The following is a 55,123-nucleotide window of genomic DNA, read 5'->3' as shown; positions in this document are numbered from 1 at the left end:
CCTCGACCGCGGCGAACAGGGGGCCGATGCCGGCGTCGGAGGTCAGGAGCAGGCCCGTGGTGTCGGGCACGAACGCGACCGGGGTGCCGCCGACCCGCCCCGCCTGCGCGGCCAGCCAGCCGTCCAGGAGCAGGTGGGAGGCGCAGTACGCGTCGCCGTCGTCGACCATCCGGATCACCGCCGTGCGTCCGTCCGCCGCCGCCTCTGCCGCTGACGACGGCGACGGTGACGGCGACCAGGGCAGGTTGCGGTGCGCCCGGTCGAAGACCAGCGACGCGGGCACCCCCCATTGTTCGAGCTGCCGGGTCGTCACGTACATCATCGACGTCGGCTGGTCGACCGCGACGACCTCGTCGAGCATCGGCAGCGCCGGGCGCCGCAGCAGCGCCGGTGCCCCCGCCGGCACCCCCAGCCCGAACGTCACCGCGCGCAGCAGGGGCCGCAGCAGCGGCGCGGCCTCGTCCCAGGTCTCCGGCGCACCGGGCTGGAAGACCACGGCGGACAGGTACCGGGCGATGCGCTCCCGCCGCTCCTCCCGGCCGGCGTCGCGGCACTCGCGGAAGATGTTGCCGAGGTACGCGATCGCGGGGGAGCGGTCGGTGGGGTCCCGCCAGACGTGGATGGCGAACTGTTCCGCGTCGTACCAGGCGTGGCCGACCCCGGCGTCGCGCACCGCGTTCAGCACCTGCCGGGCGAAACGGTCCTCCCTGCTGCGGAAGATCCCCATGCGCAGGCACGCTACCCGTCCGCCGGTTGTTTGTTTCGCCGTGTACCGGCAAAGCACAAGCGTATGAGCAAATCGACTGTCGGAGAGGCGTTGATCGCCCGGCTGGCCGACTGGGGCGTCGACACCGTGTTCGGCCTCCCCGGCGACGGGGTCAACGGGCTCATGGAGGGGCTGCGGCGCAACGCCGACCGGGTCAGGTTCGTGCTGGTGCACCACGAGGAGGCGGCCGCGTTCATGGCGGTCGCGCACGCCAAGGCCACCGGCCGGCTCGGCGTCTGCCTCGCCACGTCCGGCCCCGGCGGCATCCACCTCGCCAACGGGCTCTACGACGCGAAGCTCGACCACGCGCCCGTCCTGGCGATCACCGGCATGCAGGAGTCCAGCGTCATCGGCACCGGGTACCAGCAGGAGGTGCACCTGGACCGGCTGTTCGAGGACGTCGCGGAGTACAACGAGACGATCGCCAACCCGGCGCAGGTGCCGGCGTTGCTGGACATCGCCGTCCGCACCGCCCTGGCCCGCCGCGGCGTGGCACACCTGACGGTGCCGAACGACGTACAGGTGGCGCCCGCCGGTGACAACCCGTTCGACGAGGTCGGTCCGGTCCGCGAACCGGCGACGGCACCGGTGTGGGTCGCGCCGCCGGTCCGGCCCGCCGACGACGACCTGCAGGCCGCCGCGGACCTGCTCAACAACGCCACGAAACCGGCGATCCTGGCCGGGGTCGGCGCCCGCGGCGCCGGTCCGCTGGTCGAACTCGTCGCCGACGTGCTCGGCGCGCCGATCGTGAAGTCGCTGATGGGCAAGATGGTGGTGCCGGACGACTCGCCGTTCGCGCTCGGTGGGCTCGGGCTGCTCGGCACCGCGCCCAGCGAGGACCTGATGCAGGAGTGCGACGCGCTGCTGATGGTGGGCACGAACTTCCCGTACACGAAGTTCCTGCCGGCACCCGGCCAGGCGCACGTTGTGCAGATCGACGTCGAGCCGGCGCGGGTCGGCACCCGCATCCCGACCGACGTGCCGCTCGTCGGGGACGCCGCGGCGACCCTGGAGGCGCTGCTGCCGCGGCTGCGCCGGCGCACCGATCAGCGTTTCCTGCAGCGGTACCAGGAGAAGATGCGCGACTGGCGGGAACGCCTCGCGGCCACGGAACGACCCGACCGGGACCCCATCGCGCCGCAGTTCCTGGCCCGCACCCTCGACCGGGTCGCGGCGCCGGACGCGATCCTCACCTGCGACTCGGGCACCGTCACCACCTGGGCGGCCCGGCACTGGCAGGCGACGGGCGGGCGCGAGTTCTACCTCTCCGGCACGCTCGCCTCGATGGCGCCCGGCCTGCCGTACGCGATCGCGCTGCAGCACGAGTACCCGCGCCGGCAGGTCATCGCGTTCGTCGGCGACGGCGGCTTCGGCATGCTCATGGCCGAGTTCCACACCGCGGCCCGCTACGGCCTGCCGATCAAGGTCGTGATCAACGACAACAACGCCCTCGGCATGATCGTCTGGGAGCAGATGGTCAACGGCTTCCCCGAGTACGGCGTCCGCTACGGCGACCCGCAACCCGACTACGCGGCGTGGGCGCGTGGCTGCGGTGGGTACGGCGCCCGTGTCACCGACCCCATCGCCCTGGAGCGCATCCTCGGCGAGGCCCTGGCCTACGACGGGCCGGCGCTCGTCGACGTCGCGGTCGACGCCGACGAGCCCCCGATGCCGGCGAAGGTCACCTACCAGCAGGCGGTGAAGTTCGCGGAGGCGTTCGTGCGCGGCCAGCCGCACAAGGCCGCGATCGCCACCACCCTGTTGAAGGACCGCATCACCCGCCTGTGAGGCGCCGGTGCCGCCCCTGCGTCCGCAGGGACCGCACCCACAGCCGGCTCCGCCCGACGGTCATCGTGATGCCGCCGGGGATGTCCAGGCCGCCGAGCCCGGCCAGCCCCCCGACCAGCACGACCCCGCCGATCGCGACCAGACCGGTCCCGGTCAGCAGGTACAGCACGGCGTCCTGCTCCTGCTCGATGCTCTGCTGTCCGGTGGTCTGCGCGGTCCGGACCATCGGCGGGTCCGGTCTTCGTGCCTGCGCGGCGCTCAGCGACCCGACCGCGATGGCGGCGCCGGCGACGCACACCCATGCCCGAGTTCTCATAATCGCGCACGCTAGGTCGCAAACGGGTGACTCGTCGCTCCCCACTTCTCACCTGCGACAGGTGAAGGAACCTCTCACCCGTGGCATTGTGTGCTCGTGCTGATCTACAAGATCCTGCTGCCGGCCGAGTGGGCCGCGTTCCAGGCGAACGGCCGCTTCGACGGCTCGCCGCTGGACCTGCGCGACGGCTACATCCACTGCTCGTCCCGGGCCCAGGTCGCCGGCACCGCGCAGCGTTACTTCGGCACCGAACCCGAGCTCGTCGTCGTCGCCATCGACGTGCAGACCATGGGCATGTGGCTGCGCTGGGAGACGTCCAGCAACGGCGGCCCTTTCCCGCACGTCTACGCCCCGCTGCCGCGCGCCGCGGTCGTCGCCGTCCACCGCATCGCCGGCGCGTCCTCGGTCGACGAGGTCGTGCCCGCCTGACCTTGGGCGGCTATGGTTCTTGACCATGGACGAGGGGCAATCCCGGAAGCGGTATCCGGCCGACGCGGTGGCGGTGGCCGGCTACCTCGCGGGCGCCGTCGTCCTGTGCGGGCGGCTGCTGGCGCATCCGGGGCAGCGGCTGCCGTATACGCCGGGTGACCGGATCCTCGCCGAGTACTACCTGGCGTGGGCGGCCCGGTGCGTCCGGCACGCCTCGAACCCGTTCTTCCTGGACCGGCTCAACGCCCCGGCCGGCGTGAACGGGATGGCGAACACGACGATGCTGGGCCTGGCCCTGCCGATGTCGCCGGTGACGCTGCTGTCCGGGCCCGGGGTCGCGTTCGACGTGCTGGTGGTGCTGACGCTCGCCGGCACCGCCGCCACCTGGTACTGGCTGCTGTCCCGGCACGTGGTCGACTCCCGGGTCGCGGCCTGGGTCGGTGGCCTGGTCGCCGCGTTCGCGCCGAGCGTGGCCAACCACGCCACGTTCCATCCGAACCTGACGGCGCAGTTCCTGGTGCCGATCATCGTGTGGCGGGTGGTGAAGCTGCGCGACGCGCCGGTGCGCGGCGGGCTGATCCTCGCGGCGCTGGTCGTGTGGCAGGTCTTCATCAACGAGGAGACGCTGTTCATCACCGCCCTGGCGGTCGGGTTGTTCGGCCTGCTGTGGCTGGTGCAGCGGCCGGGCGAGGTGCGGCTGCCCAGCGTGCTGGCCGGGCTCGGGGTGACGCTGCTGGTCACGGCGGTGCTGCTGGCGTACCCGCTGTGGTGGCAGTTCTTCGGCGCCGGCGCCTACCAGGGCGGCGAGAAGCAGATGACCGCGTTCCACACCGACCTGCTGGGGCTGACGTCGTTCTCGCGCAACTCGGTGGCCGTGCGGTTCAGCGAGTTCCAGCCGGCCCCGGGGTTCTCCGCCGAGCAGCACGGGTACTTCGGCTGGCCGCTGGTCATCGCGGTCCTCGCCGTCGTGATCTGGCGGTGGCGGGAGGTGCTGGTGCGCTCGATCGCGGTCACCGGGGCCGTCTTCGCCGTGCTGTCGTTCGGCAACGACCTGACGCTGTACGGCCGCGACACCGGCGTCCCGGGCCCTTATGCGCTGCTCAGCGGCCTGCCGCTGTTCGACACGCTGCTCCCGACGCGGCTCGGCGAGGCGGCCACGTGGGCGGTGGCGCCGCTGGTCGCGATCGGCATCGACCGGTTGCCGGCGGTGGCGGGCCTGCGGGTGCTGAAGCTCGGTCTCGTCGCGGCGGTGCTGGTGCCGGCCGCGCCGGTGCCGATCAAGGTGATCGACCGGCCGGCGATCCCGTCGTTCCTCGCGTCCGGCGAGTGGCGCTCCTACGTCAAGGCGCAGGAGTCGGTCATGATCGTGCCCCTCGCCACCTTCGAACACTGGACGGCGATGAGCTGGGCGACCGCGACCGGGGCCGACCTGCGCATGTCGCACGGTTACTTCCTCGGCCCGGCCAACGGGGTCAAGGGCAGCCACGCCACGGTGGGTCCCGCGGTGCGCCCGACCGACCGGCTGATCAACACCGCCACCGGCACCCACCAGGTCACGACCGTCACCGACGCCGACCGGGAACAGGCCAGGCTCGACCTCGCGTACTGGCGGACGTCGATCATCCTGGCCCCGACCGGGGACGGTGCGGCCGCCGAGCGGGGCACCCTGGACGCGCTGTTCGGCCCGGGCCGCCAGGTCGGCGGCCTCTGGCTGTGGGACGTCAGGAACCTCTGACCCGTGCGGACGTCACGAGTCCCTGACCCGGCGGCGTGCGCGTGAAGGACCGGCCCAGCGCTGCGAGCTGTTCATGTGATGCCCCCTTGTCGAGTGCCGCGCCACCGCGGCGACTGGAGGAATCCTCCCGCCCGCGGGCCGGGCGCGGCAGGGCGCCCGCACCAACGTCCGGCGCGTCCTGCGCCGAACCCCGGCTGTGGTGGCAGCACCACATCAGATCGGGATCCGCGCGCGGACGGTGGTGCCCGCGCCGAGGGGGCTGTCGACGGTGAGGGTGCCGTCGAGCAGCGCGATACGGTCCGCGAGGCCGCGCAGGCCCGAGCCGAGCTCCGCGTCGGCGCCGCCGCGCCCGCCGTCGGTGACGGTCACGGTCAGCTCGTCACCGGACACGGCGACGTCGACCTGGGCGGTGCCGGTCCCGGCGTACCGTGCGACGTTCGTGACCGCCTCGCTGACCACGAAGTAGGCGGTGGCCTCGACCGCCGGCGCGAACCGGTCCGTGGGCAGGTCGCCGAGGCGCAGCTCGACCGGGCCGCGGCGGGCCATGTCGGCGAGGGCGGCGCTCAGCCCGTACCGGGTGAGGCTGGCCGGATGGACGCCCCGGGCGAAGTCGCGCAGCTCGATCGCGGACTCCTCCAGGGCGGCGATGGCGTCGTCGAGGATCGACGCGGCGCGGGCCGGCTGGTCGGGCAGGGCGGTGCGGGCCCGGGCGAGGGTCATCCCGAGGCCGACGAGGCGCTGCTGCGCGCCGTCGTGCAGGTCCCGTTCGAGGCGCTGGCGTTCACCGACGGTGGCGTCCAGCACCCGGCGCCGGGACGCCTTGAGCTCCTCGGCGACCCGATGCTGGTCGCTGAGGTCGCGCAGGTACCCGCTGAACACCGGCCTGCCCTCGACCGCGACCCGGGTGATGGTCAGCTCGACCGGGAACTCGGTCCCGTCGGCGCGCATGCCGGTGATCTCGACGCGCCGGTCCAGCACCCGCGGCTCGCCGGAGGCCAGGAAGCGGCGCAGGCCCTCGCGGTGCGCCGCCCGCAGCGACGGCGGCACGATGAGCTCGGCGAGCTCCCGGCCGACCGCGTCGTCGCGGCGGTAGCCGAAGGTCCGGCACGCGGCCGGGTTGAACTCCAGGATCACCCCGTCGGCGTCGGCGATGACGACACAGTCCAGCGCGGAGTCCAGCACCGCGCGGAGGCGGGCCTCGCTGCGGCGTACCGCATCCGACGCCCGGGCCCGGTGCAGCGCGTCGCCGATGCGCCGGCCCAGGCTCGTCGCCGTCGACACCAGCTCCGGCGGCGGGTCGGCGAGGGCGCTGGTGAAGAACTCGACGATGCCCTCGATCCCGTCAGCACCGTGCAGCGGGAAGCAGAACGCGGCGGACAGGCCCGCGCGCGCGGCGGCGACCGCCCGCGGGAACGACGTCTGCTGCCCGAACTCGCGCACCCACGCCGGCTCGCCGCGCTGCCACACCGCGCCCGGGAGCCCCTCGCCGCGGGCGAGGACCAGGTCGCGGGTCGCCGACTCGAACGACTCGAACCGCGGCGACGTCGACCACGTCGCCACGCAGCGCAGCCCGCCGGGCGTCACCTGCCACATCGCGCCCGCGGACCAGCCCAGCGCCCGGCCGATCGCGTCGAGGACCGGCCCGCCCGCGGGTTCCGGCGCGGCGAGGATGTCGGAGACGGCGTGCTCCAGGCGGAGCAGGAGGGCGAAGTCGACGCTCACGGATCCCCCGGGACAGGCGGTAGGTTACCGACCCATGGGTATCCGGGTCGTCGTTGCGGATGACAGTCTCCTGGTCCGGGAGGGTGTCAGAGCACTGCTCAGTGACCAAGCCGACCTGTCGGTGATCGGACTCGCCGCCGACCACGACGAGCTGCTGTCCACTGTGGAACGGCTGGCACCGGACGTCGTGGTCACCGACATCTGCATGCCGCCGACCAACACCGACGAGGGGGTCCGGGCCGCGATCGCGCTGCGGGGCACCCATCCGGGGATCGGCGTGGTGGTGCTCAGCCAGTACGACGACCCGGCGCACTCGACCGCGCTGCTGCAGGACGGCGTGGCCGGCCGGGCCTACCTGCTCAAGGAGCGCCTCGCCCAGCCGGGCCAGCTCGCCGACGCGGTCCGGGCGGTGGCCGGCGGTGGCTCCGTCATCGACCCGCGGATCGTGGAGACGATGCTCACCGCCCGCAGCCGGCCGGCGGGCAGCGCGCTGCGCCACCTCACCGCCCGTGAGCGGCAGGTGCTGTCGGAGATGGCGACCGGCGCCAACAACACCACGATCGCGGAGCGGCTGTTCGTCACCGTCCGGGCCGTCGAGCGCCACATCAACTCGATCTTCGCCAAGCTCGGCCTGGTCGAGGAGGGCGAGACGCACCGCCGGGTCGGCGCCGTCCTGCTGTACCTCGCCGACCGCGACTGACGCCTGTGGTGCCTGCACCACAGGCGGTGGTGGTGCGACCGTCGTCGCTGCCCAGCGGGGTTGCGGGCAAGCTGAGCGGGTGGACACGCACCTGAGCGACGGCGACGATGTCGTCCCCTGCGGACTGCACCGCGTCGAGGACGGTGCGCGGGTGCATCTGAGCGGGACGCGCGGCGGTTTCCACGTCGAGATCCGCTTCGACGGCGGCGCGATGGTCACGTCCGTGCGCGCGGCGGTGCCGCGGCTGCAGGCCCTCGGCAACACCGCGGGCGCGTTCGTCCCCGACACCGGGACCCCACCGGCGGCCGTCGCGGTGCTGCGGCGGGCCGGCGAGGCCGGCGCGATCTGGCGGGACGTGCGCGTCGAGGGCGGGCCGGACGGGCTCGTCGCGGTGCGCCGGTCCGGGTTGTCCCGGTATCCGCATGACCTGTGGCTGCTGGAGCGGCTCGCCGCGGCGCTCGGCTAGAGGCGTTGCTCCAGGACCTGGCCGGGCCAGTCGACGCCGGTCGACAGCCGGACCGTGAAGGTTTCCGTGGGGGTGAAGCCCTGCCGCCGGTACCAGTCGACGAGGGCCTGGTCGTCGCCGGCGTAGCAGTCGACCCGCAGCAGGCCGATCCCGCGCCGCACGGCGAGCACCCGGGCGTGGTCCAGCAGCAGCGCGCCCAGCCGCCGGCCCTGCCGCGCCCGGTCGGTGACGAGCAGGTTCACGTACAGTTCGGGCTCGTAGACGACCGGGATGTTCTCCGGCGCCTCGCCGACGACGAGCGCACCGACCACGGCGCCGTCGAGCTCGGCGACGTGCAGGTGGCCCTGCGGGACCCAGCGCATCATCGTGGTGAGCCGGCGCGGGTTGGTCGAGTGCGGCTCGGTGCCCCACTGCCCGGTCCGCCCCAGCCCGACCAGCCACCGGGTCGCGCCGTCCAGCAGCCCCAGGACGGGCTTCACGTCGGCGAGGCCGCCCGGCCGGACGTGCGCGTCCGCGGCCGTCAGGGGCAGCTCCAGCTCCAGCTCGTCGTGCGGCGCGATGCCGAACCCACCGACCTCGGGGATCTGCGGCTTGCGGCGCCGGGCCCGCTGGACCGCGCCGGGGTGCACGGCCCGGATCCGCAGCCCGCGGCGCTGGTAGAAGCGCAGCGCGTCGAGGTTGTCGTTGGTGGTGATCAGCCACAGCCGGGTGCAGCCGGCGTCGGCCGCGACCGCCTTCGCCGCGTCGAGCAGGGCCGTGCCGATCCCGCGATGCGGACGCACGGCGTCGATCGTGACGATTTCCAGGCCGGTCGCGGCAATCTCGTAGGTGAGAAGTCCCACCCGTTCGCCGGCGCCGTCCTCGGCGACCAATGCCGGCAGCCGATCCGCGTCACGACCGTTTTCTCCCGTGATGACGTGGACCGCACCGTACAAATTCGTGAGCAATTCTTGCAACCAGGGCAGGTCGTCATCGACACTGGCTCGCACAAGCACCTGTGCACACTATCCGGGAATCGATTTTCGCGGATGCTGCCAAATTCGCGACACTCCAATGTGCGCACCGTTGGTCCATGATGACGGTGAGGTATCACCGGGGAGAGGGCGGACTTGGACGGACGCACGTGGGCACGCAAGCCCCGCTGGGCCGTCGGCGTCCTCGCCCTCGTGCTGGCCTTGCTGTTCGGCGCGACCATCGGCGCACCGACGGCGCATGCCGGGGCCGGCCACCAGCTGCTCACGCCCGACCACCACGAGTGCGGCTCGCGGTCCGGCGGTGACGGAGGCGGGCAGCAACCCCTCATGCTGCACGCCGAGGGTGAGCAGGTGGAGACCCCGGAGGCCACCGGCCACGCGCTCGCGCAGCTCACCACCGGCAGCGCCGCGCAGCTGATGCTTGCCTCGCTCACCGAACCGTCGGCGGGTGCCCGCACGGACCACGCACCCGTCCGCTCCGCGCTGCAGGTCTGGCGCACGTAGATCGAACTCCCACCCCCCGTCGTTGTTGTTGGGCAGCTCGACACGGTTGGAGTGATGTCATGTCCGCGATCGCGGACGGTTCCCGTATGCGTTCGGTCTTCGTCACCGGCGCTTCCCGAGGGCTCGGCGCGGCCCTGTTCCACGCGCTGCAATCCGACGGTGCCAGGGTCTTCGGCCTGGCCCGTACCTTCCCCTCCGAACAGCAGGTGCTCGCGGCGCGGCACCCGGCGTCGGTGCGGCTGCGCACCACGGACCTCACGGAGGCCGTCAGCCTGCCGACGGAGGCCGAGATGACCGCGTTCGTCGGCGAGGCACATGCCGAGGACGAGGTGGTGCTGCTGCACAACGCCGCGACCGTCGAGCCGATCGGGCTCGTCGGCGAACTGGCACCCGAGGAGGTGTTCGCCGCGGTCCAGGTCAACCTGGTCGCGCCGATCCTCCTGACGAACGTCTTCCTGGCCGCCTTCGCCCGCGACCCGGCGCCGCGGCTGCGGATCGTCTACGTCGCCTCCTCGGCGGCGCACCGCAGCTACCCCGGCTGGGCCACGTACTGCGCGACGAAGGCGGGCGCGGAGGCGTTCATGCGCTGCGTCAGCGAGGCGGCGAGCCGCACCTGCACGGTGGAGATCGTCGACCCCGGCGCCATCGAGACGCGGATGCAGCAGACCCTCCGCGAGCGGGGCGCCGGCCTGCCCGGGCACGCCCGGCTGGTCGAGCGGCACCGCACCGGCGACATCGCCGACCCTGAGACGGTCGCGAAGCAGCTCGTCGCCCGGCACTTCCCGCCGCTGGTGGCCATGGCCCCGTCCTGACCGATTTGGGGCGGGGACGCGAACGCGTGGGCCGGTCGGTGCGAGCACCGACCGGCCCACGGCCACCGGGAGGAACGGCTCAGAGACGGGTCGCGACCAGCGCCGCGGTCTTGGTGATCGCGTCGACCCGGGCGGTCGGGTCGCCGTCGTCGACGGTGACGTCGATCGTGACCCGCCGGCCCTTGACCGCGTAGTTGACCCCGACGGTCGTCTTCCCGGACCGGGTCAGGAACGCGGTGCCGGGCGCCCCGGCGATCGTCACGTCGCCGATGATCTCGCCCGGCTTGTACGCGTCGCGCGGCAGGTACCGCTCCGAGCGGTACACCGAGAACTGGATCAGGGCCAGGCGGAAGTTGTCCTCGTCCGCCTTCTGCCAGTCGCAGCCGGCCTCATCGGCGCCGATCACGTCGAGCGCCGGCTGCGGCGGCTTGACGGCCTTGCCGAGCAGCGCCCCGGCCTCCTCGAGGCTGAGCAGCGCGCACGCGTCGGGCAGGTCGCCCTGCGCGACCGTGGTCCGCACCGCCGGTGGCGCGGCGGCGCCGGGTGTGTCCCGGGTACTGGACGGTGCCGGGTCGCCGCCGCAACCGGTCGCGGCGGCCAGGACGATCAGACCGGCGGCGACGCCGGCCGCGAGCTTGCGCATCGGGGCTCTCCTTCGAAGGACTTCAGTCCCTCAAGGCTCGCCGCCGGCGCCCCGGAACACAGTCGCGCCAGCACGTGGATCCGGCCGGTGCGGCGGCGAACGCCGTGGTCGTGCTGGCACCACCATCGACGGGGAATCGACAGCGATTACCGCCGTGTGTAGTGAACCGGTCGCCTGGGTACGGTGTCGCCATGCCGGACACCCCACCTCCAGTGATCATCGTGATGGGTGTTGCCGGCACCGGCAAGACCACCATCGGGGCACTGCTCGCCGGCCGGCTCGGCTGGCTGTATGCGGAGGCCGACGACTTCCACCCGGCCGCGAACGTGACGAAGATGGCGGCCGGTGAGCCGCTCACCGACGAGGACCGGGCGCCCTGGCTCGCCGCCATCGGCCAGTGGATCGACGACCGCGCCGCCGAGGGCATCCCCGGCGTCGTGTCGTGCTCAGGGCTGCGCCGGACGTACCGCGACCAGCTGCGCGACGGCCGCCCGCAGGTGCGGCTCGTCTTCCTCGAAGGCTCCCGCGAGCTGATCACGCGCCGGCTCGCGGCCCGCCACGGCCACTTCATGCGCGTGGAGATGCTCGACAGTCAGTTCGCCGCCCTGGAGCCACCCCAGCCGGACGAGGACGTCACGGAGGTGTCGATCGACGCCACCCCCGAGCAGATCGTCGCCGAGATCATGCTGAGGTCGCGCCTGCACTGAGTTTGGCGCATCGCGCCGGAAGGACGTCACCGCCATGGACTGGACGTCGCACGACACCTGGCTGGTCACCTGGACCCTCGTCGCGATCGCGGTCGTGGTCGTGCTGATCACGCGGTACAAGATCCATCCGTTTCTGGCCCTGATCCTCGGCAGTGCCGTGGTCGGCCTCGGCGCCGGGCTCGCCGCCGCGAACGTCATCTCCGAGTTCGAGAAGGGCTTCGGCAGCACGCTCGGTGGCGTCGGCATCCTCGTGGCCCTCGGCACCATCCTGGGCAAGCTCCTCGCCGACTCCGGCGGCGCCGACCGGGTGGTCGACACGATCGTCGGCCGCGCCGGCGAACGCCGCCTGCCGTGGGCCATGGCCCTCATCGCCATGATCATCGGCATTCCGCTGTTCTTCGAGGTCGGCGTCGTCCTGCTGATCCCGGTCATCTTCCTGGTGGCCCGCCGGGCCGGCACGTCGATCGTCCGGGTCGGCATCCCCGCCCTGGCCGGCCTGTCGGTCATGCACGGCCTGGTCCCGCCGCACCCCGGCCCGCTGATCGCGATCGACGCCCTGCACGCCGACCTCGGCCAGACGCTCGCGTTCGGCCTGCTCGTCGCCATTCCGACGGTGATCATCGCCGGTCCGCTGTACGGGATCTGGATCGGCAGGTTCGTCAATCCCACCCCGCCGGCCCGCCTGGTGGCCGCGTTCGGCATCCGCGCCTCGGCTCAGGACGGCCCCGGCCCCGGCGTCGCCGAGCGGGCCTCCGACAAGGCCGACGACGCCGTCGAGCCCAGCGCGCAGGGTGCCGTCGGCGACGACATCGACGTCGGCGACCCCGAGGACCGGCCGACGTCGCGGCCCGGGTTCGGGTTGACCCTGGCGACCGTGCTGCTGCCGGTGATGCTGATGCTCGGCCGCGCCGTCGCCGACATCACCCTGGACAAGGGCACCCGCGTCCGCACCGTCCTGGACTTCCTCGGGGACCCGTTCGTCGCGCTGCTGCTCGCCGTGCTGGTCGCCCTGTTCACGTTCGGCTACCTGCGCGGGTTCAGCCGGCAGAAGGTCAGCGACCTCGTCGCCGGCAGCCTCCTGCCGATCGCCGGGATCATCTTCATCATCGGCGCCGGCGGCGGCTTCAAGCAGACCCTCGTCGCGGTCGGCATCGGCGACGCCATCGGCAAGGCCGCCGCCGCCAGCGGCATCTCCGCCCTGCTGCTCGGCTGGCTCATCTCCGTCGGTATCCGCCTGGCCACCGGCTCCGCCACCGTCGCGACGGTCACCGCCGCCGGCCTCATGGCCCCGCTGCTCAGCCAGCTCCCCGACACCAACACGGCCCTGCTGGCCCTCGCGATCGGCTCCGGTTCCCTGTTCCTGTCCCACGTCAACGACGCCGGCTTCTGGCTGGTGAAGGAGTACTTCGGCATGACGGTGGGGGAGACGTTCAAGACCTGGTCGGCGATGGAGACCATCATCTCCGTCGTCTCGATCGTCCTGATCCTCGCCCTCGGCGTCGTCGTCTAGCCGTTCCCCCGGCGGCTAGGACAGCACGCCGGCGGCGGTGGCGGCGGTGACCCAGGTGTCCCATTCGTCCGCCATCGCCTCGGCGAACTGCAGGTCGGTGCAGGTGAGCAGGTCCAGCGTCTCGGTCGAGGACTTCGTGTCGACGTTGTCGAGCAGGCGCTTGGTGCCGTCGAGGTCGTCGAGGGTCTGGAAGTACTCGACCGGCCTGACCGCGAGCAGTTTCAGGAACACCGGGTAGCGCGACAGCTCGCACACGACCTTGGTGGTGGCGCGCTTGCTGTCCGGGCCGCCGTCGGCGACGACGATGCAGAAGATCGGCGCGGTGGTCTTCTCCGCCTCGGCGAGGACCAGGGCGAGGGCGTCGGCGAGGTTGGTGGTGCCCATCCAGCCGCGGTGGATCTCGCGGTCCACGACGCCGCTGTAGTTGTCGACGGTCACGTTGACCGTCGGCAGGACGGCGGTGTCGAACGGGATGACCGGCACCGTCCCGTCGATGTCGATCTGCAGCGCGAAGCCCAGGGCGCGTTCGACGAGCGTCTGCACCGCGCCGGACTTGTAGTCGGCGCGCATCGAGCCGGAGTGGTCCAGGATGAGCATCGCCTGCGCCCGGATGCCGCCGAGCCCGCGCCGGTTCAGCGCCAGCCCCGCCTTGTCGGCCCGCTTGGCGAGGTCGACGTGGCCGGACTCGCGGACCTTCGCGAGGTTGACGGCGGGCGCCCCGGAGGGGTCCTTGACGAGGGTCACCGCCCGCGCCGCGGTCAGAGAAGCCTTGCCTGCCATGCTGCGACCGTAACGCTTCGGCCCCGTACGACCATCACCGGATCTGGCAGCTTTCGCCGTGGGTACGGCCAGGACCTGCTCAAATGGGATATATGAGAACCTGGCTCGCGAACCGCTCGGTCCGCTCCAAGGTGCTCCTGGTCGTCGCGGTGCTGGGCGCGGTGGCGCTGGGCACCGGCGTGCAGTCGACGGTGCGCATGTCGCAGATGAACCACGAGGCCGAGCTGCTGTACAACGACGGTCTCGTGCCGATCCAGGAGATCAACGACGTGCTGTCGGCGCTCACGGACGTCCGCGTGAACGTGCTCAACCACGGGATCTCCGGCGGCGGTCCCGGCACGGCCCGGTACGAGGAGCTGCTGGCCCGGGGGTACACCACGTTCGACCAGCGGCTCGCCGTCTACGCGGACACCTCGTCGATGCCGCACCTCGTCGGGCGGCTGCGGGACCTCTTCGCGCAGTACCGGACGGTGATAGACGATCAGTTCCTGCCGGCCAGCCGCGCCGGTGACGACGCCGAGGTGGCCCGGATCCACGACGAGGTCACCGGGCCGCTGGTGTCGCAGGCGATCGACGTGGTGACGGAGATCGGCGCCGCCGAGCGGAAGGTGTCCCTCGCGCGGCTGGAGGCGACCCGGCAGGAATACCGCCAGGCGCAGATCTGGACCTGGGGGATGCTCGCCGTCGGGCTGGTCCTCGCCGTCGCGGTCGCGCTCGCCGTGGCGGGTCAGCTGGTCCGCGCCGTGCACAAGGTGTCCCACGTCGTCACCGGCCTCGCCGACGGCGACCTGACGAGGGTCGCGGACGTGCGGGGCGGCGACGAGCTGGGCACGATGGCGGCCGAGCTCAACATCGCGACCGGGAAGCTGCGCGCCGGAGTCTCCGCCGTCGAGGAGAACAGCGGCGCCCTCGCCAGCGCCGCGCAGGAGCTGTCCGCGGTCAGCAACCAGATCGCCGAGTCCGCCGAGCGCGGCAGCGCCCAGGCGACGACCGTGTCCTCCGCCGCGACGGAGGTCTCGCAGCACGTGCAGACCGTCTCGGCGGGCACGGTGCAGATGGGTGCCGCGATCGGTGAGATCGCCCGCAACGCCGCGGAGGCGGCCCGGGTCGCCGGTCACGGCGTGCTCAGCGCGGAGTCGGCGAGCAGCACGATCGCGCAGCTCGGGGTGTCCAGCGCGGAGATCGGCAACGTCCTCAAGACCATCACCGCGATCGCGGAGCAGACGAACCTGCTCGCGCTGAACGCCACCATCGAGGCGGCCCGGGCCGGCGACGCGGGCAAGGGCTTCGCCGTCGTCGCCGGTGAGGTGAAGGACCTGGCGCAGGAGACGGCGAAGGCGACGGAGGACATCTCCCGGCGGGTCGAGGCGATCCAGCGCGACGCCTCGGCCGCGGCCGACGCGGTCGCCGAGATCGCCGGCGTGATCGGCGAGACCAACCAGTACGCGACGACGATCGCCGCCGCGGTCGAGCAGCAGAGCGCGACGACGGCCGAGATGAGCCGCAACGTCAGCGAGGCCAGCGGCGGGGCGGAGCGCATCGCCGGGACCGCCGGCGGGCTCGCCGAGGCCGCGGAGATGACCGCGTCCGGCGTCACCGAGGCCCGCGCCGCCGCGGAGGATCTGGCCCGCATGTCCAGCGAACTGCGCACGGTCGTGGCGCAGTTCCAGCTGGTGTAAACATTCATACAGAACGGTCCACCCGTCCGGTGGACTGAATTGAATGTGAACCGCATTCCGAACGCACTCACAGGAGTGAATTCGTAAAGGCAGTTGAGCGCTGCTTACAAGAGGTCCGGGCGGTGGGCAAGTCCTGTTTCACGGGTACGCCGCCATTGTTTGCTTCTCCTCGGCAACCGCCGTCCATAGGAGGAGCACGTGAAACTCGCGTCATTACTCAGCCTGGTGCTGACCGCCGGGGCGGTGACCGTCTTCGCGACGGGCACCGCCGCGCAGGCCGCTCCAGGCGTCACTCCGCCCAACGTCAGCCTGACGCTGGGGCCCGGCCAGTCGGCCGACATCGCCAAGCACGTCGAGACCGCGCCGGTGCCCCCGAAGCCCGACGTCGTCTTCCTCGCCGACACCACGGGCAGCATGTTCGACCCGATCGCCGACGTGCGCACCAACGCCGCGTCGGTCATGGGCCAGATCGCGGCGGCGCAGCCGAACGCGCAGTTCGGCGTCGCCGAGTACAAGGACGTCGAGGACTCCGCGCCGTTCACGGTCCGCCAGGACATCACCGCGAACCAGGCGGCCGTCCAGGCCGGGATCGACCTGTGGAACGCCGACGGCGGCGGGGACCTGCCGGAGGACAACCTCAACGCGCTGTTCCAGCTCGCGAACGGCGCCGTGCACTTCCGCGACGGCGGCACCCGCATCATCGTCATCTTCGGCGACGCCCCGTCGCACGACCCGAGCCTCGGCCACGGCCTGGCCGACACCATCGCCGCGCTCAACGCCGCGCACATCCGCGTCGTCGCCGTCGACGTCGGCGGCATGAACGCCGGCGACCAGGCCGAGGCGATCACCTCCGGCACCGGCGGCGTGTACCTGCCGAACGTGCCCGCCGACCAGGTCAGCGCCGCGATCCTCGCCGGCATCCAGGCGATCCAGGTGAAGGTCACCCCGGTGCCCTTCGACTGCGACGCCAACCTGTCGGTGAGCTTCGCGCCGGCCGAGAAGACCGTCGACAGCGGCGCCACCGCCGACTTCACCGAGCACGTCACCGTCGCCGGCGGCGCCGCGCCCGGCACGTACACCTGCAAGGTCGACTTCAAGGTCGACGGGGTCAGCCAGGGTGCGGCCTTCGTGCAGACGCTGTCGGTGAAGGTCCTGAGCCTCTCGATCAACGACGTCGTCGTCGACGAGAACGCCGGCAACGCCACCTTCACGGTCTCGCTGTCGGGCCCGTCCACCGACCCGGTCAGCGTCGGCTTCGCCACCGCCAACGGCAGCGCGACCGCCGGTGCGGACTACCTCAGCAGCGCCGGCACGGTCACCTTCACGCCCGGCCAGACCAGCCGGCCCGTCACGGTGCCGATCGTCAACGACGCGGTCGACGAGCTCAACGAGACCTTCACCGTCAACCTCTCCGCGGCCGTGGGCGCGGGGATCGCCGACGGCACCGGCCTCGGCACGATCGTCGACGCGGACCGCAACGGCACCTTCTCGTGCACGGCGCAGGTGCTGCGGGTCGGCCCGCTGTCCTCGCCGGCGGCGAACCCGGCCAACGTCCCCTGCGCCGACGACAGCAAGATCCTCGCCCAGCTCACCCTCAACTCGGGCCTGATCAAGGTCGAGTCCAAGACCCTGGACGCGAACACGGCGCTGACCCCGGACAACCTCAACACCGCACCCGCGGCCGGAGACAACGGCACGGCCAAGGCTACCGTCGAGTCGGTGAAGATCACCGTCGGCGGGATCGCCCCGGTGACGATCGAGCTCGGCCTCATCCAGGCGACCGCGAAGGCGACCTGCGCGGCCGGCCCCGGCGGCCTCGCGCCGGTGCTCACGGGCGCCTCCAGCATCGCGTACCTGAAGATCAACGGCATCGCGGTGCCGGTCGGCAGCGCGCCGCTGACCGTGCCGCTGGTCATCGGCTCGCTCAAGCTCAACGCGACCACGACCACCCCGACCAGCGTCACCCAGCAGGCCGTCGTCCTCGACACCCTGCTGACCGACGTGGTCATCAGTGAGGCGCGCGCCGACATCCACGGCAGCGCCGCCAACCCGACCGGCAACCCCTGCCGCGTCTGACCTCCCGGCACCGTGCGGCCCGTCCCTGCCAGGGGCGGGCCGTATGCTGCGCCGGTGATCCTCACGGCGGCGGCCGTCTTCGCCGGCACCAACGTCGACGACCTGGTCGTGCTGACGCTGCTGTTCATCGCGGCGCGCACCGGTGCCGGCGCCCGGGCCGGCGCCGTGTGGCTCGGGCAGTATCTCGGCATCGCTGCGCTGGTGGCCGTCTCGGCCGCCGCGGCCGCCGGCCTCACCCTGATCCCCGACGCGTGGATCCGGTTCCTCGGACTTGTTCCGCTGGCATTGGGTGTACTGGGGGCGCTTCGTGCCTGGCGAGGGCGGGACGGTGACGAGGACACCCCTCCGATCGCGGGGGGAGTGCTGGCCGTCGCCGGGGTCACCATCGCCAACGGCGGGGACAACATCGCGGTCTACACGCCGCTGTTGCGCACCGCCAGTCTTGCCGACGCGGCCGTCATGGTCGCCGTCTTCGCCGTGCTGGTCGCGGTGTGGTGCGCGGTGGCCGGCTGGCTCGGCGGTCACCGCCGGGTCGTGTCGGCGGTGTCGGCCGCCGGGCCGTGGCTCACGCCGGTGGTGTTCGTCACGTTGGGCGTGGTCATCCTGCTCGACCTGCTCTGAGCGGGAACATCCGCGGGGCATCCGCTGTTGACCATGGTTTGTGACCGAGATTCCGCTTTCCGTCCTTGACGTCGCGCCCCGGGCCGCCAACGCGTCCGCCGGAGATGCCCTGCGCAACACGACGGAGCTGGCCAGACGCGTCGAGGCACTCGGATACCGCAGGTTCTGGGTCGCCGAGCACCACAACATGCCCGCCATCGCGAGCTCCTCACCCGCGGTGCTGCTGGCGCACCTGGCCGCCGCGACGTCCACGATCCGCGTCGGCTCCGGCGGGGTCATGCTGCCCAACCACGCGCCGCTCGTCGTCGCCGAGCAGTTCGGCACCCTCGAGGCGCTGCACCCGGGCCGCATCGACCTCGGCATCGGCCGGGCGCCCGGCACCGACCAGTACACGGCGCTCGCGCTGCGCCGCACGATGGACGGCCTGTCGGCGGAGAACTTCCCGGAGGAGCTGCAGGACCTCATCGCCTACTTCACCGGCGACGACGCGCAGCAGCGCATCCTCGCCTCGCCGGGGCGCGGCGACAAGCCCGACGTGTGGCTGCTCGGCTCGAGCGGCTTCAGCGCCCAGCTGGCCGGACTGCTCGGGCTGCCGTTCTCCTTCGCGCACCACTTCTCCAGCGCCAACACGCTGCCGGCGCTGAAGCTCTACCGCGACAGCTTCCGGCCGTCGCAGTGGCTCGACGCGCCCTACGCGATGGTGGCCGTCAGCGCGGTCGCCGCCCCGACCGACGAGGAGGCCGCGTTCCTCGCCGGGCCGAGCCAGCTGTCGTTCCTCCGGTTGCGCTCCGGCCGTCCCGAGGCCATGGCGACGCCGGAGGAGGCGGCGGCCTACCCGTACACCGACCGGGAGCGCGAGTTCATCCTGGAACGCCGCGAGGGCCAGGCCCTCGGGTCCCCGGAGACGGTCCGCGGTCAGCTGACCGAGCTGCTGGCGCGCACGCAGGCAGACGAGTTCATGCTGACCTGCATGGTGTACGACGTGGAAGCCCGGGCCCGATCGTTCGAGCTGATCCGCGAGCACGTCGCCCCGCACCTCACCCGCTAGGCGGCCATCCGGCGGGTCAGCTCGGCGGCCCGCTTGAGCTGCACGGCGCTTGCCTGGCGCACCACGTACCGCCGCAACAACGACGGCGACTCGACCGTGATCGACTCGGTGACCTCGGTGCCGTCTCCGGACGGCGTCAACGTCACCGCGGCCCGGAGGCAGACGCGGCCGGGGGAGACCACGGCGCTCACCACCGACAACGCCTCCGGGTGGAGGGTCATCGTCACGCGGATCGGGTTGGTGTAGAAGCGGAAGCGTTCCAGCGCCACGTAGGTGACCTGGTCGCCGTCGGTGTGCACGTCGCGGACGGCGACGACGAGCGGGGACAGCCCCACGTAGGACCGCGGGTCGGCCAGGTGCGCGTAGACCGTGGCCGGCGGGGCGGCCACGACGAACGTGTGAGCGAAGGCATCGACGGGCATGGCCCCAGACGGTAGCGTGGCCGATTTACCGGCGGTTGGTCGGATGGCGGTCGCCGCGATCATCGGCGAAGATTGCGGGCGATCTTGCGCGTCGCGCGCAGGCCGCCGGCTGAGCGAGGTGAGGCGAGTTGAATAAGACCTGGGTGCGGCTGCGACCGGTGGTCGAGAGCGATCTGGGGATGTTCCGCCGGTTCGTGACGGAGCCTGGGCTGGCCGGACCGGCCTGGTCGGGCTACCGCGAGCCGACCGGCCCGGCCAGGCGTTTCGCGGAGGACGGCTTCCTCGGCGAGCACGCCGGCCGGCTCATGGTCGAGGCCGACGAGACCGCCGCCGGCTTCGTCAGCTGGGAGTCGATCGGCACCGGCTGGTCGCGGTACTGGAGCATCGGCATCATCCTGCTGCCGGAGTGGCGCGGCCGCGGCGTCGGCTGGCGGGCGCAGACGCTGCTGTGCGACTACCTGTTCGCCAACAGCGCCGCGCCGCGGATCGAGGCCCGGACCCAGCCGGAGAACATCCCGGAGCAGAAGGCCCTGGAGAAGGTCGGGTTCCTCAGCGAGGGCATCCTGCGCTCCGCGGAGTTCCGCGACGGCGCCTGGCGGGACGTCCTGGTCTACGGGAAGCTCCGTGGGGACCGCTGAACGCTTTGCCGGCCCCGCCCGGCGGGAGCTCTTCGTGTACGAGGTGTACCTCGGTGAGCGACTGCGGCACCTGGTGTCGCCCCTCGAGCCGGACGACGTCGCCGAGCACGGGCTGTCCGCGGAGGCTGTCGTCGGGCTCCTCGCCGTCGGCGTCGACGGCCCCGGCGCGATGCAGCCGGACCACTTCGAGGAGAACCCCACGTTCGTGCGGTTCCTGCACGAGATGATCGCCGACGACATCTTCGTCGTGCCGGGCCTGCGCGAACAGGCCGTCCTCGTCGGCGGGCACGGCTGGGTCGACGTGCTGGACGCCCGCACCGCGGACCCTGCCGGCGAGGTCCCCGAGCACGACGTCATCGGCAGCGTCGAGGTGCGCGACGGCGAGCTGGTGCCCATGTCGTACCGGCCGAACGAACACCACCGCCTGCTCACGGAGGACGGCTTCTTCCAGCTGCCGGAGGAGCTGGAGATGTCACTGTTGAAACGGCTGCATGCGACGTAGGTTCCGTTACGATGTGCCCATCGTCACCAGATGGACACAGAATGTGTGGGCGCTCGCGCTCGCGGGCCTCGCGGTGCTGGCGCTCGCGTGCGAGGGCGGCACCGTCGGTCCCGCGCCGACCGGTGGCGGTGGCGGTGGTGGTGGCGGTGGCGGTGGCCTTGGTTCGATGGCGGCGCTGGGCGACTCGGTCACCACCGCGTTCGCGTCGTGTCTCGCGCCGACCCCGTGCCCGCGCAACTCGTGGTCGACCGGCGACGGCACCCGGGTCGACAGCCACTACCGGCGGCTGCTGAAGTCCAACCCGGGCCTGCGTGCCAGCAACGCCGCCGAGGGCAAGGCCCGCGCCGACGCCCTCGCCGGGCAGGCCCGCACCGCGGTCACCGCGAAGGCCGGCTACGTCACGGTCCTCATCGGCGCCAACGACGCGTGCCGCCCCACCATCGCCGACATGACCCCCGTCGACACGTTCCGCCGCCAGGTCGACGACGCCCTCGCGGTGCTCAAGCAGGGCCTGCCGCAGGCACGGATCCTCGTGGCGAGCATCCCCGACATCCACCGCCTCTGGGAGATCGGGCACACCAAGGACATCGCGGTGAAGGCCTGGTCCCTCGGCATCTGCCAGGCGCTGCTCGCCGCGCCCACGTCCACCGCACCCGCCGACGCCGCCCGCCGCAAGGCGTTCCAGGAGCGCATCGACGCGTACAACTCCCAGCTCGTTGCGGCCTGCAAGGCCTACGGCGCGCGGTGCAAGGACGACGGCGGCGCCGCGCACCGGGTCGCGTTCAGCCTCGACATGGTCACCGCCCAGGACTTCTTCCACCCGAACGCCGCCGGGCAGAACGCCCTGGCGAAAGCGACGTGGCTCGGCACACCTGACTGGTGAACCGCTGTGTCTTCGCGGCTCGGGCGCTAGGCTCATCAGCGGTCCGCCGCGGTGTAGCGGTGACCACGCCGATGAGGTAGGTGGTCCGGTGTCGATCCTTTCCGTGCCGTGTTCCGGAGCGGCCGCATGACCGCCGATCCGTCCGTCTGGCGGGTGAAGGGGATGCCCCTCGCCCCGGCCACCGGCCACGGCCCGCTCGACGGCCTGCGCGTCGCGGTCAAGGACCTCTTCCAGGTCACCGGCTTCGCGGTCGGCGGCGGCAACCCCGCCTGGCTCGCCTCCGCCCTGCCCGCCGCGGCCGACGCGCCCGCCGTCGCCCGGCTGCGCGCCGCCGGCGCCGTGATCCAGGGGATCGCGCACACCGACGAGCTCGCCTACTCCCTGTCGGGCACGAACGTCCACTATGGTGCGCCGCCCAACCCGGCCGCGCCGGACCTGGTCACCGGCGGCTCCTCCAGCGGTCCGGCCTCGGCGGTCGCGACCGGCCACGCCGACATCGGCCTCGGCACCGACACGGGCGGCTCGATCCGGGTCCCCGCGTCCTGCTGCGGCCTCTACGGCCTGCGCCCCACCCACGGCGCGGTGCCCACCGACGGCGTGCTGCCGCTCGCGCCGTCGTTCGACACCGTCGGCTGGATCACCGCCACCGCCGCGCACCTTGCCCTCGTCGGCTCGGTGCTGCTGCCCGACGGCCCGTCCACCCTGCCGTCGCGGCTGCTCGCCGTCGACGGCACCGTCACCGGCGAGGGGTTCGGGCTGCCGGTCTCGCGGGTCACACTGTCCACCTGGGACGACCCGGATCCGTTGCTGCTGGCGTTCCGGCAGGTGCAGGCGGCCGAGGCGTGGCGGGCGCACGGCGACTGGATCACCGCCCACCCGCGAGCCCTCGCCGTCGACGTCGAGGACCGGTTCCGGTTCGGCGCGGGCGTCACCGCCGCCGAGGAGGCCGCCGCCCGGGCGTTCCTGGCGCAGCACCGGGCCGCGCTGCTGGACCTCCTCGCCGACCGCGACGCCTGGCTGGTCCTGCCGGCCGGCGGCCCCGGGCACTCGCGCGAGCTGAGCCCCGTCGGCCGCGACGCGTGGCGCCGCGAGACGCTGCGGTGCGCGGTGCCCGCCAGCGCCTACGGGCTGCCGAGCGTCTCCGTGCCGGCGCCGTCCTCGTCGGGCCCGCCGGCCGGGATCGCCGTCATCGCGCCACCCGGCCACGACCTGGGCCTGCTCGCGCTCGCCTCCCGGCCGTCCGCCTGAGGGGGGCCTCGCGGGAAGATCCGCTCGTGCATACTGTGCCGCCGACCCTCTGTCCGGAGCACATGATGAGCGACCCCTTTGACGGGCTCGAAGACTGGGCCAAGCAGGCCGAGCGCCGCGCGAAACGGGCCGATCGCCGCCGCCGGCTGCGCGCGGTGTTCCGGATCCGGTCGTCGCGGGCCCGCAGCGTGCTGTTCATCGCCAGCGCCGTGGCGGCCGCGGTCCTGCTCGCCGCCGCGCTGCCCACGATCCGGACCTACCTGCCGGGCGGCTCGGCGTACTCGGCCGATTCCTCGGCCGATTCCCCGTTGTATCCGACACAGGCCGTGCCCTCCGGCGTCTCGGCGACCACCACGGCGAGCGCCGCACCCACCGACCCCTTCGAGGGCACCCCCGCGGCGACCTACCCGAAGGGTGAGGCCGGCATCACCCTGCCGCCGGCGACCGCCGTCACCGGGTTCACCGCTGCCCAGGTCGACGCCGCGCTGCAGCAGGTCCGAAAGGCCCTCGTCGCCGCCCGGCTGGACCAGCAGATGCTCGTCGGCCACGACCCGGCGGCGCTCCTGGCGCTCCTCGCCCCCAACTCGGCGAAGGGCATCAAGACCTGGTTCGACGGCACCGAGTTCAGCGCCCTCGCCACCTGGATCGACCCGGCCGCCCACCTCGACCCCGCCGAGGAGGTCCGGGTCAGCGGTCGGATCACGTTCGACTCCGCGGAGGTCGACGGCATCCAGACCCTGCGGATCACCACCAACTTCGTCTGGGTCTACGCCTTCACCGGCAACGGCCGGAACCCGCTGGCCGCCGAACACGACGAGACCCGCTGGGACTTCCCCGCGACCGGCCGCCTCCGCGCCGCCGACAAGGGCATGTGGGTCGGTGCGGTCAAGGGGTACATGGCCTGGATCGACTGCGCCGCGGCCGGCAAGGGGCTCCTCGCGCCGTACCGGTCCGGCGCCGGCGCGCAGCCCGGCCCCACCGAGGACCCCGACGCCTACCTGAAGGCCGACCACTCCCTGACCATCGCCGACGACTGCGACCCCGCTGCCTCGTCCGCCCCGGCTGTGGCGGCCTGACGTGGCGGTTGTCGAGCTCAGGGACGTGCGTGACGACGACCTGGAGGCGTTCCTCGCCCACCAGCAGGACCCCGAGGCGGCCCGGATGGCGGCGATGCCCTCGCGGGACCGCGACGCGTTCCTCGCCCACTGGGCCCGGATCCGGGCCGATCCGTCGAACATCCTGCGCACCGTCGTCGCCGATGGTGCGGTGGCGGGCAACGTCGTGAGCTGGAAGGTCGTGAGCGGGGAGCAGGAGGGACGGCGCCTGGTCGGCTACTGGATCGGCCGGGAACACTGGGGCCGCGGCGTCGCCACCGCCGCGCTCGGCCGCTTCCTCGACCTGCTGCCGGACCGCCCGGTCCACGTCTACGTCGCCGTCGCCAACGCCGGCTCGGTCCGGGTGCTGCGCAAGTGCGGCTTCCACCCGCTGGGCCTTCCCGTCACCGGCGCCGACGGCATCGAGGAAGCCCTCTACGTCCTGGACTGACCGGCGGCGCCTCTACCATGTGATCATGGCGCTGTTGCACCGGGCGGACCTGACGCCCACCAAACTCGAACTGCTCAACGCGTGGCTGCCCACCCGGGACTGGTACCCCGGCCCCGCCGCACCGGATCTGGCGAAGGTCGCCGCGTTCCGCTTCGACGACCCCGCCGGCGAGGTCGGCATCGAGACGCTGCTGGTCCGGGCCGGCGACGGACCGGTGCTGCAGGTCCCGCTCACCTACCGCGGCGCACCGCTCGACGGGGCCGAACGGTGGCTGGTCGGGACCACCGAACACTCGGTCCTCGGCCACCGCTGGGTGTACGACGCCACCGGCGACCCCGTCTACGCCGCCACCCTCGCCGCCACCATCCTCACCGGCGCCGGCCAGGCGGCCGAGGAGTTCGAGGTCGACGGCGTCCGGCAGGCCCGCGCGAACGACATGCACGTCACCGGCAGCGGCCACGCCGGCGCCGTCGTGCCCGCCGTCACCGGCGTCCTGCGCGTGGCGGACACCCACCCGACCCGCATCGCCACCGACGCCCTCGACCTGACCGTGCTCAGGGTCCTCACGGACGACCCGGCGGACCCGGGCGACGCGCCGACCCTCACCGGCACCTGGGCGGGGAGCCCCACCCCGCGCCTGCTCGCATACGCCGGATAGCCCACTGTCGGGTTACGGTCGCTGCCGCCCTGCGTGCGTCACCGCATGAGGAACATGGTCAAGCGCATCATCTGGGTCCTGGCGTCCACCGCCGGTCTGGTCGCTGTCACCGCCGCACCCGCGGCCGCCGGCACCAGCTTCAACCACTCCGAGCCGTTCCTCGGCGCGTAGTCCGGCCGGCAGTCCGATGTGGACGCTCATGAGGGCCCGGCGACGTCACCGGCGTGCGCTGCGGCTCTGGCGGGCCGGCCACCGGCTCCGCGCCCTGGACCTGTGCCGCCGCGCGGTCACCGGCTTCGAGGGCGCGGAGCTCGCGGCCGCCCTGCTCACCCTGGGCGATATGGAGTTCCGCCTCGCCGACTACGCCGCCGCCGGGACCACCTTCCGCCGTGCTGTGGACGCTGTTCGGGCTGTTCGGGCTGTTCGGGCTGTTCGGGCTGTTCCGGCCGTTCGGGCCGTTCGGGCTGTTCGGGCGTCGGGGTGCTTGACGCGTTGGCTGTTGCGGCGTCGGTGCGGCTCGGCGATGCGCTGCGCGTGCAGGGGAGGCTGCTCGAGGCGGAGGAGGTGCTGCGCGCGGCGGGCCCGCACCCGGCGGTCCGCAACGCGCTCGGCGTGGTCTGCAAGGACGCCGGCCGATACGCGGATGCCGCCACCCACTACGCGGCCGCGCTGGTGGCAGCGACCGGCCCGCACCCGATCGCCTTTGACTCGCGCCTGGTGGCTGCCGGCCCCAGTCTCTCGGCTGCTGCCGGCCCGGTTCCGGTGGTTGCCGGCCCGGTTCCGGTGGTTGCCGGCCCGGTTCCGGTGGTTGCCGGCCCGGTTCCGGTGGTTGCCGGCCCGGCTCTGGTGGCTGCCGACCTGGTTCAGGTGGCTGCCGATACGCGCCGGGTTTCTGCCGATCCGCGCCTGGTTGCGGCGGTTCAGCACAACCTTGCCGGTCTTGCCCACGTCCAGGGTAGATTCGCCGACGCCGAGGCGCCGGCCCGCGCGGCCCTCGCCATGCACGAACAGCTCCACGGCTCCGACTCGCCGGAGGCGGCCGCCGACGCGGCGGTGCTCGGTGCGGTCCTGCTCGGACTGCACCGCTTCGCGGAGAGCGAAGCGGCACTCGTACGGGCCCTGACGACCTGGACCCGGCACGCCCGCCCCGACCACCATGAGGTCGCCGGCTGCCTGCACGCCCTGGGCGTGCTGCATCATCTGCGCGGCCGCCCGGTGGTGGCCGCGCAGTTGCTCGGCAGAGCGTTGCGCCTCAAGACGGCGGTGCTGGGACCGGGGCACCACGAGATCGGCACGATCCTCAACAACCTCGCCGCCACCCATGCCCTGCATCGCCGCACCCACGCCATCCGAAGCCACTTCCACGCCTCCCGCGCGGCGACGTTGTCCACCCGCCCCGGCGCCACCTCCTCCTCAGGTCGGACACCTGCCGCACCGAGCGGGAAGACCCTTGCAGCCGGCCGGCCTGTTGCCGTGCGGAGACGGCTCCATCTGGTACGCCGCCGCGAGCACACTGCGTCGAGCCGGGCACATGACGCGCGGAGCCGGACGTACGCCGCGCGGGCCGTCACGATCCTCACCCGGACACTCGGCCCGGAGCACCCGTTCACCCTGCGGGCGGGTGCCAGGTGACCCACGGCCCCAACCGGTGCGGGATGCTGTCCGGGTGACCGACCTTCGAGTGCTCCGTGGCGGCTCCGGCACGCCGGTGGTCCTGCTGCTGCACGGCCTCGGCGCCACCGCCGACGTGTGGGACGACCTGACCGCGCTCCTCGACGGGGCATGGGTGGCACCCGACCTGCCAGGGCACGGCGGTTCGGCGTGGCTGGACGGGTACACGTTCGCCACCGTGGCCGCCGCCGTCGCCGAACTGGTCGACCCGCGTGGCACCGTGGTGGTCGGCCACTCGTTCGGCGGAGTGATCGGGCTGCACCTCGCCCGTGTCCCCGGGGTGCGCGCCGTCGTCGGCCTCGGGATCAAGGTCGCCTGGACCGGCGAGGAGCTCGACCGCGCCGCCGCGATCGCCAGGAAACCGCCGATCATCCACCCGACCCGCGAGGACGCCGCAACCCGCTTCCAACGGGTCGCCGGGCTCGTCGGCCTGAAGGATGACGCACCCGCAGCGGCGGTGACCCGCGACGGCGACGGCTGGCGGACCACCCACGACCCACGGACGTTCGCCGTCGGCGACCCCGGCGTCGCCACACTGCTGACCGCCGCCGCACCCGTCCCGGTCGTCCTTGCCCGCGGCGAACACGACCCGATGGTGACCCGCGAGCAGCTAGCAGCCCTGGTCCCCGATCCGGTCGACCTTCCCGGCCTCGGCCACAACGCCCACGTCGAGGACCCGTCCGCCCTCCTGCCGCTCCTCGCCACCCTGCGCTGACAGCCCGCCACCCCACCGCGCCGAGCCCGCAGCTCTGTGGGGCAGGACGTGGCGCAGCGGGACTGTGGTGGGGATCGTCTGATCTACGATCGGCCCGGTGCGGATCATGACGTGGAACCTGTGGTGGCGCTTCGGCGACTGGCGTGCCCGGCACGAGGCGATCCTCGCGACCCTGCGGGCCGAGCGGCCAGACGTGTGTGGCCTGCAGGAGGTCTGGGCGGTCCGTGACGGCGAGCACCAGGCCGAACTGCTGGCCCGGGAGCTCGGCATGCACTGGGCGTACAGCCCCTCGCCGATGCCCGGTCGCTGGCACTCGCGGATCGGCGACACGAGCGTCGACGTCGGCAACGCGGTGCTGAGCCGGTGGCCGATCGCCGCCACCGCGGTCGGCGACCTCGGCGGCGAGGGCCGCACCGTGCTGCACGCCCGCATCGACGCGCCCGACGGCCCGATTCCCGTGTTCACCACGCACCTGGACTCCAACCCGGACGGTTCCGCGGCTCGATGCGCGCAGGTCGAGCGGCTCATGCCGTTCATCGCCGCACACCGTGTCGGCGACCACCCGCCGGTGCTGACCGGCGACTTCAACGCCGAACCCGAGTCCGACGAGCTACGGCGTGCGGCGGGGCACCTCACCGCCCCGGTTGTGCCCGGTCTCATGCTGGTCGACGCGTGGCGGTTCCACGACGGCGCCGACCCCGGCTGGACCTGGGACCGCCGCAACCCGTACGTCCGCGAATACTGGGCGCCCAGCTCCCGGATCGACTACGTGCTGGTGGGGTTGCCCGGTTCCGTCTCCGGCCGGGGCCGCGTCGAACGGGTCCACCTGGCCGGCACCGAACCCCACGACGGCGTCTGGCCGTCGGACCACTTCGCCGTGGTCGCCGACCTCCGCTGAAGCCCTGTGCCGCAGCCCTGCGCTGGAGGCCGACGGCGGGTGCGGCGAGCTAAGGTCGGGCGCACGGGGAGGTCGGCATGGCGACGATCGCGGTCATCGGTGACGTGGGCGGCTGCGCCGCGCAACTCGCCGCCGCGCTGGAGAGGCTCGACGCGGACGCCGGCGACACGGTCGTCATTCAGGTCGGTGACCTGGTCGACCGCGGGCCGGACAGCAGTGGCGTGCTCGACCTTGTCCAACTCAGGATCGACACGGCGCCGCGCCGCTGGATCCAGCTTGCGGGCAATCATGAGGCGCAGTACACCGGCGGCATGACCTTCTGGCCCGAGCGGCTCGGCGACGCCGACGCGGAGCGGCTGCGGAGCTGGTGGTTGCGGGACCGGATGCGGGTCGCGGTCGCGGTGCGGACCGCCGCGGGGGAGGAGCTGCTCGTGACGCACGCCGGGCTCACCGTCGCGGCGTGGCGCGAGCTGGGCGGGCCGGTCACCGCCGCGACCGCCGCGGACCTGCTCAACACCAGGCCCGAGCCGCTGCTGTGGGCGGACCACGGACCGCTGTGGGCGGAGCACGTCGCCGCGTCGTGGTTGGAGGAGCGCGAGCCGATGCCGTTCTCCCAGGTCCACGGGCATTCGTCCATCGTGGACCATTACCGCCGGGCGTGGCGATGCGCGGAGCGGATCCGGCAACGGTCCACGGTGGACTGGGCGGCCCGGCACACGACGACCAGGGTGAGCGGCGCCCGCATCATCGGCGTCGACCCGAAGCACGGCAGGCACGGCGCGCCGGCCTGGGCGCCGCTGCTGCTCCCCGGCGCCGAACTGCTCTGACGCACGCCGGCTGCGCACGCACGCACGCCGGCTGCGCACGCACGGCGGCTGCGCACGCACGGCGCCTGCGCTAACGCACGGCGGCCTGCTGCCCTAACGCACGGCGGGCTGCCGTCCGGCGACGGCCACGGCGGCCTCGGTGAAGGCGCGGATGACGACGTGGCAGCGGGACCCGTCGCCGGCCAGTTCCGGCTGGAACAGGGTGCCCATCAGGAACGGGTGCCCGTCCAGCTCGGCGACCCGCACCTCGCCGTCGTCGTCGAAGCCGGTGAAGCGCAGCCCGCGCCGGGTCAGCTCGGGCAGGTAGGCGTGGTCGAGGCCGTACGCGCAGTGGTAGCGCTCCACGGATCGTTCGACTCCGAAGACCCGCTCGGCGAGGGAGCCGGGGGTCAGGTTGACCGCGCCCTCGTGGCCGACCAGCGAACAGGCGAGGGGCACGATCAACTGCCGCCCACCGTCCGGGTCGGACTCGCCGTGGCTGGCGTCGGCGATGCCGCAGACGGTGCGGGCGAACTCCAGCAGCAGGTGCTGGAACCCGCCGCAGGTGCCGAGGAACGCGATCCGGTGCTCGCGGGCGACCCGGACGGCGTGCAGGGCGCCCTCCTCGCTGTGATACGGGCTGCCCGGCAGCAGCCAGATGCCGTCGAACCCGGCGAGATCCGTCGTGGTCGCGTCGGGCGTCGGCACCCAGTACGCGTCGATGCCGATGCCGTGCTGAGCGCGGAGCACCTCGAACAGCCCCGGGATCCGGGTGTGGGAACGCACGTGCGGGGAACGGTCGCCGACCAGGGCGATGCGGGCCGTGCGGGTCGCTGTCATGCCATCACTGTGCCGCTCGCGACGCCCATCAGTCCAACAACACATTCGTCTACCAGGATAAGCAATACTGATGTCGTGGACCCGCACCTGCTGCGCACGTTCGTCACCGTCGCCCGCGCCGGGTCGTTCTCCGCGGCGGCGCAGGAGCTGGGTTACACGCAGTCGGCGGTGTCGCAACAGATCGCCGCGCTGGAGTCCGACCTGGGTGCCACACTGCTGCACCGCCGGCCGGTCGCGCCGACCGACGCGGGCGCGCGGCTGCTGGAGCACGCCGGACCGATCCTGCTGCGGCTGAGCGCCGCCCGGGCCGACGTGACCCGCCTGTCGGGGCAGCCCGCCGCGACGGTCGTGCTCGGCGCCACCCCGTTCGCCGGCAGCGACCGGGTCGCCGCGGTGCTCGCAGCGGTCCAGCGGGCGATGCCCCGGGTGCGGTTCACGCTGCTGCTCGCCGGCCGGGACGCGGTGGCCGCCGGCGTCGCCACCGGCACGCTCGACGTCGGGCTCGTCGACGGCGTGACCGCGCCCAGCGACCCGCTGCCGTTGCCCGACGCGGGGCAGTTGACGACGTCGGCCCTGGCGGAGTCCGTCGCCGTGGCCGCGTTTCCGGTGGGCCACCCGCTCGCCGGGCGCCGTTCGCTGCGGCTCGCCGACCTGGCCGATGCCACCTGGATCGACGCGCCCGACGTGGCCACGCCCCTGCCGCAGCTGCGGGCCCTCGCGCACAGCGGCGGGTTCCGCGACGGGTTCTGCTATCCGGGCACCGACACCGGTGGCCTGCTCGCGCTGGTGGCGGCCGGCGCGGGGCTGGCGCTGCTGCCCGCCCCGGTGACCCACCCCGGCGTCGCCGGTGTCCCGATCACGCAGCCCCGGCTCGTCCACCGGGTGGAGCTGGTGCACGGCTCGCTCACCCCGCCGGCCCGCGCGCTCGCCGAGGCGTTCAGGCGCTAGTCGTCGTCGACGACGGCGAGGCTCGGCTCGGTGCCGGCGCAGGTGACCTGGGCGCGGACGTCGCCGCCGCCGCTGCGGGCCTTGAACCGCAGCGAGGCGACCGGCGCCGGCCCCCGCTGCACGTGCTCGGCCTCGAACCCCGAGTTGGGCGTCCACGTCCGCAGCGTCACCAGCCCGGCCTCGCACGCCGCCACGATCGTCCCGCCCGCGGTCGTCAGGGCCCGCACGACCCCGCCCCCGCCCGGGGACGACGCCGGCGAAGCGGCGGGAGTGGGCGTCGGCGGTGCCGTCGTGGGGCCGGCGGACGACGCGGCCAGCAGTGCGTCGACGTCGGCCTCGGTGTACGGCGCGTCCGCCGTGCCGAAGATGCCCTCCCGCATCGAGCCGACGGCACCCGTCGCTACCGCCGTGGCAGCCGCGACGGTCAGCAGCCACGCACCGCCCGCGAGGACCCACCGCCGTGCCACCGTCGTCGCCATGCTGACCACTATCCACCGCCGATTGCTAAGAGATGGTTAACCTCGGCCTATGGCGAAGGTGCTGATCGTGGAGGACGACGGGACGATCCGCACCGGCATCGTGCGGGCGCTGACCGAACGCGGCCATATCGTGGTGCCGGCCGCGACCGCGATGGACGGGCTCAAGCTCGCCGTCGCCGAGGCGCCGGACGTGGTCCTGCTCGACCTCGGCCTGCCCGACCTCGACGGCCGCGAGGTGCTGCGGATGCTGCGCGCGGTCAGCCGGGTGCCGATCATCGTGGTCACCGCGCGGCGCACCGAGGGCGAGATGGTCCGCGCGCTGGACGCAGGCGCCGACGACTACGTCGTCAAGCCGTACGGCGCCGAACAGATCGACGCCCGGATCCGCGCCGTGCTGCGCCGCGCCGACGGTGGACCGTCAGCACCCGAACGGGACCCGGCGCTCGACGTCGACGGCGTCCGCATCGACCCGCGGGCCAGGACCGCGACCCTCGACGGCGTGCCGCTGGACCTGACCCCGCGCGAGTTCGACCTGCTCTACCACCTGGTGTCCCGCGCCGGCGAGGTCGTGGGCAAGCGGGAGCTGCTGACCGAGGTGTGGCAGGTGCCGTACACCACCGCGGACAAGACCGTGGACGTGCACCTGTCGTGGCTGCGGCGCAAGCTGGGGGAGACCGCCCAGGAGCCCCGCCGCCTGCACACCGTCCGCCGCGTCGGCGTCAAGTACGGGCTGCAGCCGTGAGGTGGCGGCTGGCGCTGCTCGTCGCGGCCGCGATGACCCTGGTGCTGCTGGCGTTCCTGGTCCCGCTCGCGCTGCTGCTGCGCGGGGTCGCCGCCGACCGGGCCGTGTCGGCGGCCACCACGCAGGCGCAGTCCCTCGCCGTCCTCGTCGCCACCGCCGACCCGCAGTCGCTGCGCCTCGCCGTCGAACAGGTCAACGTCGACGCCGCGCGCCCGGTCACCGTGTACCTGCCGGACGGCACCACCGTCGGCCCTCCGGCCGCTCGGACCCCCGCGGTACTCCTCGCCGCCCGGACCACGAGCTTCTCCGTCGAGCATCCCGGCGGCCGGGAGGTCCTCGTCGTCGTGCAGGGCCTGGCGCAGGGCACCGCGGTCATCCGGGTCTTCGTGCCGCGGGACGAGCTGCGCAAGGGCGTGACCCGCGCGTGGCTGGTCCTTGCGCTGCTCGGCGTCGGCCTGCTCGCCGTCGGGGTGGCCGTCGCGGACCGGCTCGCCGTCATGGTGGTGCGCCCGATCCGTTCCCTGGCAACGGTCTCCGACGCGCTCGCCGGCGGCGACCTCGACCGCCGGGCGCCGGCCGCGGTGGGGCCGCCGGAGGTCCGGGCGGTCGCCGCGGCCCTCAACCAGCTCGCCGCCCGGATCCGCGACCTGCTGCGGCACGAACGCGAACGCGTCGCGGACCTGTCGCACCGGATGCGGACGCCGATGACCGCGCTCCGGCTGGACGCCGAGGGCCTGCGCGACCCGGACGAGGCGGCCCGGATCTTGGCCCACGTCGCCGCGCTCGACGGGGCCGTCACCGCCGTCATCGAGGACGCCCGCCGCGAGCGTGACCTGCCGTCCTGCGACGCGACCGCAGTCGTCGCCGAACGGATCCGGTTCTGGACCGTGCTCGCCGAGGACCAGCGGCGGCCGGTCGAGACGGACCTGCCGGACGGCCCGCTGCCCGTCGCGGTCTCGGCCGCCGACCTGGCCGCATGCGTCGACGCGTTGCTGGGCAACGTCTTCGCGCACACGGAGGAGGGCGTCGCCGTCGCGGTGACCCTCGACGCCCGCCGGGTCCTCACCGTGCAGGACGCCGGTGCCGGGTTCGACCCGGCCGCCGGCGCCCGCGGCGTCAGCGGTGCCGGCTCCACCGGGCTGGGCCTGGACATCGCGCGGCGCACCGCCGAGGCCGCCGGCGGCACCCTGGCCGTGGACCGGTCGCCGCTCGGCGGTGCCCGGGTCACGGTCACCCTGGGCGGGTTAACCGAACGTTAGGGTTGCCACAGCACTGCGCTATCGCTGCGCCCGGCACCGTGGTTCCTGCAAGAGCAGAACAACCACGGAGGTGTACGGCAATGCGCAAGCTCATCATCATCACCGCGACCGTGACGGCGGCGCTGGCGATCGGCGGCACGGCACTCGCTGCGTCCGGCCCGTCGGGCGACGACCGGCCCGCCCGGGTGTCCACTTCGGACAGTCCGTCCGCGTCGGCGTCTGCCGACGACCACGGCGGGGATCCGTCGGCGTCGGCGTCCAGCGACGACGCGACCGCGTCCCCGTCGGCCTCCGCGTCGACGGACGACCACGGCGGCAACCCGTCGGCGTCGGCGTCCCCGTCCGCCGACGACCACGGCGGCAACCGCACCACCGGCTCCGGCAACAGCGGCTCCGGCTCCAATGGCAGTGGCGGGCACGGCGGTGGGGACGACGGGCCCGGGCACGACGCCGGCGACGACCACGGCGGCGGCCACGGCGCCGACGACGGCCCGGGTCACGACGTGGGCGACGACCACGGCGGCGACCGCTGACCCCACACCACCGGTCACTCCGCCACCTCGCCGGTCGGCCCCGGTCCCATCCGGTGCCGCCGGTGACGGCGGTCCGATGGCGTTCCGCACGGCGCTCCGGCGAGGTCCGTCCCAGCTGGTAGGACATGGTGGCAATGTCGTAGACCTGGTGCGGGCTGCGCGGAGGTGATCTCCGCAAGCGTGTTGCAGTGGGCTCGCCGGGAAGTCATCCCACAGAACGGGACCCGGAACCGGGCGAGGGTTTCGGAAGGGCGGCCGGGTGTTGGCTTCCCGCGCCCTGGTTGCGATCATGGTTTGGTGACCCTGCTCGATGACGACACGCTCGCCGGCTCGGCAGTGGTGGCCAACTCCGCGATGAATCGCGAGCGTGCCCTCGCCGGGGTCAACAGCTACGACCGTGAGCTGGGCTTCAACCCGGTCGACGCGCTGCTGCCGCTGGTCTCGGTGACCGGCGCCCCCGACACCGTCGCGTGGCTCGACCTGTGCTGCGGCACCGGGCGGGCCCTGGTCGAGGCGGCCGCGAGGCTGCACGCCGCCGGGGTCGGCGACCGGGTCCTCGTGCACGGGGTGGACCTGGTCGACGCATTCGATCCCGCGCCGGACGTGCCGTGGCTGCGGCTGACCACCGCGTCGGTGGCGGAGTGGAAGCCCGAGCGGCGGTATGACCTCATCACCAGCGTGCACGGCCTGCACTACGTCGGCGACAAGCTCGGCCTCCTGGCCAAGGCGGCCGGTTGGCTGACCGACGGCGGCCGGCTCGTCGCCGACATCGACCTCGACAGCGTCCGGCTCGAGGACGGCCGGCCCGCCGGCCGGCGGCTCGCCGCGCACCTGCGGGACGCGGGCTTCAACTACGACGGCCGGCGCCGCAGGATCGGCCGGGACGACCGGGGCGACGTCACCCTGCCCTACGAGTACCTCGGCGCGGACGACAAGGCGGGCGCCAACTACACCGGCCAGCCCGCCGTCGACTCCTACTACCGCCGGGTGTCCTGAGCCTGCAAGTGGCTTGCGAGGACCGACAGGTGGGTCTCGCGGGCGGCGGTGTGACGCTGCAGACCCTCGGTGGTGAGCGTCACGAACACGCCGCGCCGGTCGGCCTCGCACAGCGCCCGTGACACCAGGCCGCTCTTCTCCAACCGGGCGACCGCCCGCGACAGCGCGCTCTGGCTGAGATACATGTCCGCGGCGAGATCCTGCATGCGGCGCTTCTCACACTGCTGCGAGACCAGCCGGTCGAGGATCTCGAACTCGCTCATGCTCAGCGCGTGCGCATCGGACAGCGCCCGCTCCAGATGGCATGCCACCTCGTTGTAGCTGGTCGCCAGCGAGCGCCAATGCTCGACCAGCGCGGCCTCCGACGTCATGCCGCGCATCCTACCCCCGAACCCCATCCGAATGCACCTACATTAAATGCACTAGCAATTAGTGCGTAGACATTGGATGCACACGCATCTAGTGTTCCGTCCCGTGACTACGACCCTCCCGGCCCCAGGCACCACCACCACGCCGGAGACCCACGCGACGATGACCCCGCGACTGTGGGGAGTCCTCGCGGTGCTCTGCGCCGTGCTGTTCCTCGACGGCCTCGACGTGTCGATGGTGGGCGTCGCGCTGCCGTCCATCGGCGCCGAACTCGGCCTGTCGACCACCTCGCTGCAGTGGATCGTCAACGGTTACGTCCTCGGCTACGGCGGCCTGCTCCTGCTCGGCGGGCGCACCGCCGACGTCCTCGGCCGGCGCCGCGTCTTCCTGGTTGCGCTCGGCGTCTTCGCCGTCGCGTCCCTCGTCGGCGGCCTCGTCGACGACGGCACCCTGCTCATCGCCACCCGGTTCGTGAAGGGTCTCGCCGCCGCGTTCACCGCGCCGACCGCCCTGTCGATCCTCACCACCACGTTCCACGAGGGGCCGGCCCGCAACCGGGCACTGTCGGTCTTTTCGGTCTTCGGCGCCAGCGGGTACAGCTCCGGGCTGATCCTCGGCGGCCTGCTGACCAGCGTCGGCTGGCGGTGGACATTCCTGATCCCGGTGCCGCTCGCCATCGCGGCCCTGGTCGCCGGCATCGCCCTCATCCCCAGGGACGAGCCCGCCGCCGATGGCGGGCACGACCTTGCCGGCGCCGCGACGCTCGTGGGCGGCATGCTCCTGGCGGTGTACACCGTCGTCTCCGCGCCGGACCGCGGCTGGCTCGACCCGGTGACGCTCGCCTCCGCCGTCGTCGCCGCGGCGCTGCTCGTCGGCTTCGTGCTCATCGAGCGGCGGGTCGCGCACCCGCTGATCCGCCTCGGCATCCTGCGGGTCGGCTCGATCGTGCGGGCCAACCTCAGCATGGTGGCGCTGTTCGGCTCGTATCTGAGCTTCCAGTTCATGATGACGCTGTACCTGCAGGACGTGCTGCACTGGTCGCCGCTGAAGATGGCGCTCGCCCTGCTGCCCGCCGGCCTGCTCGTCGCATTCGGGTCGCCGTTCGTCGGCGGGCTCATCAACCGCTACGGCACCCCACGGCTCATCGTCGCGTCGATGCTGTCGATGAGCCTCGGCTACGGCTGGTTCCTGCTCACCGCCGGCAGCGCGCCGCACTACCTGGTCGCGATCCTGCCGACGATGCTGCTGCTGGGCGGCGGTTTCGCGTTCGGCTTCAGCTCCATCATGGCCCAGGCCACCGACGGCGTCGCCGACGAGGAGCAGGGTCTGGCCTCCGGTCTGGTGCAGAGTTCCGGCCAGGTCGGCGCGGCCCTCATCCTCGCGGTCGTCACCGCCCTGGTCGCGGGCGGCGGCAAGGGATCCGGCGACTTCACCCAGTTCCACCCCGGCGTCAACCTCGTCACCGGCATCGCGGTGGTCGGCCTGGCGTTGAGCCTCGTGCCGGTCCTCACCCGGCCACGGGGCCGGCACGCGTGATGCGAGACTGCACCACGTGGTGAAGGCATACGGCATCGGCCCGGTCGGCGGCGAGTTCGTCCGGGCCGATGCCGGCTGGCCGCCGGCGCTCGCCGCGGCCTGCGGGCACACCGCGGGCAGCGCCGCGTACCGGCTCGACGGGGCGGCACTGGCCCACGTCATCGAACATTCGGACCCGGACGACACCGCCGCGCTGCGCTGGCTCGACGGCGACGCCGTCCTCGCCGTCCTCGTCGAGGACCTTGCCGCGCCGGCCGCGGATCCCGACGTGGCCAGGCTCGCCGCGCACCTGCTGGCCGGCCGGGTCGAGGACGCCGCCGGCACGACCACCCTCTGGCGCCCCGTCGGACCGCAGGAGCTGCGGCTGGTCGAGGCCGCCGGCTGGCGCCGGTGGCCGCCGCGCCTGCCGGACCAGCCGATCTTCTACCCGGTCCTCAACGAGGCCTACGCCACGCAGATCGCCCGTGAGTGGAACGTCCCCGCGTCCGGCGTCGGTCACGTCACACGGTTCCGGGTCGAGACGCCGTTCGCCCGCCGGTACCCCACCAAACGCGCGGGCGGCGGCAACATTCTGGAACTGTGGATTCCCGCCGAGGATGTCGGCGCCCTCAACGAGCATCTGGTCGGCACGATCGAGCTGGTCGGCACCTACACCGGCTGACGCTGCAAACCGCTTGCACACCGATCCTCGAAGGTGTGGTCTTGAGGCGTGGACCCCCAGCAGGTGCTAGCCCAGTTCGACCGCAAGATCCGCCAGGAGCCGCGCGTCGGCGCCGACTCTGGCACCGTCGTGGAGCGCGAGCCCGGCATCGTGCGGGTCGTCTCGGCCAGCGACGGCTGGCACGGGATCTCCTGGTGCGACCTGGAGGGCCTCGACGCGGACGCGGTCATCGGCGCGCAGGTGCAGCGCTTCGGCCAGCTCGGGCAGCCGTGGGAGTGGAAGCACTACTCCTACGACCGCCCCGCGGACCTCCCCGAGCGGCTGCTCGCCGCGGGGTTCGAGCCCGACCCCGCCGAGGGGCTGCTCTTCGCGGAGCTCGCCGACCTGTCGCTGGACGTGACCCTCCCGGCGGGCACCAGGATCGAGGCGGTCACCGACGCCGCCGGCGTCGACCTGGTCGTCGCCGTCCATGACGAGGTCTTCGGCGGTGACCACTCCCGCATCGGCAAGGACCTCACCGCCCGCCTCGCCGACCGCCCCGGTTCGATCGCCGCCGCGGTGGTCATGGCCGGCGACCGCCCGATCTGCGCCGGCCGCGTGGAGTTTCACGGGGGCACCGGTTTCGCCAGCCTGTGGGGCGGCGGCACCGTCACCGACTGGCGCGGCCGTGGTGTCTTCCGCGCGCTCGTCGCCCACCGCGCCGCGCTCGCCGCCGCGGCCGGATACCGGTTCCTGCAGGTCGACGCCTCCGCCGACAGCCGCCCGATCCTGCGCCGCGTCGGCTTCCAGCAACTCGCGACCACGACCCCGTTCGTCCGCAACCCGTAGGCCCGGTGGCGGCGAGGTCCGGCTGCGTCAGGTCCGGACGGCGCTGACCGCGGCGAGCAGGTCGGCCTGCGTGATCGGCGACGGTGGTGTGCCGTGCCGCGCCTCGTGCATCGCCTTGTCCAGCTGCGCCCGCCGCAGCGCCTCCTTGAAGTCCGCGCCCGTCAGCCCCGTCGACGCCGCGGCGAGGGCCGTGACGTCCAGGTCGTCGGCGAACAGCCGGAACCCGCCGACCTCGTGCCGTGTGATCAGCCGCCGCAGCAGCTTCGTGAGGATGTCGGCGCGGGCCTGCGGGCCGGGCGGCGGGACGGACAGCTTCAGGTCGAAGCGCCCGGAGCGGACCAGGGACGCGTCGACCCGGTCGGGGAAGTTGGTGGTCGCCACGACGATGACGTTGGGGTTGTGCTCGATGAGAGTGTTCATCTCCTGCTTGAAGATGCCCGCCACCGCGTTGATCATCTGACCGGCGGCGTCGAACGCGGCGCCGGTGTAGCTGATGATCGAGTCGAACTCGTCGAAGAGCAGGACGGTCGGGTGGCGCAGCCGCCGGGCGTCGGCGAAGATCCGCTGGATGTTCTTCTCGGAGTTGCCGACCCACTTGTCGAGGATCTCCGGGGTGCGGATCTCGCGCAGGTCGCCGCCGATCTCGTTGGCGAGGGCGCGGGCCAGCATCGTCTTGCCGGTGCCGGGCGGGCCGTAGAGCAGGATGCCCTGGGGCCTGGTGGCGCCCCAGCGGGCCATCACCTCGGGATGCCGGAAGGACACGGCCACGTCGCGGAACTGGGCGACGACGTCGTCGAGGCCGCCGACGTCGTCGAGCCGTACGGTCTCCGAACCGCCTTCGAGCAGCTCCGCGGTTTTCAGAGCGGGGCTCACGGTGACGGGGCCGGTGGCGCCGGTCAGCTCCATCACGGCGAAGATGAGCGACGGCAGGTCGGCGGAGCGCAGGACCAGGTCGGCGCCGTCCTCCTCGACCGAGACGGTCGGGTCGGGCACGGTCGTCGGGCGATCCCGGGCGCTGCGGGCCAGGCCGACGGCGATCACCGCGCCGAGGACCGCACCGGGCAGGCCGAGCAGCCGGAACAGCGCCCCGCCCGCGGCGCCGCCGACGAACGCGCGGGCGATGCCCGGCAGGCTCACCGCGTTGCGCGACCAGCGGGCCGTATAGCCGCCAGGTCCGGCGGTCAGTTCGACCCCACGGTCGGGCAGGTCGTGGCCGATCGGCCGGGCCGGGCCATCGGCGGTGATCAGGTGCGCGTCGACGATCCGCAGCGAGCGGCCCGACACCTCGATGAGCTCGATTTCCGGCCGCAACTGCATCCTTCGAGTCTGCCACGCACCCCGTGAACTGGCAGGGCTCCGAGGTACCGGAGAAAACGTGGATAAAAAACAAGAAAAGCGACAAGATCTAGACATGAAACATCCCCGGAGTAGGGTGCCGGGGATAGTGAGAGGGGGGCCATGCTCGACCGGTTCAACGGTCTGCCGCCCGCCGCGGCGCAGGAGGCCCTGCTGGCCTGCTGCGCGTTGCCCGGCTGGGCCGCCAGGGTGGCCGACCACCGCCCATATCCCACATCCGCCGACCTGGTCGTCGCCGGTGTCGCCGCGTTCGACGAGTTGACCTGGCCCGACCTGGCCACGGTCCTCGCCGCGCACCCGCGCATCGGCGAGCGTCCGTCCGGCGACACCGCCGAGGCCGCCTGGTCGCGTCGCGAGCAGTCGGGCGTCCAGGGCGCCGACGCCGAGCTCGCCGCCGCCAACCAGGCCTATGAGGACCGATTCGGCCACCTGTTCCTCATTTTCGCCAGCGGCAAGTCGGCCGACGAGATCCTTGCCGCGGCCCGCGGGCGGCTCGGCAACGACGAGGAGACCGAGCGGCGCGTCGTGCGCGGCGAGCTGCGCAAGATCGTGGAGCTACGCCTCGAGCGGCTCGTCACATGAGCGGCGCCGAGCGCAGCGCAGCGAATCAGAATGGCAGGTTGGGCTCAGGCCGGCACCGAAGCGCAGCAGAGGTGACGGCGTGAGCTTCTCCACGCATGTCCTGGACGTCTCGAAGGGGTTGCCCGTCAAAGGTGTGCCCGTGCGCCTGGAAACCCCTTCGGGCACGCACGCCGGGGTGACCGACGCCGACGGCAGATGGCGGCTCGAAACACCGTTGCAGGCCGGTCGGCACCGGCTCGTCCTTGAGACGGAGTTCGCCTCCGACTTCTTCCCCGAGGTCACCATCGTCTTCGCGGTCGCCGACGACCGGCACCATCACGTGCCGCTGCTGCTGAGCCCGTTCGGATACTCGACCTACCGAGGGAGCTGAGACGTGCCGACCTTCGCGCTCGGGCCCAACCAGTACGGCAAGGCCGAGACCCGCATCGTGCGCGTGACCCGCGGTCCGGACGGCGACGAACTGACCGACCTCAACGTCAGCGTCTCGCTGCGCGGCGACCTGGCCGCCAGCCACCTCACCGGCGACAACGCCGCGGTCCTGCCGACGGACACGCAGAAGAACACCGTCTACGCGTTCGCCAGGCAACACGGCATCGACGGCATCGAGTCCTTCGCGACCCGGCTCGCCCGGCACTTCGTCGACTCGCAGCCGAGCATCCACGGCGCGCGGGTCATCATCGAGCAGTACCCGTGGCAGCCGGTCGACGGCGCACACACCTTCCGGCGCGACGGCGGCGAGGTCCGCACCGCCACCGTCCACCACTGCGCGGACAGCACCCAGGTCGTCTCCGGGGTCTCCGGCCTGGTGCTGCTCAAGACGACCGACTCGGAGTTCCACGGCTTCGTCAAGGACGCCTGGACGACCCTGCCGGAGACCCGCGACCGGATCCTCGCCACCAGCGTCAATGCCACCTGGCGGCACGCCGGGCCGCAACCCGAGGACACCTACGACACGGCCCGGGCGGCGCTGCTGGCGGCGTTCGCGGACACGCACAGCCTGGCGTTGCAGCAGACCCTGTATGCCATGGGATCCGCCGTGCTCGCCGCCTGCCCCGGGGTCGTGGAGGTGAAGCTGTCGCTGCCCAACCGGCACCATTTCCTCGTGGACCTGGCGCCGTTCGGGCTCGACAACCCCAATGAGGTGTACTACGCCGCCGACCGGCCCTACGGGCTGATCGAAGGCTCCGTCCGGCGCGACGACGATGTCGCCGAGGAGGTCGTGTGGAGTTTCTGAGACCGTCCACCTGGGACGAGGCCCTCGCCGCGAAGGCCGAACACCCCGACGCAGTGCCGATCGCCGGTGGCACCGACATCATGGTCGAGCTCAACTTCGACCGTCGCCGGCCACCCGCCCTGCTGGACCTGACCCGCGTCGCGCCGCTCGCCGACTGGGCCACCGACGGCGACCGGCTGCGGATCGGCGCCGGCGTCACCTACCGGCGGATCATCGACGAGCTCGGCGGCCGCCTGCCCGGGCTGGCGATGGCCGCCAGGACCGTCGGCTCGCCGCAGATCCGCAACCGCGGCACCGTCGGCGGCAACCTCGGCTCGGCCTCACCCGCCGGCGACGCCCACCCGCCGCTGCTGGCCACCGGCGCCGAGGTCGAGGTCGGCTCCGTGCGGGGTGTCCGCACCGTCGCCGTCGCCGACTTCTTCCAGGGTCCCAAGCGCAGTGTCCTGGCACCCGACGAGCTCATCGCCGCGTTCCTCGTGCCGGCCGCGACCGGACCGCAGCAGTTCGCGAAGGTCGGCACCCGCAACGCGATGGTCATCGCGGTCTGCTCGTTCGCCGTCGCGCTCGACCCGGCCCGGCGCAGCATCGGCACGGGCATCGGCTCGGCCGGGCCGACCCCGCTGCGTGCCACCGACGCGGAGTCCCTGGCCGCCGAGCTGCCCTGGGACGACCGCGCGCCGCTGCCGGACGCGCTGGTGCGGCGGTTCGGCGAGCTCGTCGGCGCGGCCGCCCGACCGATCGACGACGTGCGCGGCAGCGCCGCGTATCGCCGGCACGCCCTGGCCGTCCTCGGCGGCCGCACCCTGCGCTGGGCCTGGGAGGAGCACCGATGCGCGTGAACCTGACCGTCAACGGGGAGGCCCGGCAGGCCGACGACGTCTGGCCGGGGGAGAGCCTGCTCTATGTGCTGCGCGAACGCCTCGGCCTGCCCGGCGCGAAGAACGCCTGCGAACAGGGCGAATGCGGCTCCTGCACCGTCTACCTCGACGGGACCCCGGTCTGTGCCTGCCTCGTCGCCGCCGGCCAGGCGGAGCACCGCGACGTGCGGACCGTCGAGGGCCTGCCGGGCACGGACGGGCTCGACCCGGTGCAGCAGGCGTTCCTGACCGCCGGTGCCGTCCAATGTGGATTCTGTACCCCCGGCCTCGTCGTGGCCGTCCACGACCTCCTGGCGCGCAACCCGAGCCCCAGCGACCCCGACATCCGCGAGGCCCTGGCGGGCAACCTGTGCCGGTGCACCGGCTACGAGAACATCGTCGCAGCGGTGAAACTGGCGGCCGGCGCATGATCGTCATCGAACACTGCGCGGTGTCCACCGTGGACGGTGCCGGCACCGAGTACACCGACGGGCACATCGTCGTGGAGGGCAACCGGATCGTCGCGGTCGGACCCGGCGCGTACGCGGGCCTACCGGGCGCGACCCGGTTCGACGGCACCGGCTGCCTCGCCACCCCCGGACTCGTCAACACCCACCACCACCTGTACCAGTCGGCCACCCGCGGCTACGCCCAGCAGGAGATCCTGTTCGGCTGGCTCACCGAGCTGTACCCGGTCTGGGCCCGCATCGACGCCGGGATCGTGCACGCCGCCGCAACCGCCGGCCTCGCCCAGCTCGCGCTGTCCGGCTGCACGACCAGCACCGACCACCAGTACGTGTTCCCCCGCGACGGCGGCGACATCCTCGCCGCGGAGATCGACGCGGCCGCGGCGGTCGGGCTGCGCTTCCACCCCTGCCGCGGGTCGATGGACCTGTCCGAAAAGGACGGTGGCCTGCCGCCGGACAGCGTCGTCGAGGACACCGACGCGGCCCTCGCCGCGACGAAGGACGCGATCGACCGCTTCCACGACCCGTCGCCGGGTGCGATGGTGCGCATCGCGGTCGCGCCGTGCAGCCCGTTCTCCGTCACGCCGCGGCTCATGCGCGAGGCCGCGGACCTGGCCCGCGCCGAGGGCGTGCGGATGCACACCCACCTCGCCGAGACGATCGAGGAGGAGGAGTACTGCCGGAAGATCCACAACTGCACGCCGGTGGAGTACGCCGAGTCGCTCGGCTGGCTCGGCGACGACGTGTGGCTCGCCCACGCCGTGCACCTCGACCCCGGCGCGATCGAGAAACTCGGCGCGACCGGCACGGGTGTCGCGCACTGCCCGAGCTCCAACGGCCGGCTCGGCGCGGGCATCGCACCCGTCCGTGACCTGCTCGACGCCCGCGTCCCCGTCGGCCTCGGCGTCGACGGCGCCGCGTCCCAGGAGGCCGGGCAGCTCGGCGCCGAACTGCGCCAGGCCCTGTACCTGGCCCGGCTGCGTGGCGGGCCGGCGGCGCTCACCGCCCGTGAGTCGCTGGCGCTCGGCACCATCGGCGGCGCCCGCTGCCTCGGCCGCGACGACGAGCTCGGCTCGCTGGAACCCGGCAAGCTCGCCGACATCGCGCTGTGGCGCCTCGACGGCCTCGGTCACGCCGGCATCGAGGACCCGGTCGCGGCGCTGGTCTTCGGCCCGCCCGCCCCGCTGCGGCTGCTCCTGGTCGGCGGCCGCGCGGTGGTACAGGACGGCGAACTGTCCACGTTGGACGAATCGGCGGTGGCGGCATCTCTGGCACGGGCCGCCCGCACCCTCCGGGAGAGCCGATGAGCGTCACCACGACCGGAAACAAAGCGGGCATCGGCACGTCGCCGCTGCGGCCCGACGGGACGCTGAAGGTCACCGGCGAGTTCGCGTTCTCCTCGGATTTGTGGGCGGACCGGATGCTGTGGGGCGCGACGCTGCGCAGCCCGCACCCCCGGGCCAGGATCGTCCGCATCGACCTCACCGGCGCCGTCGCCACCACCGGCGTGCACGCCGTGCTCACCGCCGAGGACGTCCCCGGCAAGAAGCTGTACGGCCTGGAACACGCCGACCAGCCGGTCCTCGCCATGGGTCAGGTCCGTTACTCCGGCGAGCCGGTGGCGATCGTCGCCGCCGACCACCCCGAGACCGCCCGCCGGGCCGCCGCCGCGATCGTCGTGGAGTACGAGGTGCTGCCGCCCATTGTGGACAGCGTGCTTGCCATGCAGGACTCGTCGGAGCGCGTCCACGACCGGGGCAACCTGCTGCGGCACGTGCCGATCCGCAAAGGGGATCCGGCCGCGGCCGCGGCGGTCGTCGTCACCGGCGAGTACGAGGTCGGCATGCAGGACCAGGCGTTCCTCGGCCCCGAGTCCGGCCTGGCGATCCCGGCCGAGGACGGCGGCGTCGACCTGTTCATCGCCACTCAGTGGCTGCACGGCGACCTCGGCCAGGTCGCCGACTGTCTCGGCCTGCCACCAGAGAAGGTCCGGCTGAGCCTCGCCGGGGTCGGCGGCGCGTTCGGCGGCCGCGAGGACGTCAGCATGCAGGTCCACGCGTGCATGCTGGCGCTGCACACCGGCCGCCCCGTGAAGATGGTCTACTCCCGCGAAGAATCGTTCCACGGCCACGTCCACCGGCATCCGGCGCGGATGTGGTACGAGCACGGCGCCGATCGTGACGGCCGGCTGGTGTACGTGAAGGCCCGCATCGTGCTCGACGGCGGGGCGTACGCGTCCACGTCGATGGCCGTCGTGGCGAACGCGACGACGCTCGGGATCGGCCCGTACGCCGTGCCCAACGTCGTCATGGACGGTTACGCGGTCTACACCAACAACCCGCCGTGCGGCGCCATGCGCGGCTTCGGTGCGGTCCAGGCGTGCTTCGCCTACGAGTCCCAGATGGACAAGCTCGCCGCGGCGCTCGGCCTCGACCCCGTCGACGTCAGGGTCCGCAACGCCCTCGCCCCCGGCGACACCATGCCGACCGGCCAGGTCGTGCGTGGCCCCGCACCGGTCGCGGACCTGCTCGACCGGGTCCGCGCCGCCGACCCGCCCCCGCCGCGCGGCGACGACCTGCGACACATGCCCGGCGGCGTCGCCAACACCACGCACGGTGAAGGGGTCCGCCGCGGCGTCGGGTACGGCATCGGCATCAAGAACGTCGGCTTCTCCGAAGGGTTCGACGACTACTCCACCGCCCGCGTCCGCCTCGAGGTCGTCGGAGGGGAGGCGGCCGCCGTCGTGCACACCGCCGCCGCCGAGGTCGGCCAGGGCCTCGTCACGATCCAGGCCCAGATCGTGCGCACCGAGCTCGGCGTCGAGCAGGTCACCGTCGCCACCGCCGACACCAGCGTCGGCAGCGCCGGCTCCAGCTCAGCGTCGCGGCAGACGTACGTGACCGGCGGCGCCGTCAAGGCCGCCTGCGAGGCGGTCCGGGCGGCCGTCCTGCGGCGCGCCGGCCGCGACGACGTCACGCTGCGCGGCGGGCAGCTCGTCACCGCCGGCGGCGAGGTCGTCGCGGACCTCGTCGACGTGCTCGCCGACGAGCCGATCGAGGAGACCGTCGAGTGGCGGCACAAGCCGACCCACCCCCTCGACCCGCGCACCGGGCAGGGCGACGCGCACGTGCAGTATGCGTTCGCCGCGCACCGCGCCACCGTCGACGTCGACGTCGAACTCGGCCTGGTGCGCGTCGTGGAGATCGCCACCGCCCAGGACGTCGGCCGGGCGCTGCACCCGCAGTCGGTCCGCGGCCAGATCGCCGGCGGCACCGCGCAAGGGCTCGGCCTGGCGGTCATGGAGGAGATCCAGGTCGTCGATGGGCTCATCCGCAACCCGTCGTTCACCGACTACCTCATCCCCACCATCCTCGACGTCCCGCCGATGCACATCGACGTGCTCGAACTCGGCGACCCCGAGGCGCCCTACGGCCTGCGCGGCGTCGGCGAGCCACCGACGATCTCCTCCACCCCGGCGATCGTCGCCGCGATCCGCGCCGCGACCGGGCTCGCGCTCAACCGGGTGCCGGTGCGACCCGAACACCTGACGGGGACCTGACGATGGGACTCACCGACCTCGACCTCGAGGAGCTCCTGGCCGGCGCCGAACACCTCGACCGGACCGCGCTGCCCGGCCAGGTCGACGACACGGTGACGCGGCGACCGGTGCACACCTGTTACGTGCCCGCCGACCGCTTCGGGGCGGCCACCGTCACCGACTGGGGCGCGCAGGCCCTGCAGGCCATCGACGAGCACGGCCTGCCGGACTTCGACGAGTCCACAGTGGACATGGTACGGGCGAAGCTCGCCGCCGATCCCGTCGAGGACCTGCGGGTCGACTTCGAGGACGGCTACGGCCTGCGCCCCGACGACGTCGAGGACGCGCACGCCCTGGCCGCCGGTGCAGCCCTGCGCGCGTCCCCGACGCCCTTCAGCGGGCTGCGGATCAAGAGCCTGGAACCGGCGACGGTGCTGCGCGGTGCCCGTACCCTCGACCTGGTCCTGACCGCGCTCGGCCCGCCGCCGCCCGGGTTCGTCGTCACCATCCCGAAGCCGACCTCGGTCGCGCACGTGGACATCGCGGTCCTGCTGTGCCGGCAGCTCGAACACGCGCACGGCCTGGAGGAGGGGCGGCTGCGCTTCGAGCTGCAGGTCGAGACCCCGCAGGCGGTCCTCGGCGCCGACGGCCGGTCGCCGCTGCCGCAGATGATCCTCGCCGCGCACGGCCGGCTCACCGGCCTGCACTACGGCACGTACGACTACAGCACCGCACTCGGCGTCGCCCCCGCGCACCAGGCCCTCGACCACCCGGTCGCCGACCACGCCAAGTCGGTCATGCAGGTCGCGGCCGCCGGCACCGGCGTGCACGTCGCCGACGGCTCGACCAACGTCCTCCCGGTCGGTGACACCGCCGCCGTGCACGCCGCCTGGCAGCTGCACGCCCGGCTGGTGCGCCGTGGCCTGGAACGCGGCATCTACCAGGGCTGGGACCTGCACCCCGCGCAGCTGCCGACCCGGTACGCGGCGACGTTCTCCTTCTACCTCGACGGGCTGCCGGAGGCCCGTCGCCGCCTCGACAACTACCTGTCCCGCCGGGACAGCGGCATCCTCGACGAGCCCGCCACCGCCCGCGCCATCGCCCGCTTCCTGCTCCGCGGTGTCCACTGTGGAGCTCTGTCGGCGTCGTCCGTGGGGCGGCCCATCGAGGAACTGGAGACGCTGTGACGTTCACGCTGCGCTCGCGGCAGGTGTACCTCCCGGACGGCCCACGCCCGGCGACCGTCACCGTCCACGACGGGCGCATCGTCGCCGTCGGCGACGTCGACGCCGGGTGCGATCAGGACCTCGGTGACCTGGTGCTGCTGCCGGGGCTCGTCGACACCCACGTGCACGTCAACGAGCCCGGCCGCACCGAATGGGAGGGCTTCGCCACCGCCACCCGAGCCGCGGCCGCCGGCGGCGTCACCACCATCGTCGACATGCCGCTCAACTCGCTGCCGCCGACGACGACCGTCGCCGCGCTGCGGGAGAAGCAGGCGGCCGCGACCGGCCAGTGCCACGTCGACGTCGGCTTCTGGGGCGGCGCGATCCCCGGCAACGCCGCCGACCTGCCCGCGCTGCACGACGCCGGGGTCTTCGGCTTCAAGAGCTTCCTGGTCGACTCCGGCGTCCCCGAGTTCCCGCCGCTGGACCGCGACGGCCTCGCGACCGCGTTCGCCAGCGTCGATGCGCTGTTCATCGTGCACGCCGAGGACCCCGCGCAGCTGCGCGACGCGGTCGCGTCCCGCACCTACGCCGACTTCCTCGCGTCCCGCCCGCCGGCGGCCGAGGTCAGCGCGATCGGCACCGCCCTCGCCGTCGCCGCCGCGGCGGACGCCAGACTGCACATCCTGCACCTGTCGGCCTCCTCCGCGCTGCCGCTGCTGCGCGAGGCCGTCGCGGGCGGGGTCCGGGTCACCGCCGAGACCTGCCCGCACTACCTGACCCTCGACGCTTTCGCCGTCCCCGACGGTGCCACCGAGTTCAAGTGCTGCCCGCCGATCCGCGACGCCGTCAACCAGGACGGGCTGTGGGCCGGCCTCGCCGACGGTACGATCGGCGTCGTCGTGTCCGACCACTCACCCAGTACGCCACACCTGAAACGGCGCGACAGCGGGGACTTCGCCGCCGCGTGGGGCGGGATCGCCTCGCTGCAACTCGGGCTCAGCGCCGTGTGGACCGCGGCGCAGGAGCGCGGCTTCACCCTCGCCGACGTGGTGCGGTGGATGGCGCAGGGCCCCGCCGACCTCGTCGGGCTGCGCCGCAAGGGCCGCATCGAGCCGGGCGCCGACGCCGACCTCGTCGCGTTCGCCCCCGACGAGCCCTTCGTCGTCGACGCGACCGCCCTGCACCACCGGCACCCGGTGACGCCCTACGCCGGCGCCGCGCTGCGCGGCGTGGTGCACACCACCTGGCTGCGGGGGGTCCCGGTCGGGGACACTCCACACGGGACGTTCCTGCGGCGGGAGGATGACCGATGACATTCACGGAGCTGCCGGACCTGGCCTCCAGAGTCCTCGGCGGCGGCGTCGTCGACGCCAACGACGAGTTCTTCGCCGCCCGCGACAACCTGGTGAACCCGGAGCCGTCCACGTTCGAGACGTGGACGTTCGGGCCCAAAGGCAAGGTCTACGACGGCTGGGAGACCCGCCGGCGCCGCACCCCGGGCCACGACTGGGCCGTCGTGCGGCTCGGCGCCCCCGGCGCCGTCCACGGCGTCGTCGTCGACACCGCCCACTTCACCGGCAACTACCCGCCGCACGTCTCCGTCGAGGGCTGCGCGGTCCCCGGCCATCCCGCGCCGGCCGCGCTGACCGGCTGGTTCCCCCTGGTCGAGAAGTCCGCGGTCAAGGGCGACACCCGCAACCTCTTCGAGGTCAGCGACCACCGGCGGGTCACCCACGTACGGCTCAACATCTTCCCCGACGGCGGCGTCGCCCGCCTGCGCGTGCACGGCGTCGTCGAGGCCGACCCGGCGCTGCTGCACGGCATGACCGTCGACCTGGCCGCGCTGGAGCTCGGCGGCCTCGTCGTGGACTGCAGCAACCGCTTCTACGGCTCCGCCAACAACCTCATCCTGCCCGGCCAGGCCCGCGTCATGGGCGAGGGCTGGGAGACCGCCCGCCGCCGCGACGACGGCAACGACTGGGTCCTCGTCCGCCTCGCCGCGGCCGGCACGATCCGCCTCGCCGAGCTCGACACCACCCACTTCAAAGGCAACGCACCCGGCGCGGCCCGGCTCCGCGGTACCGTCGACCCCTCCTCGGAATCGGCATGGTTCGATCTGCTGCCCCGGGTCGACCTGCAACCCGACACCCGGCACCGCTTCCGCCTCGACAGCACCACCCCCGCCACCCACGTCCGCCTCGACGTCTACCCCGACGGCGGCATGGCCCGCCTCCGCCTGTTCGGCGAGACCGCCTGACGTCGGTGGTTGCATCTGGTACTCGCGGGTAAGGTTCTCCTAACCAGGGCACCGGGCCGCGACAGGAGGACGGGGTGACGGCTACCGCGATCGACTCCGGGCTGTTCCGGCGCGTCCTGCGTCGTCATGCCGCCGCCGTGGTCGTTGTCACGGCGCCGGGCGAGCCGCAGACGGGGTTCACCGCCACATCCTTCACATCCGTCTCGCTGGACCCGCCGCTGGTCTCCTTCTGCGTGGCCAGGGCGGCCTCCGCGTGGCCGACGGTCCGCGGCGCCGGTCTGGTCGCCGTTCACGTGCTCACCGCCGGCCAGGAGTCGGTCGCCCGCACGTTCGCCGCCCGGGGCACGGACCGTTTCGCCGAGCACGCGGACGCCGGCGGCACCTGGACCCCCGGCCCCGACGGGGTGCCCATCCTCGACGACGTCCTCGCGGTGCTCATCTGCGAGGTCGTCAACCACGTCGAGGCCGGCGACCACGTCATCGTCGTCGCCTCGCCGGTGCACGCCGCGCACCACTCCGACAGCACGGCGACACCGCTGGTGTACCACGACGGCGCGTACACGGCACTGGACCGCTGACCGTCCCGCCCGGCTGGCCTGCCGGGCGGGTTGAGCACGGGGTCAGTGGCGGCCGCTGTCCAGGGTGGTGGTCCACAGGACCGCGCCGTCCAGGTCGCGCAGCCGGACTGTGAGGTCACGGCTCCACGGGTCGATCTCTACCTCGCCGAAGTGCTGGAACCCGCCCATCGGCGACGTGTTGGCGACCGGCGGCGCGTGCACGAACGCCGCCTGCGGGCCGAAGGTGCCGTCGAGGGCGTTCGGGCCGAACGCGCCCGCGTTCGCCGGCCCGGAGACGAACTCCCAGAACGGCGTGAAGTCCTGCACCGCGGCGCGGGCCGGGTCGTAGTGGTGCGCGGCCGTGTAGTGGACGTCGGCGGTGAGGAACACGATGCCCCGCACCCCACCGCGGTGCGCGGCCCGCAGCACCTCGGCGAACTCCAGCTCGCGGCCGAGCGGGGCACCGCCGTCGCCCTGCGCCACGCCCTCCTGCGCGGTCGCCCCGTCGGGCACGACCAGGCCGAGCGGCAGGTCCGCCGCGATGATCTTCCAGGTCGCGGTCGACGCGCGCAGCGAACGGATCAGCCAGGCGCGCTGCTCGGCGCCGAGCAGGCCACGGTGCGGGTCGGCGTACGTGTTGGCGTCGTTGGGGTCCTTGTACGTGCGCATGTCGAGCTTGAACACGTCCAGCAGCGGACCGTAGGAGTATTTGCGGTACACCGGGCCGGGGGCGAGCGGCGCCCACTCGAAGAACGCCTGCTTGGCGCGGGCGGCGAGCACGTCGACGCGGCGCTCGGTGTACCGCGCGTCGTCCAGGACCTCACCCGGGTACCAGTTGTTGAGCACCTCGTGGTCGTCCCACTGGTTGAGCTGCGGCACCTCGGCCAGGAACGCCTTGAAGTGCGTGTCGAGCAGGTTGTACGCGAACTGTCCCCGGTACTCCTCGAGCGTCTCCGCAACCTTGGCCTTCGCCGGGGTGACCACGTTGCGCCAGACCCGCCCGTCGGGCAGGGTGACGGTCTCGGCGAGCGGGCCGTCGGAGTAGACGGTGTCGCCGCTGCACAGGTAGAAGTCCGGCTTGACGGCGCGCATGGCCCGGAAAATGCGCATCCCGCCGAAGTCCGGGTTGATCCCCCAGCCCTGCCCGTTGATGTCGCCGGTCCAGACGAACCGGATCCCGCGGTGGCGGTCGGGGAGGCCGAACGAGCCGGTGAGCGGCTCGCTGGAACGCTCGGCCTCGACCCGCACCCGGTAGTAGGTGCGCCCGCCGGCGTGGGGACCGGGCACCTTGAGCTTGCCGGTGAAGTCGCCGGCGGCGTCGACGACCGGCCCCCGCAGCGTCCGGGCGTGCTTGAAGTCCGGGCGGTCGCTGAGCTCGACGAACATGCGGCCGGCCCGGTCGGCGCGGGTCCACACGTAGGCCGAGTCGCCGGTGACCTCGCCGCTCTGCACGCCGTGGGTGAGCACCGGGCGACCCGACGGGTGGAATGCCGCGGCGGGCGCCGCGGTCAGGATGCTGGGCGCCGCGACACCGGTGGCGGCCGCGGCGGTCGCGCCGAGGACCAGGCGCCGGCTTACGAACGGAGAATTCGTCATGTACCGAGATCTATCGAACCGAGTCGACGCGCAGGTGAACGTGTCCGTGCCAGCCGACGAAACCGGCGGGGTGCGCCGGAGCCCGTGGTGACCGGTCAGGCAGTGGACGCGCCGGTCGCGTCGCCGGGCGTGGCGCCGGGTCCGGGCCGGCGCGGTGGTGCCGGACCCCAGACCTCCGCGGCGACGCGGCGGAAGTTGCCGCCCAGGATCGCGGTGACGGCGTCCGGTGGGTAGCCCCTGCCTTCGAGCGCCGCCTCGACCCGCAGCAGCCCCTCCGGCGGCATGAACTCGATCGGGCCCCAACGGGTGTAGCTGGCCGGGAACAGCTCCGGGTTGCTCGTCAGCTCCAGGTTGAAGTCCTCGTGGTCGAACGGGAAGTCGCTTGCAACGCCGACGTGCTCGGGTCCGACCAGGTCGACCGCGTAGTCGATGTGCCGGACCAGCGCGTCGACGGAGGCGTCGTTCGGCCCGAGGAAGATCCCGACGCCGGTGACGCCGACGACCCCGCCGGTCTCGGCGCACGTCCTGGCCTGCTCGTCGGTCACGTTGCGCGGGTGGTCCCACAGGCCGCGCATCGAGGAGTGGCTGTAGACCATCGGGCGCCGGGTCGCCTCCGCCAGGTCGAGACCGGTCCGGACGCTGCAGTGCGAACCGTCCACGACCATGCCGACGGCGTTCATCTCCCGCACCAGGGCCCGCCCGTACGCGGTCAGCCCCTCGTCGACCTGGTCGAGGCAGCCCGACCCCGCGGCGTTGCGCAGGTTGTAGGTCGGCAGCATCGTGCGCACGCCGAGGTCGAAGAACTCCTGGACGAGCCCCAGGTCCCCTTCGAGCGGCCCGGAGTCCTCGAGGTCGAAGGCGACCGCGATCCCGCCGTCCCGGTGCACCTCGTCGACGGCGGCGACCGTGTCGCCGAGCACCAGGTCCTCCTCAAGTGCCACCCCGGCGCGGAACGCCGCAAGCAGCTTGCGGACCTCGTCGGCGCTGTGCGGCGCATACCCGACGTTGACCGACGCGAACGTGCCGCCGGCCCGCCGGTAGCGGCGCAGCTCACCGACCCGCGCCCGGGTCGACAGCGGCAGGCAGGTGTGCTGCTCCCACAGCAACCGGTGACTCGTCACGACCCGAACCGTACCCGTCGCGGCGTTGCCCGCGGCGGACCCGCCGCTACGCTCGTCGGGTGAAACGCGCCCTGGTGGTCGGCAACAGCGACGGCATCGGCCTGGCCCTCACCCACCGGCTGCTCGCCGAGGGCTGGAGCGTCGTCGGCGTGTCCCGCAGCCCGCGGGAGGGGATCGTGCAGCACGTCGTGGACGTGACCGCCGACGCGTTCCCCGGGGTCCTCGCGGAGATCGGCCCGGTCGACCTGTGCGTCTACGCGGCCGGCGTCGGTGAGCTGTTCGACCCGGCGGACCTCGCGGCGCAGACCAGAGCCCTCGAGGTCAACCTGATCGGCGCGGCCCGGACCGTCGAGGCCGTCGTGCCGGGGATGCTCGCGGCCGGCGGCGGGCACGTCATCGGCCTGTCCAGCCTCGCCGACGTGCTCATCTCCGCCGACGCGCCCGGGTATGCCGCCTCGAAGGCCGGGCTCACCTCGCTGCTGCTCGGGCTGTCCGCCGCGCTGCGCCCCCACGGGGTCGCGGTCACCGCGGTCCGGTTCGGCTTCGTCGACACGAAGATGGCCAAGGGCGCGGCGAAACCCATGATGGTCGGGGTCGACCGCGCGGTGGACGTGCTCATGCACGCGATCCGCAGCCGCCGGCCGGTCGTGTCCTACCCGAGGAGGATGTCGGTCGCGGCCCGGGTGCTGCGGCTGGTGACGAGGAGCACCCTCAAGCGGTGAGCTCGGCCTCGTGCCGGACCGCGTCGTCGAGGCGGCGGCGCAGGGCGTACACCTGGCGCAGGACGTGGCCGATGGGCAGTCCCGGTTCGACCTCGGTGTGCCCGTCGTCCCGGGCGTCGCGGACCAGCCGCTCGGCGACCTCGTCCAGTGCGTCGTCACCCTCGAACAGCAGGCGGTAGGCGCGTTCCTTCGTCTCTGGCGGCGGCGCGGCGGCGCGCAGCCCGGTCCACTGGTCGTCCAGCCAGCAGTCCAGGACGCCGGTGAGCACGAGCACCGCGTTGGTCCGGTCGTGCGGGTCGGTCGCGGCGGCGACGTGGGCGTCGAAGCGTCCGCGCAGGTCGGTGACGCTCAACCCGGCGGCGAGGGCGCCGCGCAGCGCCCAGCGGACCGTCCCGGTCGAGCCCGACCACGTCTCCCACGTCGGGCTCCACAGCGCCAGGTCGAACGCCTCCCGGCCGGCGTCGCCGAGCAGCGCCAGGCCGAGCAGCAGTCCACCGTTGCAGTCCGTCGACGCATGGTTCGTGCCCCAGTCGAGGAGCCGCTCCGCCCAGGTCGGGTCGCCGGTCTTCACCGCCAGGGCGGGCAACAGCTCGGGAAACAGCCCGTGACCCTCGTGCCGGCGCAGTTCCGCCCCGACGTCGATGCCGTCGCACCTGAGGTGGACGAGGCCGAGGACCGCGGCGCACTGCGCGTCCCAGTCGCCGCGGAGCACCTGGTCCCAGAGGATGAGCGCCGCGGCCTCGTGCCCGAGGTAGCCGACGGCGTGCAGCACTTCAGGGTTGCGTTCGTGCACGCTGAGCAGCGCTTCCGCGGTGGACGGGTCGCCGTGGCAGGCGAGGACGGGCAACAGCGCGTTGCCGGCGGCCGGGTCGCGCAGGAACACGGGCAGCAGCGCGCTCGCGTCGTCGGCGTCGCCGCTGCGCCGGATCGCCCGGACCGCGGCGCGGACCCAGACGTCATGCTCGCCGCCCACCCCGCGGGCGTGGCGGGCGATCAGCTTACGAGTGATCTCCAGCATTGCCCGCCGACTCTAACGGCCGCCATCACCCCGGGCCACCGCGCACGGCCGCGGCGCACGGCCACCGCGCATGGGCACCGCTCACGGCCACGGTCGCGGCGCGCGGTCACGGTGCGCGGTCACGGTGCGCGGTCACGGTGCGCGGTCACGGTGCGCGGTCACGGTGCGCGGTCACGGTGCGCGGTCACGGTGCGCG

At 73.1% G+C, this 55,123-nt stretch carries 59 protein-coding genes (1 of these 59 only partly in view); 45 read left to right on the top strand and 14 right to left on the bottom strand.

Annotation, left to right across the window (positions count from 1 at the left end; genetic code table 11):
* Window positions 1–727: the 5' portion of a hypothetical protein gene (locus AB0K00_RS24730; protein ID WP_363523893.1), read on the bottom strand. Its footprint begins 440 nt before the window's first position; the window shows 727 of its 1,167 coding nt (coding positions 1–727); its start codon is at window positions 725–727; the stop codon falls past the left edge of the window.
* Between the two features lie 63 nt (window positions 728–790).
* Here AB0K00_RS24730 and AB0K00_RS24725 point away from each other — a divergent pair, with 63 nt between their 5' ends.
* Window positions 791–2,554 carry a thiamine pyrophosphate-dependent enzyme gene (locus tag AB0K00_RS24725; RefSeq protein ID WP_363523891.1) on the top strand — a complete coding sequence of 588 codons (1,764 nt, stop codon included), beginning with the start codon at window positions 791–793 and terminating at the stop codon, window positions 2,552–2,554.
* Here the strand turns inward: AB0K00_RS24725 and AB0K00_RS24720 are convergent.
* On the bottom strand, window positions 2,541–2,870 hold the full coding sequence (locus AB0K00_RS24720) for a hypothetical protein (protein WP_363523889.1): 330 nt from the start codon (window positions 2,868–2,870) through the stop codon (window positions 2,541–2,543). The two genes, AB0K00_RS24725 and AB0K00_RS24720, sit on opposite strands and share 14 nt — an antisense overlap.
* A gap of 96 nt (window positions 2,871–2,966) precedes the next feature.
* Between AB0K00_RS24720 and AB0K00_RS24715 the strand changes: the two genes are divergently transcribed.
* Both AB0K00_RS24715 and AB0K00_RS24710 read left to right on the top strand, forming a co-directional pair.
* The gene (locus AB0K00_RS24715; protein WP_363523887.1) at window positions 2,967–3,299 is read left to right on the top strand and encodes a DUF952 domain-containing protein; all 333 of its coding nucleotides are present in this window, start codon (window positions 2,967–2,969) and stop codon (window positions 3,297–3,299) included.
* A 25-nt stretch (window positions 3,300–3,324) separates the two neighbouring features.
* Complete coding sequence (locus AB0K00_RS24710) at window positions 3,325–5,034, top strand: hypothetical protein (protein WP_363523885.1); 1,710 nt, start codon at window positions 3,325–3,327, stop codon at window positions 5,032–5,034.
* A 213-nt stretch (window positions 5,035–5,247) separates the two neighbouring features.
* On the opposite strand, the gene AB0K00_RS24705 is transcribed toward AB0K00_RS24710, so the two are convergent.
* Window positions 5,248–6,756 (bottom strand): PAS domain S-box protein, encoded by a 1,509-nt coding sequence (locus AB0K00_RS24705; protein ID WP_363523883.1) that lies wholly within the window; start codon window positions 6,754–6,756, stop codon window positions 5,248–5,250.
* A gap of 34 nt (window positions 6,757–6,790) precedes the next feature.
* Here AB0K00_RS24705 and AB0K00_RS24700 point away from each other — a divergent pair, with 34 nt between their 5' ends.
* Both AB0K00_RS24700 and AB0K00_RS24695 read left to right on the top strand, forming a co-directional pair.
* Complete coding sequence (locus tag AB0K00_RS24700) at window positions 6,791–7,456, top strand: response regulator transcription factor (protein WP_363523881.1); 666 nt, start codon at window positions 6,791–6,793, stop codon at window positions 7,454–7,456.
* Window positions 7,457–7,535: 79 nt separating this feature from the next.
* A complete protein-coding gene (locus AB0K00_RS24695; RefSeq protein WP_363523879.1) occupies window positions 7,536–7,922 on the top strand; it encodes a hypothetical protein in 387 nt (128 codons plus the stop codon).
* Here the strand turns inward: AB0K00_RS24695 and AB0K00_RS24690 are convergent.
* Entirely contained in the window at window positions 7,919–8,794 is an 876-nt protein-coding gene (locus AB0K00_RS24690; protein ID WP_363523877.1) for a GNAT family N-acetyltransferase, read from the bottom strand. The genes AB0K00_RS24695 and AB0K00_RS24690 overlap by 4 nt on opposite strands.
* Window positions 8,795–9,031: 237 nt before the next feature.
* Here AB0K00_RS24690 and AB0K00_RS24685 point away from each other — a divergent pair, with 237 nt between their 5' ends.
* Together AB0K00_RS24685 and AB0K00_RS24680 are read left to right on the top strand one after the other, a co-directional pair.
* Window positions 9,032–9,400: a hypothetical protein gene (locus AB0K00_RS24685; protein ID WP_363523875.1), complete on the top strand. Its 369-nt coding sequence runs from the start codon at window positions 9,032–9,034 to the stop codon at window positions 9,398–9,400.
* An 86-nt stretch (window positions 9,401–9,486) separates the two neighbouring features.
* A complete protein-coding gene (locus AB0K00_RS24680; protein WP_363523873.1) occupies window positions 9,487–10,212 on the top strand; it encodes an SDR family NAD(P)-dependent oxidoreductase in 726 nt (241 codons plus the stop codon).
* Window positions 10,213–10,291: 79 nt separating this feature from the next.
* Here the strand turns inward: AB0K00_RS24680 and AB0K00_RS24675 are convergent, their stop codons facing one another.
* Entirely contained in the window at window positions 10,292–10,855 is a 564-nt protein-coding gene (locus tag AB0K00_RS24675) for a DUF3558 family protein (protein WP_363523871.1), read from the bottom strand.
* A gap of 191 nt (window positions 10,856–11,046) precedes the next feature.
* Here AB0K00_RS24675 and AB0K00_RS24670 point away from each other — a divergent pair, with 191 nt between their 5' ends.
* Complete coding sequence (locus AB0K00_RS24670) at window positions 11,047–11,562, top strand: gluconokinase (RefSeq protein ID WP_363523869.1); 516 nt, start codon at window positions 11,047–11,049, stop codon at window positions 11,560–11,562.
* A gap of 34 nt (window positions 11,563–11,596) precedes the next feature.
* Complete coding sequence (locus AB0K00_RS24665) at window positions 11,597–13,072, top strand: SLC13 family permease (RefSeq protein WP_363523867.1); 1,476 nt, start codon at window positions 11,597–11,599, stop codon at window positions 13,070–13,072.
* Between the two features lie 15 nt (window positions 13,073–13,087).
* On the opposite strand, the gene AB0K00_RS24660 is transcribed toward AB0K00_RS24665, so the two are convergent.
* Window positions 13,088–13,852 carry a VWA domain-containing protein gene (locus AB0K00_RS24660; RefSeq protein ID WP_363523865.1) on the bottom strand — a complete coding sequence of 255 codons (765 nt, stop codon included), beginning with the start codon at window positions 13,850–13,852 and terminating at the stop codon, window positions 13,088–13,090.
* 92 nt (window positions 13,853–13,944) lie between these two features.
* On the opposite strand from AB0K00_RS24660, the gene AB0K00_RS24655 reads away from it, so the two are divergent.
* The 4 genes from AB0K00_RS24655 (at window position 13,945) to AB0K00_RS24640 (ending at window position 19,276) form a co-directional block, all read left to right on the top strand.
* A complete protein-coding gene (locus tag AB0K00_RS24655; protein ID WP_363523863.1) occupies window positions 13,945–15,531 on the top strand; it encodes a methyl-accepting chemotaxis protein in 1,587 nt (528 codons plus the stop codon).
* A gap of 198 nt (window positions 15,532–15,729) precedes the next feature.
* Window positions 15,730–17,607, top strand: a complete 1,878-nt coding sequence (locus AB0K00_RS24650; protein WP_363523861.1) for a Calx-beta domain-containing protein — start codon at window positions 15,730–15,732, stop codon at window positions 17,605–17,607.
* Window positions 17,608–17,661: 54 nt separating this feature from the next.
* Window positions 17,662–18,228: a cadmium resistance transporter gene (locus AB0K00_RS24645; RefSeq protein WP_363523859.1), complete on the top strand. Its 567-nt coding sequence runs from the start codon at window positions 17,662–17,664 to the stop codon at window positions 18,226–18,228.
* Window positions 18,229–18,268: 40 nt separating this feature from the next.
* Entirely contained in the window at window positions 18,269–19,276 is a 1,008-nt protein-coding gene (locus AB0K00_RS24640; RefSeq protein WP_363523857.1) for an LLM class flavin-dependent oxidoreductase, read from the top strand.
* On the opposite strand, the gene AB0K00_RS24635 is transcribed toward AB0K00_RS24640, so the two are convergent.
* A complete protein-coding gene (locus AB0K00_RS24635; RefSeq protein WP_363523855.1) occupies window positions 19,273–19,698 on the bottom strand; it encodes an SRPBCC family protein in 426 nt (141 codons plus the stop codon). The genes AB0K00_RS24640 and AB0K00_RS24635 overlap by 4 nt on opposite strands.
* A gap of 128 nt (window positions 19,699–19,826) precedes the next feature.
* On the opposite strand from AB0K00_RS24635, the gene AB0K00_RS24630 reads away from it, so the two are divergent.
* From AB0K00_RS24630 to AB0K00_RS24575, 12 genes are all read left to right on the top strand, one after another.
* Window positions 19,827–20,336 (top strand): GNAT family protein, encoded by a 510-nt coding sequence (locus AB0K00_RS24630; protein WP_363523853.1) that lies wholly within the window; start codon window positions 19,827–19,829, stop codon window positions 20,334–20,336.
* Window positions 20,323–20,838 carry a hypothetical protein gene (locus AB0K00_RS24625; protein ID WP_363523851.1) on the top strand — a complete coding sequence of 172 codons (516 nt, stop codon included), beginning with the start codon at window positions 20,323–20,325 and terminating at the stop codon, window positions 20,836–20,838. Before AB0K00_RS24630 ends, AB0K00_RS24625 begins: the two co-directional genes overlap by 14 nt.
* 43 nt (window positions 20,839–20,881) lie before the next feature.
* Window positions 20,882–21,721 (top strand): GDSL-type esterase/lipase family protein, encoded by an 840-nt coding sequence (locus AB0K00_RS24620; protein ID WP_363523849.1) that lies wholly within the window; start codon window positions 20,882–20,884, stop codon window positions 21,719–21,721.
* A gap of 126 nt (window positions 21,722–21,847) precedes the next feature.
* Window positions 21,848–22,969 carry an amidase family protein gene (locus AB0K00_RS24615; protein WP_363523847.1) on the top strand — a complete coding sequence of 374 codons (1,122 nt, stop codon included), beginning with the start codon at window positions 21,848–21,850 and terminating at the stop codon, window positions 22,967–22,969.
* A gap of 65 nt (window positions 22,970–23,034) precedes the next feature.
* Entirely contained in the window at window positions 23,035–24,045 is a 1,011-nt protein-coding gene (locus AB0K00_RS24610) for a hypothetical protein (protein WP_363523845.1), read from the top strand.
* Between the two features lie 25 nt (window positions 24,046–24,070).
* Window positions 24,071–24,514, top strand: coding sequence for a GNAT family N-acetyltransferase (locus AB0K00_RS24605; protein ID WP_363523843.1), 444 nt, complete (start codon window positions 24,071–24,073; stop codon window positions 24,512–24,514).
* A gap of 25 nt (window positions 24,515–24,539) precedes the next feature.
* Window positions 24,540–25,172 carry a hypothetical protein gene (locus AB0K00_RS24600; RefSeq protein WP_363523841.1) on the top strand — a complete coding sequence of 211 codons (633 nt, stop codon included), beginning with the start codon at window positions 24,540–24,542 and terminating at the stop codon, window positions 25,170–25,172.
* 45 nt (window positions 25,173–25,217) lie between these two features.
* A complete protein-coding gene (locus tag AB0K00_RS24595) occupies window positions 25,218–25,343 on the top strand; it encodes a hypothetical protein (protein WP_363523839.1) in 126 nt (41 codons plus the stop codon).
* 309 nt (window positions 25,344–25,652) lie between these two features.
* Window positions 25,653–26,804 carry a tetratricopeptide repeat protein gene (locus AB0K00_RS24590; RefSeq protein ID WP_363523837.1) on the top strand — a complete coding sequence of 384 codons (1,152 nt, stop codon included), beginning with the start codon at window positions 25,653–25,655 and terminating at the stop codon, window positions 26,802–26,804.
* 34 nt (window positions 26,805–26,838) lie between these two features.
* Window positions 26,839–27,558: an alpha/beta hydrolase gene (locus tag AB0K00_RS24585; protein WP_363523835.1), complete on the top strand. Its 720-nt coding sequence runs from the start codon at window positions 26,839–26,841 to the stop codon at window positions 27,556–27,558.
* Window positions 27,559–27,664: 106 nt separating this feature from the next.
* Complete coding sequence (locus tag AB0K00_RS24580; RefSeq protein ID WP_363524048.1) at window positions 27,665–28,456, top strand: endonuclease/exonuclease/phosphatase family protein; 792 nt, start codon at window positions 27,665–27,667, stop codon at window positions 28,454–28,456.
* Window positions 28,457–28,533: 77 nt separating this feature from the next.
* A complete protein-coding gene (locus AB0K00_RS24575) occupies window positions 28,534–29,283 on the top strand; it encodes a metallophosphoesterase (RefSeq protein WP_363523834.1) in 750 nt (249 codons plus the stop codon).
* Between the two features lie 93 nt (window positions 29,284–29,376).
* Here AB0K00_RS24575 and AB0K00_RS24570 read toward each other — a convergent pair whose 3' ends face one another.
* Window positions 29,377–30,102, bottom strand: coding sequence for a hypothetical protein (locus AB0K00_RS24570; protein WP_363523833.1), 726 nt, complete (start codon window positions 30,100–30,102; stop codon window positions 29,377–29,379).
* Window positions 30,103–30,177: 75 nt separating this feature from the next.
* On the opposite strand from AB0K00_RS24570, the gene AB0K00_RS24565 reads away from it, so the two are divergent.
* Window positions 30,178–31,050 (top strand): LysR family transcriptional regulator, encoded by an 873-nt coding sequence (locus AB0K00_RS24565; protein WP_363523832.1) that lies wholly within the window; start codon window positions 30,178–30,180, stop codon window positions 31,048–31,050.
* On the opposite strand, the gene AB0K00_RS24560 is transcribed toward AB0K00_RS24565, so the two are convergent.
* The gene (locus tag AB0K00_RS24560; protein ID WP_363523831.1) at window positions 31,047–31,529 is read right to left on the bottom strand and encodes a hypothetical protein; all 483 of its coding nucleotides are present in this window, start codon (window positions 31,527–31,529) and stop codon (window positions 31,047–31,049) included. The genes AB0K00_RS24565 and AB0K00_RS24560 overlap by 4 nt on opposite strands.
* A gap of 49 nt (window positions 31,530–31,578) precedes the next feature.
* On the opposite strand from AB0K00_RS24560, the gene AB0K00_RS24555 reads away from it, so the two are divergent.
* From AB0K00_RS24555 to AB0K00_RS24540, 4 genes are all read left to right on the top strand, one after another.
* Window positions 31,579–32,271 (top strand): response regulator transcription factor, encoded by a 693-nt coding sequence (locus tag AB0K00_RS24555; RefSeq protein WP_363523830.1) that lies wholly within the window; start codon window positions 31,579–31,581, stop codon window positions 32,269–32,271.
* On the top strand, window positions 32,268–33,530 hold the full coding sequence (locus AB0K00_RS24550) for a HAMP domain-containing sensor histidine kinase (protein ID WP_363523829.1): 1,263 nt from the start codon (window positions 32,268–32,270) through the stop codon (window positions 33,528–33,530). Before AB0K00_RS24555 ends, AB0K00_RS24550 begins: the two co-directional genes overlap by 4 nt.
* Window positions 33,531–33,610: 80 nt before the next feature.
* A complete protein-coding gene (locus tag AB0K00_RS24545; protein WP_363523828.1) occupies window positions 33,611–34,063 on the top strand; it encodes a hypothetical protein in 453 nt (150 codons plus the stop codon).
* A 297-nt stretch (window positions 34,064–34,360) separates the two neighbouring features.
* Complete coding sequence (locus AB0K00_RS24540; protein WP_363523827.1) at window positions 34,361–35,059, top strand: methyltransferase domain-containing protein; 699 nt, start codon at window positions 34,361–34,363, stop codon at window positions 35,057–35,059.
* Here the strand turns inward: AB0K00_RS24540 and AB0K00_RS24535 are convergent.
* Window positions 35,041–35,430, bottom strand: coding sequence for a MarR family transcriptional regulator (locus AB0K00_RS24535; RefSeq protein ID WP_363523826.1), 390 nt, complete (start codon window positions 35,428–35,430; stop codon window positions 35,041–35,043). The genes AB0K00_RS24540 and AB0K00_RS24535 overlap by 19 nt on opposite strands.
* Before the next feature lie 103 nt (window positions 35,431–35,533).
* Between AB0K00_RS24535 and AB0K00_RS24530 the strand changes: the two genes are divergently transcribed.
* From AB0K00_RS24530 to AB0K00_RS24520, 3 genes are all read left to right on the top strand, one after another.
* Window positions 35,534–36,964 carry an MFS transporter gene (locus tag AB0K00_RS24530; RefSeq protein ID WP_363523825.1) on the top strand — a complete coding sequence of 477 codons (1,431 nt, stop codon included), beginning with the start codon at window positions 35,534–35,536 and terminating at the stop codon, window positions 36,962–36,964.
* A 292-nt stretch (window positions 36,965–37,256) separates the two neighbouring features.
* Entirely contained in the window at window positions 37,257–37,625 is a 369-nt protein-coding gene (locus AB0K00_RS24525) for a hypothetical protein (RefSeq protein WP_363524045.1), read from the top strand.
* Window positions 37,626–37,673: 48 nt separating this feature from the next.
* Complete coding sequence (locus AB0K00_RS24520) at window positions 37,674–38,453, top strand: GNAT family N-acetyltransferase (protein ID WP_363523824.1); 780 nt, start codon at window positions 37,674–37,676, stop codon at window positions 38,451–38,453.
* A 27-nt stretch (window positions 38,454–38,480) separates the two neighbouring features.
* Here the strand turns inward: AB0K00_RS24520 and AB0K00_RS24515 are convergent, their stop codons facing one another.
* Window positions 38,481–39,770 carry an ATP-binding protein gene (locus AB0K00_RS24515; RefSeq protein ID WP_363523823.1) on the bottom strand — a complete coding sequence of 430 codons (1,290 nt, stop codon included), beginning with the start codon at window positions 39,768–39,770 and terminating at the stop codon, window positions 38,481–38,483.
* Window positions 39,771–39,911: 141 nt separating this feature from the next.
* Here AB0K00_RS24515 and uraD point away from each other — a divergent pair, with 141 nt between their 5' ends.
* The 11 genes from uraD (at window position 39,912) to AB0K00_RS24460 (ending at window position 50,491) form a co-directional block, all read left to right on the top strand.
* Window positions 39,912–40,391: a 2-oxo-4-hydroxy-4-carboxy-5-ureidoimidazoline decarboxylase gene (uraD, locus tag AB0K00_RS24510; protein WP_363523822.1), complete on the top strand. Its 480-nt coding sequence runs from the start codon at window positions 39,912–39,914 to the stop codon at window positions 40,389–40,391.
* A 79-nt stretch (window positions 40,392–40,470) separates the two neighbouring features.
* Window positions 40,471–40,761, top strand: a complete 291-nt coding sequence (locus tag AB0K00_RS24505) for a hydroxyisourate hydrolase (protein WP_363523821.1) — start codon at window positions 40,471–40,473, stop codon at window positions 40,759–40,761.
* Between the two features lie 3 nt (window positions 40,762–40,764).
* A complete protein-coding gene (gene pucL, locus AB0K00_RS24500) occupies window positions 40,765–41,625 on the top strand; it encodes a factor-independent urate hydroxylase (RefSeq protein WP_363523820.1) in 861 nt (286 codons plus the stop codon).
* Complete coding sequence (locus AB0K00_RS24495; RefSeq protein ID WP_363523819.1) at window positions 41,613–42,464, top strand: xanthine dehydrogenase family protein subunit M; 852 nt, start codon at window positions 41,613–41,615, stop codon at window positions 42,462–42,464. Before pucL ends, AB0K00_RS24495 begins: the two co-directional genes overlap by 13 nt.
* Window positions 42,455–42,913 carry a (2Fe-2S)-binding protein gene (locus tag AB0K00_RS24490; RefSeq protein ID WP_363523818.1) on the top strand — a complete coding sequence of 153 codons (459 nt, stop codon included), beginning with the start codon at window positions 42,455–42,457 and terminating at the stop codon, window positions 42,911–42,913. The genes AB0K00_RS24495 and AB0K00_RS24490 overlap by 10 nt, the downstream gene beginning before the upstream one ends.
* Window positions 42,910–44,256 carry an 8-oxoguanine deaminase gene (locus AB0K00_RS24485; protein ID WP_363523817.1) on the top strand — a complete coding sequence of 449 codons (1,347 nt, stop codon included), beginning with the start codon at window positions 42,910–42,912 and terminating at the stop codon, window positions 44,254–44,256. The genes AB0K00_RS24490 and AB0K00_RS24485 overlap by 4 nt, the downstream gene beginning before the upstream one ends.
* Window positions 44,253–46,508: a xanthine dehydrogenase subunit D gene (gene pucD, locus AB0K00_RS24480; protein WP_363523816.1), complete on the top strand. Its 2,256-nt coding sequence runs from the start codon at window positions 44,253–44,255 to the stop codon at window positions 46,506–46,508. Before AB0K00_RS24485 ends, pucD begins: the two co-directional genes overlap by 4 nt.
* Before the next feature lie 2 nt (window positions 46,509–46,510).
* Window positions 46,511–47,674, top strand: a complete 1,164-nt coding sequence (locus tag AB0K00_RS24475) for a hypothetical protein (protein WP_363523815.1) — start codon at window positions 46,511–46,513, stop codon at window positions 47,672–47,674.
* Window positions 47,671–48,969: an allantoinase AllB gene (allB, locus tag AB0K00_RS24470; RefSeq protein ID WP_363523814.1), complete on the top strand. Its 1,299-nt coding sequence runs from the start codon at window positions 47,671–47,673 to the stop codon at window positions 48,967–48,969. Before AB0K00_RS24475 ends, allB begins: the two co-directional genes overlap by 4 nt.
* The gene (gene alc / locus AB0K00_RS24465; protein WP_363523813.1) at window positions 48,966–49,913 is read left to right on the top strand and encodes an allantoicase; all 948 of its coding nucleotides are present in this window, start codon (window positions 48,966–48,968) and stop codon (window positions 49,911–49,913) included. Before allB ends, alc begins: the two co-directional genes overlap by 4 nt.
* A 74-nt stretch (window positions 49,914–49,987) precedes the next feature.
* A complete protein-coding gene (locus AB0K00_RS24460; protein ID WP_363523812.1) occupies window positions 49,988–50,491 on the top strand; it encodes a flavin reductase family protein in 504 nt (167 codons plus the stop codon).
* Window positions 50,492–50,533: 42 nt separating this feature from the next.
* On the opposite strand, the gene AB0K00_RS24455 is transcribed toward AB0K00_RS24460, so the two are convergent.
* Together AB0K00_RS24455 and AB0K00_RS24450 are read right to left on the bottom strand one after the other, a co-directional pair.
* Entirely contained in the window at window positions 50,534–52,066 is a 1,533-nt protein-coding gene (locus AB0K00_RS24455) for an alkaline phosphatase D family protein (protein WP_363523811.1), read from the bottom strand.
* Window positions 52,067–52,161: 95 nt separating this feature from the next.
* A complete protein-coding gene (locus AB0K00_RS24450) occupies window positions 52,162–53,187 on the bottom strand; it encodes a membrane dipeptidase (RefSeq protein ID WP_363523810.1) in 1,026 nt (341 codons plus the stop codon).
* 59 nt (window positions 53,188–53,246) lie between these two features.
* On the opposite strand from AB0K00_RS24450, the gene AB0K00_RS24445 reads away from it, so the two are divergent.
* Window positions 53,247–53,909, top strand: coding sequence for an SDR family NAD(P)-dependent oxidoreductase (locus AB0K00_RS24445; RefSeq protein WP_363523809.1), 663 nt, complete (start codon window positions 53,247–53,249; stop codon window positions 53,907–53,909).
* Here AB0K00_RS24445 and AB0K00_RS24440 read toward each other — a convergent pair.
* Window positions 53,899–54,927: a hypothetical protein gene (locus tag AB0K00_RS24440; protein ID WP_363523808.1), complete on the bottom strand. Its 1,029-nt coding sequence runs from the start codon at window positions 54,925–54,927 to the stop codon at window positions 53,899–53,901. The two genes, AB0K00_RS24445 and AB0K00_RS24440, sit on opposite strands and share 11 nt — an antisense overlap.
* Window positions 54,928–55,123: the final 196 nt, after the last annotated feature.

It is taken from the genome of Dactylosporangium sp. NPDC049525 (assembly GCF_040676755.1).
Classification (GTDB): Bacteria; Actinomycetota; Actinomycetes; order Mycobacteriales; family Micromonosporaceae; genus Dactylosporangium.
This window is presented reverse-complemented; position numbering and strand designations above follow the sequence as displayed.

What these genes read in the sequence shown, in the direction of transcription:
- AB0K00_RS24725 (WP_363523891.1), top strand. Translation starts at nt 791, where the DNA reads ATGAGCAAATCGACTGTCGGAGAGGCGTTGATCGCCCGGCTGGCCGAC.
- AB0K00_RS24720 (WP_363523889.1), bottom strand. Translation starts at nt 2,870, where the DNA reads ATGAGAACTCGGGCATGGGTGTGCGTCGCCGGCGCCGCCATCGCGGTC.
- AB0K00_RS24710 (WP_363523885.1), top strand. Translation starts at nt 3,325, where the DNA reads ATGGACGAGGGGCAATCCCGGAAGCGGTATCCGGCCGACGCGGTGGCG.
- AB0K00_RS24700 (WP_363523881.1), top strand. Translation starts at nt 6,791, where the DNA reads ATGGGTATCCGGGTCGTCGTTGCGGATGACAGTCTCCTGGTCCGGGAG.
- AB0K00_RS24680 (WP_363523873.1), top strand. Translation starts at nt 9,487, where the DNA reads ATGCGTTCGGTCTTCGTCACCGGCGCTTCCCGAGGGCTCGGCGCGGCC.
- AB0K00_RS24675 (WP_363523871.1), bottom strand. Translation starts at nt 10,855, where the DNA reads ATGCGCAAGCTCGCGGCCGGCGTCGCCGCCGGTCTGATCGTCCTGGCC.
- AB0K00_RS24670 (WP_363523869.1), top strand. Translation starts at nt 11,047, where the DNA reads ATGCCGGACACCCCACCTCCAGTGATCATCGTGATGGGTGTTGCCGGC.
- AB0K00_RS24665 (WP_363523867.1), top strand. Translation starts at nt 11,597, where the DNA reads ATGGACTGGACGTCGCACGACACCTGGCTGGTCACCTGGACCCTCGTC.
- AB0K00_RS24660 (WP_363523865.1), bottom strand. Translation starts at nt 13,852, where the DNA reads ATGGCAGGCAAGGCTTCTCTGACCGCGGCGCGGGCGGTGACCCTCGTC.
- AB0K00_RS24655 (WP_363523863.1), top strand. Translation starts at nt 13,945, where the DNA reads ATGAGAACCTGGCTCGCGAACCGCTCGGTCCGCTCCAAGGTGCTCCTG.
- AB0K00_RS24635 (WP_363523855.1), bottom strand. Translation starts at nt 19,698, where the DNA reads ATGCCCGTCGATGCCTTCGCTCACACGTTCGTCGTGGCCGCCCCGCCG.
- AB0K00_RS24615 (WP_363523847.1), top strand. Translation starts at nt 21,848, where the DNA reads ATGACCGCCGATCCGTCCGTCTGGCGGGTGAAGGGGATGCCCCTCGCC.
- AB0K00_RS24610 (WP_363523845.1), top strand. Translation starts at nt 23,035, where the DNA reads ATGAGCGACCCCTTTGACGGGCTCGAAGACTGGGCCAAGCAGGCCGAG.
- AB0K00_RS24600 (WP_363523841.1), top strand. Translation starts at nt 24,540, where the DNA reads ATGGCGCTGTTGCACCGGGCGGACCTGACGCCCACCAAACTCGAACTG.
- AB0K00_RS24595 (WP_363523839.1), top strand. Translation starts at nt 25,218, where the DNA reads ATGAGGAACATGGTCAAGCGCATCATCTGGGTCCTGGCGTCCACCGCC.
- AB0K00_RS24580 (WP_363524048.1), top strand. Translation starts at nt 27,665, where the DNA reads ATGACGTGGAACCTGTGGTGGCGCTTCGGCGACTGGCGTGCCCGGCAC.
- AB0K00_RS24575 (WP_363523834.1), top strand. Translation starts at nt 28,534, where the DNA reads ATGGCGACGATCGCGGTCATCGGTGACGTGGGCGGCTGCGCCGCGCAA.
- AB0K00_RS24570 (WP_363523833.1), bottom strand. Translation starts at nt 30,102, where the DNA reads ATGACAGCGACCCGCACGGCCCGCATCGCCCTGGTCGGCGACCGTTCC.
- AB0K00_RS24560 (WP_363523831.1), bottom strand. Translation starts at nt 31,529, where the DNA reads ATGGCGACGACGGTGGCACGGCGGTGGGTCCTCGCGGGCGGTGCGTGG.
- AB0K00_RS24555 (WP_363523830.1), top strand. Translation starts at nt 31,579, where the DNA reads ATGGCGAAGGTGCTGATCGTGGAGGACGACGGGACGATCCGCACCGGC.
- AB0K00_RS24545 (WP_363523828.1), top strand. Translation starts at nt 33,611, where the DNA reads ATGCGCAAGCTCATCATCATCACCGCGACCGTGACGGCGGCGCTGGCG.
- AB0K00_RS24535 (WP_363523826.1), bottom strand. Translation starts at nt 35,430, where the DNA reads ATGACGTCGGAGGCCGCGCTGGTCGAGCATTGGCGCTCGCTGGCGACC.
- AB0K00_RS24515 (WP_363523823.1), bottom strand. Translation starts at nt 39,770, where the DNA reads ATGCAGTTGCGGCCGGAAATCGAGCTCATCGAGGTGTCGGGCCGCTCG.
- uraD (WP_363523822.1), top strand. Translation starts at nt 39,912, where the DNA reads ATGCTCGACCGGTTCAACGGTCTGCCGCCCGCCGCGGCGCAGGAGGCC.
- AB0K00_RS24490 (WP_363523818.1), top strand. Translation starts at nt 42,455, where the DNA reads ATGCGCGTGAACCTGACCGTCAACGGGGAGGCCCGGCAGGCCGACGAC.
- AB0K00_RS24485 (WP_363523817.1), top strand. Translation starts at nt 42,910, where the DNA reads ATGATCGTCATCGAACACTGCGCGGTGTCCACCGTGGACGGTGCCGGC.
- pucD (WP_363523816.1), top strand. Translation starts at nt 44,253, where the DNA reads ATGAGCGTCACCACGACCGGAAACAAAGCGGGCATCGGCACGTCGCCG.
- AB0K00_RS24475 (WP_363523815.1), top strand. Translation starts at nt 46,511, where the DNA reads ATGGGACTCACCGACCTCGACCTCGAGGAGCTCCTGGCCGGCGCCGAA.
- alc (WP_363523813.1), top strand. Translation starts at nt 48,966, where the DNA reads ATGACATTCACGGAGCTGCCGGACCTGGCCTCCAGAGTCCTCGGCGGC.
- AB0K00_RS24455 (WP_363523811.1), bottom strand. Translation starts at nt 52,066, where the DNA reads ATGACGAATTCTCCGTTCGTAAGCCGGCGCCTGGTCCTCGGCGCGACC.
- AB0K00_RS24440 (WP_363523808.1), bottom strand. Translation starts at nt 54,927, where the DNA reads ATGCTGGAGATCACTCGTAAGCTGATCGCCCGCCACGCCCGCGGGGTG.